49 protein-coding genes and 1 pseudogene are annotated in these 49122 nt (G+C 42.3%); 37 read left to right on the top strand and 13 right to left on the bottom strand.

Going from position 1 to position 49122, the window contains the following annotated elements:
• The first annotated feature begins 1387 nt into the window (after positions 1-1387).
• The 11 genes from GKR71_RS11040 (at position 1388) to GKR71_RS10990 (ending at position 12360) form a co-directional block, all read left to right on the top strand.
• Entirely contained in the window at positions 1388-1663 is a 276-nt protein-coding gene (locus GKR71_RS11040) for a helix-turn-helix domain-containing protein (protein ID WP_036952128.1), read from the top strand.
• 149 nt (positions 1664-1812) lie between these two features.
• Positions 1813-2361 (top strand): type 1 fimbrial major subunit FimA, encoded by a 549-nt coding sequence (gene fimA, locus GKR71_RS11035; RefSeq protein ID WP_036952127.1) that lies wholly within the window; start codon positions 1813-1815, stop codon positions 2359-2361.
• Between the two features lie 77 nt (positions 2362-2438).
• Complete coding sequence (locus GKR71_RS11030; protein WP_154609646.1) at positions 2439-2975, top strand: fimbrial protein; 537 nt, start codon at positions 2439-2441, stop codon at positions 2973-2975.
• Between the two features lie 64 nt (positions 2976-3039).
• On the top strand, positions 3040-3738 hold the full coding sequence (locus GKR71_RS11025) for a fimbria/pilus periplasmic chaperone (RefSeq protein ID WP_036952256.1): 699 nt from the start codon (positions 3040-3042) through the stop codon (positions 3736-3738).
• Positions 3739-3823: 85 nt separating this feature from the next.
• Positions 3824-6460: a fimbrial biogenesis usher protein gene (locus tag GKR71_RS11020; RefSeq protein ID WP_154634287.1), complete on the top strand. Its 2637-nt coding sequence runs from the start codon at positions 3824-3826 to the stop codon at positions 6458-6460.
• Positions 6461-6503: 43 nt separating this feature from the next.
• Positions 6504-7007 (top strand): fimbrial protein, encoded by a 504-nt coding sequence (locus GKR71_RS11015; RefSeq protein WP_036952253.1) that lies wholly within the window; start codon positions 6504-6506, stop codon positions 7005-7007.
• 34 nt (positions 7008-7041) lie between these two features.
• Entirely contained in the window at positions 7042-7533 is a 492-nt protein-coding gene (locus GKR71_RS11010; protein ID WP_036952250.1) for a fimbrial protein, read from the top strand.
• An 8-nt stretch (positions 7534-7541) separates the two neighbouring features.
• Positions 7542-8483, top strand: a complete 942-nt coding sequence (locus GKR71_RS11005) for a fimbrial protein (protein ID WP_154600064.1) — start codon at positions 7542-7544, stop codon at positions 8481-8483.
• A 453-nt stretch (positions 8484-8936) separates the two neighbouring features.
• Positions 8937-9971, top strand: coding sequence for a Fe(3+) ABC transporter substrate-binding protein (locus tag GKR71_RS11000; RefSeq protein WP_036952248.1), 1035 nt, complete (start codon positions 8937-8939; stop codon positions 9969-9971).
• Complete coding sequence (locus GKR71_RS10995) at positions 9955-11661, top strand: ABC transporter permease (RefSeq protein ID WP_154609640.1); 1707 nt, start codon at positions 9955-9957, stop codon at positions 11659-11661. Before GKR71_RS11000 ends, GKR71_RS10995 begins: the two co-directional genes overlap by 17 nt.
• Before the next feature lie 27 nt (positions 11662-11688).
• A complete protein-coding gene (locus GKR71_RS10990) occupies positions 11689-12360 on the top strand; it encodes an ABC transporter ATP-binding protein (protein WP_036952118.1) in 672 nt (223 codons plus the stop codon).
• Positions 12361-12409: 49 nt separating this feature from the next.
• Here GKR71_RS10990 and yegD read toward each other — a convergent pair whose 3' ends face one another.
• Positions 12410-13762, bottom strand: a complete 1353-nt coding sequence (yegD, locus tag GKR71_RS10985) for a molecular chaperone (RefSeq protein ID WP_154609642.1) — start codon at positions 13760-13762, stop codon at positions 12410-12412.
• A gap of 184 nt (positions 13763-13946) precedes the next feature.
• Between yegD and GKR71_RS10980 the strand changes: the two genes are divergently transcribed.
• On the top strand, positions 13947-14183 hold the full coding sequence (locus GKR71_RS10980) for a GDCCVxC domain-containing (seleno)protein (protein WP_036952115.1): 237 nt from the start codon (positions 13947-13949) through the stop codon (positions 14181-14183).
• Positions 14184-14240: 57 nt separating this feature from the next.
• Here GKR71_RS10980 and GKR71_RS10975 read toward each other — a convergent pair whose 3' ends face one another.
• The 7 genes from GKR71_RS10975 to nrfA form a co-directional block, all read right to left on the bottom strand.
• Positions 14241-14642, bottom strand: a complete 402-nt coding sequence (locus GKR71_RS10975) for a hypothetical protein (RefSeq protein ID WP_036952113.1) — start codon at positions 14640-14642, stop codon at positions 14241-14243.
• A gap of 106 nt (positions 14643-14748) precedes the next feature.
• On the bottom strand, positions 14749-15843 hold the full coding sequence (gene nrfF / locus GKR71_RS10970) for a heme lyase NrfEFG subunit NrfF (protein WP_154609644.1): 1095 nt from the start codon (positions 15841-15843) through the stop codon (positions 14749-14751).
• Positions 15836-17620, bottom strand: a complete 1785-nt coding sequence (locus tag GKR71_RS10965; RefSeq protein WP_154634286.1) for a heme lyase CcmF/NrfE family subunit — start codon at positions 17618-17620, stop codon at positions 15836-15838. Before GKR71_RS10965 ends, nrfF begins: the two co-directional genes overlap by 8 nt.
• Before the next feature lie 23 nt (positions 17621-17643).
• Complete coding sequence (gene nrfD, locus GKR71_RS10960) at positions 17644-18600, bottom strand: cytochrome c nitrite reductase subunit NrfD (RefSeq protein WP_036952110.1); 957 nt, start codon at positions 18598-18600, stop codon at positions 17644-17646.
• Positions 18597-19268 (bottom strand): cytochrome c nitrite reductase Fe-S protein, encoded by a 672-nt coding sequence (gene nrfC / locus GKR71_RS10955; protein WP_154634285.1) that lies wholly within the window; start codon positions 19266-19268, stop codon positions 18597-18599. Before nrfC ends, nrfD begins: the two co-directional genes overlap by 4 nt.
• Complete coding sequence (gene nrfB, locus GKR71_RS10950) at positions 19265-19837, bottom strand: cytochrome c nitrite reductase pentaheme subunit (protein ID WP_036952108.1); 573 nt, start codon at positions 19835-19837, stop codon at positions 19265-19267. The genes nrfC and nrfB overlap by 4 nt, the downstream gene beginning before the upstream one ends.
• 45 nt (positions 19838-19882) lie before the next feature.
• Complete coding sequence (gene nrfA / locus GKR71_RS10945; RefSeq protein WP_036952243.1) at positions 19883-21316, bottom strand: ammonia-forming nitrite reductase cytochrome c552 subunit; 1434 nt, start codon at positions 21314-21316, stop codon at positions 19883-19885.
• 758 nt (positions 21317-22074) lie between these two features.
• On the opposite strand from nrfA, the gene napF reads away from it, so the two are divergent.
• From napF to GKR71_RS10850, 19 genes and pseudogenes are all read left to right on the top strand, one after another.
• Positions 22075-22566: a ferredoxin-type protein NapF gene (gene napF, locus GKR71_RS10940; RefSeq protein WP_108478306.1), complete on the top strand. Its 492-nt coding sequence runs from the start codon at positions 22075-22077 to the stop codon at positions 22564-22566.
• The gene (napD, locus tag GKR71_RS10935; protein ID WP_006660695.1) at positions 22550-22819 is read left to right on the top strand and encodes a chaperone NapD; all 270 of its coding nucleotides are present in this window, start codon (positions 22550-22552) and stop codon (positions 22817-22819) included. Before napF ends, napD begins: the two co-directional genes overlap by 17 nt.
• Positions 22816-25302 (top strand): nitrate reductase catalytic subunit NapA, encoded by a 2487-nt coding sequence (gene napA, locus GKR71_RS10930; protein ID WP_036952103.1) that lies wholly within the window; start codon positions 22816-22818, stop codon positions 25300-25302. Before napD ends, napA begins: the two co-directional genes overlap by 4 nt.
• A 6-nt stretch (positions 25303-25308) precedes the next feature.
• On the top strand, positions 25309-26004 hold the full coding sequence (gene napG, locus GKR71_RS10925; protein ID WP_036952102.1) for a ferredoxin-type protein NapG: 696 nt from the start codon (positions 25309-25311) through the stop codon (positions 26002-26004).
• Complete coding sequence (gene napH / locus GKR71_RS10920; RefSeq protein ID WP_154634284.1) at positions 25991-26854, top strand: quinol dehydrogenase ferredoxin subunit NapH; 864 nt, start codon at positions 25991-25993, stop codon at positions 26852-26854. Before napG ends, napH begins: the two co-directional genes overlap by 14 nt.
• Positions 26851-27300, top strand: coding sequence for a nitrate reductase cytochrome c-type subunit (napB, locus tag GKR71_RS10915; RefSeq protein ID WP_036952098.1), 450 nt, complete (start codon positions 26851-26853; stop codon positions 27298-27300). The genes napH and napB overlap by 4 nt, the downstream gene beginning before the upstream one ends.
• Positions 27301-27309: 9 nt before the next feature.
• Positions 27310-27912, top strand: coding sequence for a cytochrome c-type protein NapC (gene napC / locus GKR71_RS10910; RefSeq protein ID WP_036952097.1), 603 nt, complete (start codon positions 27310-27312; stop codon positions 27910-27912).
• Positions 27913-28048: 136 nt separating this feature from the next.
• Positions 28049-28801, top strand: coding sequence for a heme ABC transporter permease (locus tag GKR71_RS10905; RefSeq protein WP_154634283.1), 753 nt, complete (start codon positions 28049-28051; stop codon positions 28799-28801).
• A complete protein-coding gene (gene ccmD / locus GKR71_RS10900) occupies positions 28801-29013 on the top strand; it encodes a heme exporter protein CcmD (protein ID WP_036952095.1) in 213 nt (70 codons plus the stop codon). The genes GKR71_RS10905 and ccmD overlap by 1 nt, the downstream gene beginning before the upstream one ends.
• Complete coding sequence (gene ccmE, locus GKR71_RS10895) at positions 29010-29489, top strand: cytochrome c maturation protein CcmE (RefSeq protein ID WP_036952093.1); 480 nt, start codon at positions 29010-29012, stop codon at positions 29487-29489. Before ccmD ends, ccmE begins: the two co-directional genes overlap by 4 nt.
• A pseudogene (locus GKR71_RS10890) lies at positions 29486-31418 on the top strand (heme lyase CcmF/NrfE family subunit). The gene ccmE and the pseudogene GKR71_RS10890 overlap by 4 nt, the downstream one beginning before the upstream one ends.
• Positions 31415-31972, top strand: a complete 558-nt coding sequence (dsbE, locus tag GKR71_RS10885; RefSeq protein WP_036952089.1) for a thiol:disulfide interchange protein DsbE — start codon at positions 31415-31417, stop codon at positions 31970-31972. The pseudogene GKR71_RS10890 and the gene dsbE overlap by 4 nt, the downstream one beginning before the upstream one ends.
• Positions 31969-33042 (top strand): cytochrome c-type biogenesis protein CcmH, encoded by a 1074-nt coding sequence (locus GKR71_RS10880; RefSeq protein ID WP_154634282.1) that lies wholly within the window; start codon positions 31969-31971, stop codon positions 33040-33042. Before dsbE ends, GKR71_RS10880 begins: the two co-directional genes overlap by 4 nt.
• A 382-nt stretch (positions 33043-33424) precedes the next feature.
• Positions 33425-33514 (top strand): pantocin A family RiPP, encoded by a 90-nt coding sequence (locus GKR71_RS10875; protein ID WP_071992151.1) that lies wholly within the window; start codon positions 33425-33427, stop codon positions 33512-33514.
• Between the two features lie 52 nt (positions 33515-33566).
• A complete protein-coding gene (locus tag GKR71_RS10870) occupies positions 33567-34682 on the top strand; it encodes a ThiF family adenylyltransferase (protein WP_154634281.1) in 1116 nt (371 codons plus the stop codon).
• The gene (locus GKR71_RS10865; RefSeq protein ID WP_230085069.1) at positions 34679-35362 is read left to right on the top strand and encodes a hypothetical protein; all 684 of its coding nucleotides are present in this window, start codon (positions 34679-34681) and stop codon (positions 35360-35362) included. The genes GKR71_RS10870 and GKR71_RS10865 overlap by 4 nt, the downstream gene beginning before the upstream one ends.
• On the top strand, positions 35352-36230 hold the full coding sequence (locus GKR71_RS10860) for a DMT family transporter (protein WP_154634280.1): 879 nt from the start codon (positions 35352-35354) through the stop codon (positions 36228-36230). Before GKR71_RS10865 ends, GKR71_RS10860 begins: the two co-directional genes overlap by 11 nt.
• A gap of 179 nt (positions 36231-36409) precedes the next feature.
• Positions 36410-36838 (top strand): DUF2946 domain-containing protein, encoded by a 429-nt coding sequence (locus tag GKR71_RS10855; RefSeq protein ID WP_154609745.1) that lies wholly within the window; start codon positions 36410-36412, stop codon positions 36836-36838.
• A 181-nt stretch (positions 36839-37019) separates the two neighbouring features.
• Complete coding sequence (locus tag GKR71_RS10850) at positions 37020-39062, top strand: TonB-dependent copper receptor (protein WP_154634279.1); 2043 nt, start codon at positions 37020-37022, stop codon at positions 39060-39062.
• A gap of 54 nt (positions 39063-39116) precedes the next feature.
• Here GKR71_RS10850 and GKR71_RS10845 read toward each other — a convergent pair whose 3' ends face one another.
• Positions 39117-40001: a helix-turn-helix domain-containing protein gene (locus GKR71_RS10845; protein ID WP_036952078.1), complete on the bottom strand. Its 885-nt coding sequence runs from the start codon at positions 39999-40001 to the stop codon at positions 39117-39119.
• A gap of 971 nt (positions 40002-40972) precedes the next feature.
• Here GKR71_RS10845 and GKR71_RS10840 point away from each other — a divergent pair.
• The gene (locus tag GKR71_RS10840; RefSeq protein WP_036952076.1) at positions 40973-41227 is read left to right on the top strand and encodes a helix-turn-helix domain-containing protein; all 255 of its coding nucleotides are present in this window, start codon (positions 40973-40975) and stop codon (positions 41225-41227) included.
• Between the two features lie 495 nt (positions 41228-41722).
• Here the strand turns inward: GKR71_RS10840 and GKR71_RS10835 are convergent, their stop codons facing one another.
• Both GKR71_RS10835 and GKR71_RS10830 read right to left on the bottom strand, forming a co-directional pair.
• The gene (locus GKR71_RS10835) at positions 41723-42364 is read right to left on the bottom strand and encodes an NAD(P)-dependent oxidoreductase (protein ID WP_036952072.1); all 642 of its coding nucleotides are present in this window, start codon (positions 42362-42364) and stop codon (positions 41723-41725) included.
• 87 nt (positions 42365-42451) lie between these two features.
• Complete coding sequence (locus GKR71_RS10830) at positions 42452-43087, bottom strand: TetR/AcrR family transcriptional regulator (RefSeq protein ID WP_154634278.1); 636 nt, start codon at positions 43085-43087, stop codon at positions 42452-42454.
• Between the two features lie 104 nt (positions 43088-43191).
• Here GKR71_RS10830 and GKR71_RS10825 point away from each other — a divergent pair, with 104 nt between their 5' ends.
• Positions 43192-43884 carry a DAPG hydrolase family protein gene (locus tag GKR71_RS10825; RefSeq protein WP_036952066.1) on the top strand — a complete coding sequence of 231 codons (693 nt, stop codon included), beginning with the start codon at positions 43192-43194 and terminating at the stop codon, positions 43882-43884.
• A gap of 84 nt (positions 43885-43968) precedes the next feature.
• Here GKR71_RS10825 and GKR71_RS10820 read toward each other — a convergent pair whose 3' ends face one another.
• Complete coding sequence (locus tag GKR71_RS10820) at positions 43969-44946, bottom strand: FUSC family protein (protein ID WP_036952064.1); 978 nt, start codon at positions 44944-44946, stop codon at positions 43969-43971.
• A gap of 223 nt (positions 44947-45169) precedes the next feature.
• Between GKR71_RS10820 and GKR71_RS10815 the strand changes: the two genes are divergently transcribed.
• The gene (locus GKR71_RS10815; protein ID WP_036952061.1) at positions 45170-45790 is read left to right on the top strand and encodes a malonate decarboxylase holo-ACP synthase; all 621 of its coding nucleotides are present in this window, start codon (positions 45170-45172) and stop codon (positions 45788-45790) included.
• An 87-nt stretch (positions 45791-45877) separates the two neighbouring features.
• Here the strand turns inward: GKR71_RS10815 and GKR71_RS10810 are convergent, their stop codons facing one another.
• A complete protein-coding gene (locus tag GKR71_RS10810; RefSeq protein ID WP_132496664.1) occupies positions 45878-46507 on the bottom strand; it encodes a glutathione S-transferase family protein in 630 nt (209 codons plus the stop codon).
• 433 nt (positions 46508-46940) lie between these two features.
• Here GKR71_RS10810 and GKR71_RS10805 point away from each other — a divergent pair, with 433 nt between their 5' ends.
• The 3 genes from GKR71_RS10805 to GKR71_RS10795 form a co-directional block, all read left to right on the top strand.
• Positions 46941-47498 carry a cytochrome b gene (locus GKR71_RS10805; RefSeq protein ID WP_036952053.1) on the top strand — a complete coding sequence of 186 codons (558 nt, stop codon included), beginning with the start codon at positions 46941-46943 and terminating at the stop codon, positions 47496-47498.
• A gap of 13 nt (positions 47499-47511) precedes the next feature.
• A complete protein-coding gene (locus GKR71_RS10800) occupies positions 47512-48090 on the top strand; it encodes a YceI family protein (protein WP_036952050.1) in 579 nt (192 codons plus the stop codon).
• A 261-nt stretch (positions 48091-48351) separates the two neighbouring features.
• A partial coding sequence (locus GKR71_RS10795; RefSeq protein WP_036952237.1) for a hypothetical protein occupies positions 48352-49122 on the top strand: 771 nt, incomplete at its 3' end.

Here is a 49122-nt window from a genome sequence, read left to right as displayed (position 1 = left end):
ATGAAATATAATGTTGATTATTGTGTTAAATTCGGATGTTTACTCTGTTTTTTTGCTGTTTACTAAGTCTGGAATGATATGATGTGTAATTGAATTTGTATTGATGAATGAAAAATTTGTAAAAAAAAGAAAAAATAGAATAATAAAAACCAGAGAGTCTTAAATTGAAACTATAAAACAACTAATAGGCGTTTTTATGTATAAAAACACTTATTAAGGTATAGGTATTTAATAATATTTATTTGCGCTCTATTAATATGAATAAAAAATAATCTTTCTTTATTTAAATAAGGAAAAAGGGGAACCGCGAGAAGGAAAGCTTTTCGACGTGCTAAGGCAAGCTGACTACGTTAGGGGAAATGCGTAGCTCAAGTGCTCAATGAGGACGTGAAGATAGTCCAGCCACCATAATCTAAAGAATAATAGTAGCTGCAATATTGACTATGATTATGGGGGGAATATGGTCGATGCATCATCATAAAATGCACGTCTTTAATAGATGGATCTTCTCTACTCACTCCTCAGTCTGCATATCCTATTTTGCATTGATTATCGTTCTCTATACATTACGAGTTCTAAACTATTTTTAATGCTCAATGGTTAGCTTCAAATTCATAAATACATGTAAACAATTTTCATTTTAATAGTGACTAGGTTTTTTATATTTTAACCCTACAATTTTAAATCCTTATTTTTATAAGTTATAAAATTATTAAATTTAATTTAAATAATATAATCAAAAACACGAAATAAAGGTGAAATAGTGGGTGTAATAATTACTTACATATTTATTCAACTCTTACTAGGATTATTCTTATATGCGGCTATAATGAATTTAGTTTTTTGTTTTTATTGAAAGTTGTTTTCAACTCGTAATTGGGGTTTTGGGGTTATTGGTATTTTATGCTGTTTTATTATAAATTATTTGATATTCTAATATTGATTATCTTTTTTTGATTTGTTTTTATTTTTATCTTTGCGAATTAATTGTAATTTTGTGGTTATTGCTTTTCATTAATTAACGGTTTTATTTTTATATAATGGTCCTTATTGTAAATTATTGTGTCTATTTAACATGTATATCGTGTTATGCGCGCCTTATTTCATTTAAAGAAATATCTTCAATTATTTATTTTGGTATTTTTAGATGCTCATAAAGTGTTGATTTTTATGTTTTATTATTTTACTCATATTTGATTATTTATTGATTTAAATGAATTAATATTTATGATTGATAGCCTGCGTATATCAAATAGCTCTTTTTCGATCGAAAAAAACAATTTTTAACTACAGTTTTAATTCTATAACTTAATAACAGCTGAAGCGTATTTTCCTATATCGATAATATAAAAAAATAATCAGCGAAATATGATCTGAGAGGTTTGAAATGCGAGACTATGAACCATTATCAAATAATATTGGCAGGATGTTAAAAGACTACCGTAGGCGCACAGGATTAACAGGAAGTGAATTGGCAAAGCGTATTAATGTAAGCCAACAGCAAATATCTCGATATGAAAACGGTGTGAATAATATATCATTTGACAAGCTTATCATACTATTTAATGCACTTGAGATGAGTAGTCGAGATATTGATGTTTTCTTCGAAAAAATGAAGTATCTGTTTGATTCTAGTGTATACAAACACTCGAAAATAGAGTGACAGACCCTTATTTTTTAAAATCATTCAAATTTAATTAAATTGTTTTAGGCAATTTAATTAAATTCGGTCGTTTTAATTATGGTGTCATGAAGTCTGTATTTGTTTTTTTCTATCAAGTTGTACTTAATAAATATACATAAGGAAATATTATGAAAGTTAAATCACTAGCACTTGTTGTTATTTCAGCTTTATCTTTAGGTTCAGTCGCTGCAATGGCTGCAACAACAACCGTAAACGGCGGCCAGGTACACTTTAAAGGTGAGCTAGTGAATGCAGCGTGTGCTGTTGATGCTGGTTCTGTAGAGCAAACTGTTCGTTTAGGTCAAGTTCGTACAGCTAAATTAGCTAAATTGGGCGATACCAGTGGTTCTGTTGGTTTCAACATCCAATTAAACGACTGTGATACAACAGTTGCTACTTCTGCAAAAGTTGCCTTTACCGGTGTTGCTGCAGATGCAACTAACCCAACTGTTTTATCTGTAGCTTCTTCAGCTTCAGGTGCAGCGACTAACGTTGGTATCCAAATTTTAGATGGTAAGAGCGCGCCTCTGGGTCTGGATGGTGCAACATTCAGTAACCCTATCACTCTGAATGACGGTGCAAACGTTCTGCCATTCCAAGCTCGTTACTTCGCACTGGGTGCAACAACTGCTGGTGTTGCTAACGCAGATGCAACCTTCGCTGTTCAATACGAGTAATCACTAAAAAGGATTAGGGATATCCCATTTGATAAGCCAAGGATGGCTTTTATTCACGAACCAAAAGGTGGAAGTTTATGAGAGAGCTGCTGGCAGTTTCACTCCTTCTGTTTTCTCCATTTTTGCAAGCTGGGAATAAATGGAAAGTTCAACTTCCTGGTGGTGGGATGCGCTTTCAAGGGGAATTAATTGCAGAAGGCTGCACTGTTGAAACTTCAGACCGTAATTTGGTAGTGAATATGGGACAAGTGCGCACCAATGCATTCAAGGCTCCAGGTCAAGATTCAGCACCGACGGCGTTTGATCTTCACCTCCGAGAGTGTAGCAATGCAGTTAGCGAGTATGTATCCATTACCTTCAACGGTGTGGCTAATGAAAGGAACCCAGATATTTTTTCCATCGGTGATGGGCCTAACACCGCGAAAGGTGTGGGAGTTGCCATTTTTGATTCAAAAAATACCTTAATTCCGGTGAATAGTGCTCCACTCAAAGTGGCGAATCTGCGTGATGGGGATATGACATTGCACTTTGTTGCTAAGTATCGCTCGACAAGCGAGAACATCATGGGCGGAAAAGCGAATGCTCAAGCACTATTCTCACTGACTTATGAATAAAAATATCGAAAAAGACAGTGACATATTTATTTCATTTTTTAGTAAAAAAAGGACAGATGTAAACATGAAAACCAGAAAAACATATAAGTTCATTACCGCCTTATTACTTTTACTCTGTTCGACCGTATCCACTCAGGTTTATGCAGGTGTTGCATTAGGTGCAACGCGAGTGATTTATCCTGCGGATCAAAAGCAGGTTCAACTTGCCGTGACCAATAATGATGAAAAGGGCGTTTTTCTGATCCAATCGTGGGTTGAAAATGCCAATGGTCAAAAAGATAGCCAATTTGCGATCACTCCGCCTCTTTTTACGATGAAAGGCGTTAAAGAAAATACATTGCGCATTATTGATGCGACCAATAACCAATTACCGAAAGATAGAGAAACGCTGTTTTGGCTGAATGTGAAAGCGATTCCAGCAATGGACAAAGCGAACATGAGCGAGAATACGTTGCAGTTAGCGATTATTAGCCGCATTAAATTGTATTACCGTCCTACAGGTCTCTCTATTGCGCCGGATAAAGTGGCTGAAGAATTACGCTTTAAGCGCCAAGGTAGCTCACTGATTGTGGTTAACCCAACGCCTTATTTTGCCACAGTTACAGATTTAAAAATCGGTGCAGCAAAATTGGATAACGTGCTTGTTCCTCCATTTGGTGATGCGTCAGTGAATGTTCCTTCCAATGGAAATGGTGCTATTAGCTACCAAACCATTAATGATTACGGCGCACTAACGCCGAAAATGACAGGAAAAATGCAGTAAAAACTTACGTTTTTATTTCTCGAAAATAATTAAACATCATTCCAAATTGGAAATTTGCTGAGCAACATTGTTGAGCGGAGGGGACATGTCACATCTGACATCTGAAAAAGGGCTATTAATTTCAAAAAAAGGATCATTTTTGGGATGCAGATTCGAACGCCATTTTCCTTTGGTTCCGCTGGCATTCTTGATAGGCGCATGCCTTTATCCAACATGGGTGACGGCAGAGTTATATTTTAACCCTCGTTTCTTAGCGGATGATCCTTCAGCAGTCGCAGATTTATCTGCGTTTGAACAAGGGCAAGAAGTTCCTGAAGGGACTTATCGTGTTGATGTTTATCTTAATGATGGCTATTTACTCACCCGGGATGTGAATTTTGTTCTGGATAAAAATGATAAACAGCTGTCCCCTTGTTTGACGCCTAATGAATTGGCCAAGATGGGGATCAATACATTAGCGCTGCCAGAATTACAGACGAAGCCCAAAGATACCTGTGAACCATTATCATCCACCGTGAAGGATTCAACGGCGAGATTTGATGTGGGCTTGCAACGGTTATATATCACCGTTCCACAACTGTTTATGAAAGACAAAGCGCGAGGTTTTATTCCTCCAGAACTTTGGGATTCAGGGATCACGGCAGGGATTTTAAACTATAGCCTGACGGGAAGCAGCGCACGTAATCAAGACGGAAAGCACAGTAGCTATAACTATTTGAATCTACAAAGTGGTTTAAACTTTGGTGCGTGGCGCTTACGGGATAACTCCACATGGAGCCACAGCACAGGCACAGCAAATAGCGAAACTCGCTGGGAGCATATCAATACCTATTTAGAGCGTGGCATCAATGTGATCCGCTCTCGTTTGACACTGGGTGATAGCTACACTCCGGGAGAAATTTTCGACAGTGTTAACTTCCGAGGCATTCAATTAGCCTCGGACGATAATATGCTGCCTGAAAGCCAAAAAGGATTTGCGCCCGTGATCCGAGGGATCGCTCGCGGTACAGCGGATGTCTCTGTTAAGCAAAATGGCTATGAGATCTATCGCAACACATTCCCACCGGGACCGTTTGTGATTAACGATCTCTATTCTGCGGGAAATAGTGGTGATTTGCATGTGACTATCACGGAAGCGGATGGATCCGTACAGAGCTTCACCGTGCCATATTCATCCGTTCCGTTGCTCCAACGTGAAGGGCATACACAATATGCCGTCACTGTAGGGGATTACCGTTCGGGAAGCGGCAATCAGGAAAAACCGACATTCTTACAAACCACGTTACTGCACGGTTTGTCATATGGCTGGACGCTCTATGGTGGAACTCAGTTAGCCAATCGTTACCAAGCTTTTAACGCAGGGATAGGTAAAAATATCGGTGTCTTTGGGGCGCTATCTATCGATATTACCCATGCCAATGCCAAATTACCGGATGATAGCAACCATCAAGGTCAGTCAATTCGTTTCTTATATAACAAATCTCTGAATGAAACGGGCACGATTATTCAGCTGGCGGGTTATCGGTATTCAACAAAGGGTTACTACTCATTTGCGGATACGACGTACAAACGGATGTCAGGGTATAACCTTGCGACGCAAGACGGCATTATCCAAGTGACACCTAAGTTTTCTGACTATTACAACTTAGCTTATAACAAGCGCGAAAAAATTCAGTTAACTCTAACCCAGCAGTTGGGTGAGCAATCCACTATGTATGTGACGGGAAGTCATGAAACGTATTGGAATACCAGTAAAGCGGATAAGCAATTACAGGTAGGGATTAACACCCTGATTAAAGGGATTAGTTGGGGATTAAGTTACAGTCTGTCCAAAAACTCATGGCAGGATGGCAACGACCAAATGCTGGCATTGAACGTCAACATTCCCTTTAGCCATTGGTTACGTTCAGACAGTCAGTCTATCTGGCGTAATGCCAGCGCAAGTTACAACGTTTCTCACGATCTCAAAGGTCGCGTAAACAACACCGCCGGTTTATACGGAACGTTATTGGAAGACAATAACTTAAGTTATAGCGTTCAAGCTGGGTATGCAGGCGGTGGACAAGGTAACTCTTCGGGGACAGGCTATACGTCACTGAACTATCGCGGGGCTTATGGAAATGCCAACGTCGGTTATAGCTATGCCGATAACATTCGCCAAGTTTACTACGGTTTGAGTGGGGGCGTCTTAGCTCATGAAAATGGATTAACGCTGAGCCAGCCAATGAACGATACCGTGGTATTAGTGAAAGCGCCAGGTGCGGGACATGTGAAAGTCGAAAACCAAACGGGGGTTGAGACTGACTGGCGGGGCTATGCGGTATTACCTTATGCCACTGAATATCGTGAAAACCGTATTGCTTTGAATACCAATACGTTAGCGAATAACGTGGATCTGGATGATCCCGTTCTGAATGTGGTGCCAACTCGTGGCGCTGTCGTTCGCGCTGATTTCCAACCGAAAGTTGGGATCAAAGTGCTGATGACATTAACTCGCCATGGAAAACCGGTGCCATTCGGCTCGGTTGTTTCTTCTGGTGAAAATAGTGGTGGCAATATTGTGGCGGAAGATGGGCAAGTTTACTTAACTGGTTTGCCGTTAACCGGACAATTAATCGCACGTTGGGGAGATGGGGCGGATGCTCAGTGTAAGGTCAATTACACACTGCCAGCAGAAAGCCAATATGAAATCCTCAGTAAGTATAGTGCCGAGTGCCTCTAAGGAGCCCATAGTGTTTGATAAATCGAATATTTTCTTTGCCTCAATGTTGACCTCTTTGTGCTTGTGTTCCAATGCATTGGCGGCGGATAGCACCATTAACATTACAGGCAATGTACGAGATAACACTTGTGCCGTGGCTCCTGGTTCACAAAATCAAGTGGTGGATTTGCTCCTGAATGCGGTGAAACAGCTGCACTCAGTGGGGGAAGTGACGCCAACAGTGCCGTTTCGTATTGAGCTAACACCTTGCGGTTCTGCGGTAACGGCAGTCAAAGTTGGGTTTGTCGGTATTGCAGACTCGAGTAACAAAACCTTGTTGGCATTAGAACCCGGCAGCGCAAATGCAACAGGGGCTGGTATTCAGATTTTAGACAGTGCTAAAAATCCATTAGTCCTCAATGCGGACTCAAATAATATTGCATGGACGCCTTTAGTGGCAGGAAAAGCCAATACGCTCAATTTCAATGCACGTTTAATGGCGTCAAAATTGCCCGTTACGGCAGGGCATATTCGAGCAACCGCCACATTTACGCTTGAATTCCAGTAAATAGAGGATGCGATGAATGACGTATAAATCAACAATGATGACAGCTTTATTTTTGGGGCTGTTATCTTCATCAATAACCTCCACACACGCGGCTGACGTAACTGTGACGGTCAATGGGAGCGTTGTTGCAAAGCCTTGTACGGTATCAACTAAGACGGCCAATGTGGATTTGGGTGATCTTTACACGTTCAATTTAACCTCTCCGGGATCAGCATCGGATTGGCATACGGTGTCGTTGGATTTGACCAATTGCCCTGTTGGTACATCAGTGGTTATGGCGACCTTTAAAGGTGTCGCTGATTCGGTGGGATACTACAAAAACCAAGGTACGGCAGGCAATATCCAGCTGCAACTTCAAGATTCATCGGGTAATAACTTAAATAACGGCGCACAAAAACGCATGCCAGTCAGCGATGCAACGCTTTCAACCAGTTTTCCTTTACAGGTAAGGGCAATATCGGTGAGAGGCGGGGCGACACAAGGCACCATCCAAGCGGCAATTGATGTCACCTACACGTATCTGTGAGCAATATTATGAATATAAAACAGCTAGTTAAATTAATCTTTATTAACGCATTTATCTATTTTGCCGGTGTTTCTTCGGTGTATGCTTTTACCTGTTACGACTCAACAGGAAACGTTTTAAGCTACACACAAAGCCCAGTGACTGCCAATGCGTATGTTAACTTGCAGCCAAGTGTTCAAGCTGGTCAAAACTTAGTGGTCGATTTATCGAATTCAATATTTTGTAAGAACGATGACCCATCAGCGCGACGTGACCAAGTGAACATGATCCGTGGTTCCGCTTATGGTGGAGTATTGAATAACTTTCGAGGCTCATTACGGTATTATGGCTCAAGCTATACGTTCCCTTTGACTAACCCAACTCACCAGCAAGATTTTCCATCGGGCAATTACACAGCATGGAATACCCAATTGTATTTAACTCCAATTTCTGCGGCGGGAGGTGTAGTGGTTAACCGAGGAACCCACTTTGCGACATTGGTAATGTACCAAGTTGGTTCTAACATAGTAGGGGGCGGTAACGTCAATACATCGACCTTTACATGGAATTTGTATGCCAACAATGATGTTGTGGTGCCTATTGGTGGTTGTGATGTTTCTTCGCGTAATGTGGTCGTTAACTTACCGGAATATCCAGGAAGCGCTCAGCCGGTACCGTTATCTATCTATTGTGCTTCGAGCCAAAATATCTCCTACTATTTAACGGGAACAACCGATACGAGCAGCAATATTTTTGCTAATACACTGTCTGGTGCTAATGCCGCAAAAGGAGTAGGGATCCAAATGGTTCGCAATGGTAATGCAATTCCAGCAAACCAAAACGTTCAGTTAGGTCGAGTAGGAAGTTCAGCGGTGAACTTAGGACTAAGCGCGCGATATTCAAGAACCCAAGGTCAGGTGACGGCAGGGAAAGTGCAGTCGGTGATTGGCGTGACATTTATGTACGATTAGTGAATTGAATTAGATAGATGAAAAGGCTCAAGAAGAAATATCTTGAGCCTTTTTGCGTTAAATAAAGATTCATATGCTCAGCAGAAATTCGGATGATCCGTTGTGATAGGGGAGCAGTAGATCTTTTATCATTTTCCCATCACAGAGACCTCAACCTATTAATATTATTGTAGAATATGGTCATCATTATCGTTTTGGTAATCTTGGATTTTATTTTACAAACTCTGAATACAGACCGCAGACCACCCACAAAAAATCCTTCAAAAAAGAATAAATGCCAAATAATAAATTATAAATAAATTTTAATAATCATTAATGCGTATTATTAACCGATGAAAATAATTTGCAAACGAGATTGGTTATCAATATACTTTTTTCGACCAGTTAAAAATACTCAATATACTAGTTTAAGCATCACTTCACCTTGGAGAAGATAGCAACATGTTGAAAAAAATGTATTTTTTACGTAATAAAACGCGTTTAATTACGTTGGCCTCATCGCTTATTGTTACCTGCGCATTGCCTGCCATGGCAAAAGATTCCCTAACGTTATATACCACTCGTGAGCCGGGGCTGATCCAGCCACTGCTGGATGCCTTTACTAAAGAAACTGCCATTGACGTCAACACTGTCTATGTCAAAGACGGCATGTTAGAGCGCGTCAAAGCGGAAGGTAAAAACTCTCCCGCAGACTTATTAATGACGGTGGATGCGGGTAACCTCATCGATTTAGTTGAAGCAGGTGTTACGCAGCCTGTTGATTCAAAAGTATTAACTGATGCTATTCCAGCTTCATTACGCGACAAAGATAACCAATGGTTTGGTTTATCGATGCGTGCTCGAGTGCTGTATGCGGAAAAAGATTTACCGTTAACTAGCATCACGTATGAAGATTTAGCCGACCCTAAATGGAAAGACAAAATTTGTATCCGCGCAGGCCAGCACCCGTATAACACAGCGTTAGTGGCAGCAATGATTGCCCACGACGGTGAAGCGAAAACGGAAGCGTGGTTACGCGGTGTGAAAGCTAACTTAGCACGTAAAGCAACGGGCGGAGACCGTGATGTCGCTCGTGATATCCTTGGCGGTATCTGCGATGTCGGTTTAGCGAACTCTTACTATGTGGGTCACATGAAAAATGCCAAAGAGGGCACTGACGCACGTAAATGGGGAGATGCTATCAAAGTGGTTCAGCCAACCTTTACCGATGGCGGTACGCACGTCAACATCACTGGTGCAGCCGTTGCGCGCCATGCTCCTCATAAAGCAGAAGCGGTTAAGTTGATGGAATATCTGGTTTCTGTTCCTGCACAACAGCTGTACGCGCAAGCAAACTATGAATACCCAATTCGCAAAGGCGTTCCACTGGATGCCACTATCAATAACGCAATTGGGGAAATCAATGTGGATACCCTCCCACTTACTGAAATTGTGAAATACCGTAAACAAGCGAGTCAGTTGGTAGATAAAGTTGGATTCGATCAATAAAACTGGCTTAACCTCTACGCGCGGGGCTTTCGGGCTGCCGCACGTCGGTTTCTCGCCATTAACTCTTTCCGTGGTGGTCATTACGCTTGGCGTTCTGACCCCTTTGTTGTTTTTATTGGGTCTGGCCGCAAGCTCTGGATTCAGCCATTGGGAACATTTGATGCGCTATGTGCTTCCCGATGCCACCTTAAATACCTTAATTTTACTGCTGGGTGTTGGTGCCATGGTGATGACCATTGGGGCGGGGTGTGCCTGGCTGGTGACCGCGTTTGATTTTCCTGGTCGAAAGCTGTTTAGCTGGGCGCTGCTACTGCCCCTTGCGATGCCAACCTACATTGTAGCGTTTGCATGGTTAGATTTACTGCATCCTATTGGACCGATTCAAGAATTTATTCGTAGCGTGTTAGGGTACGACTCGCCGCGCCAATTCCGCCTTCCTGATCTTCGTTCGATGACGGGCGCCATTTTGCTGCTGGGTCTGGTGCTTTATCCCTATGTTTACTTGACCATGCGAGCCATGTTTATGAGCCAGCCAGCCCATTTGCTGGAAGCGGCTCGAACCCTTGGGCTCAGTTCCACGGGAACATTTTTCCGAGTGGCGTTACCTATGGCGCGACCTGCCTTAGTAGTGGGTACTAGCCTCGCTCTGCTGGAAACCCTCAATGATATCGGCGCATCGGAATTTTTAGGTGTGAATACATTGACCGTGACGGTGTACACCACATGGGTGACTCGCTCTGATCTACCCGCTGCGGCGCAAATTGCCTGCTCGATGTTAACAGTGATTATCTTGCTGTTAGCGTTAGAATATTACGGTCGAAAAAATCAGCGTTACAGTACTGGGCGGCAAATGCGTGGGATCTTGCCATCGCGTTTAACTGGATGGCGAGCTATATTAGCCACGTGTGTCACCGCGCTACCGGTGGTGTTAGGCTTTTTAGCACCGGCACTTTTTTTGGGATGGGAAAGCCTTAAACGCATCAGTGACAGCATGACAATCTCAAGCAGCCTGTTGCAATCACTACAAAACTCATTATTGCTAGCGGCGGGTGTCACCGTCGTGGTGACGTTGGTGAGCATTGTGGTAGCGTGGTATGCCAGAGCGAGTGCAATTTCTGGTTCATCTCAAGAATGGCGACGAGCCTTAATGAAAATTGCGTCGCTGGGTTATGCAGTACCAGGAACGGTATTAGCGATTGGTTTGTTAACACCGGGTATGGCGCTGGATAATTTTCTGGCGGAGCTATTGGATTTTCGAGGATTACCGCTGTTATCTACGGGAATTTTATTGGTTATCTGCTGCTCAATTCGATTTATGGCGATCTCCATTGGGGCGATTGATGCTGGGTTAACCCGTATTCCGCCGAGTATGGAACAAGCCTCAAGGCTGTTAGGGGAAAGCGAGCTGCGAACGTTCTTTCGAGTGCACCTTCCGCTATTACGTCCGGCACTTGTCACCAGTGCTTTATTGGTTTTTGCGGATGCGATGAAAGAGTTGCCGACCACATTACTTTTACGTCCGGTGAATTTTGAGACGTTGGCAACCTCATTATATGCAGAGGCAGCGCGAGGAACCTATGAAGAGGGCGCGATTGCGGCACTATTAATTGTGCTGGCAGGGACATTGCCTGTGATCCTCCTAGCGCGCAGTCAGCTGACATCATCTCAATCAAAACGGTCGTCTCAATAAAAATGATTATGTTAAGGAATGTCTTCGGTGTCTGATTCAACCTTAGTTCTTGACAATGTCCATGTTTCTTATGGCAGCAAACATCAACGTAACCATGTACTTAATGGTTTCTCTTTGCATATTGATGCTGGGGAAATTGGCTGTTTACTTGGGGCTTCAGGATGCGGAAAAACCACTGCCTTGAGAGCGATTGCTGGGTTTGAGCAGGTAGAGCAAGGAACCATCTACGTGGGTGGGCGCTGTGTTGCGGGTCCAAACCTTCATTTGCCGCCTGAGCAGCGTAATGTTGGGATGGTTTTCCAAGATTATGCCTTGTTTCCTCATTTAACGGCGGCGCAGAACGTGGCATTTGGGCTAAGAAAACAGCCTAAAGAGCAGCAACACGCTCGCGTTCAACAACTATTAACCTTGGTTGAATTGAGCGGTTTAGCGGAACGCTATCCTCACGAAATGTCGGGTGGTCAGCAGCAGCGTATTGCATTAGCACGAGCGTTAGCGCCACAGCCAGCGGTACTGTTGCTGGATGAACCGCTTTCTAGTCTTGATCCAGATAGCCGAAAACGCTTAGGGCAAGAAGTGCGGGATATTTTACGTGCGGCGGGGCAAACAGCACTGTTGGTAACTCATAGTGAAGATGAAGCTCAGTTAATGGCAAATAAAATCAGCTACTTAAAAGAGGGGCGTTTACTCGAGGAATAGTTGAGGATCGTGAAAACCCAATGCCGCACAAACGGCATTGGGAAGTCGATTATTTAAAGCAGGTTTGCGCCCAACGGGCTAACCCAGCGGTAACCGAGCCAAAGTCATCACCACGAACAATGGGAATGTTCGGCAGTTGTTCTTGAATCGCTTGATGTAAGATAGGCGAGCGAGCGCTACCCCCGGTGACAAAAATAGCGTCCGGTTGAACGCCTCCTTGTACAACGGCTTCTTTCACCAACTCAATCATTTTGCTTTTTGGTGATTCAATCGCATCAATTAACTGATCACGTCCAATATTCACTTCAAGCAGCTCTTTTGATAATGCAATTTTCGCCAAGTAATTTTGCTCATCAGAGAGTGCGATTTTCGCCTCTTCCGCTTTGCGTACTATGCTGTAACCCAGCGTTTGGTGATAAACCTCGAGCAAACGTGCCAGCAAGGCTGGCTCTTGAGCATCTTGTTGTAAGCGGGTTAATGCATTGAGGTTCGCGCGAGAATAAAACTCTTTTTGCGCTTCCACATTATTAATGGCAATCGGGTTCCAAAACTGCAATAGAGGCATTTTGATTCCCGATTGATATTGGCTTTCCATACCAAAAAGCTGCATTAACTGTTTTAAGGCAATGAAAATATCCAGATCGTTTCCGCCAACACGTTGACCTGTATGTGCTAGCAAAGAACTTGCACGATCGTGGCTATCTTTGTAACTAGGCCCCATTTGGATCAGTGAGCAGTCGGTGGTTCCCCCACCAATATCCACCACTAAAATGGTCTGATCTTTGGTGAGGGTGGATTCATACTCTAACCCTGCGGCAACGGGCTCAAACTGGAACGCAATATTCTGAAATCCAGCACGTTTAGCGGCTTTTAATAAGATAGCTTCCGCTTGCTGATTCGCTAGCTCGCCACCACGTCCATGGAAGTTAATTGGGCGACCAATCACGGTGTCAGTGATGGTTTGTTGGGTACTTGCTTCGGCAGTATGCTTGATATTTGCCATCATGGCGCACACTAAATCTTCGAAGAAACTGACTTGGGTTTCGTGTAAGCCTGATGCACCTAAAAAAGACTTAGGTGATTTTACATAGTAGACATCACGAGGATCGCTTAAATATAAGTCCAGCGCAGCTTGCCCGAAAACAATATCTTCCGGCTCCAGTTCAATGCCTTCATCCTGATTAAACGCAATAGAGCGTCGGAGGATTTGCTGACCAACTGAGTCTGTCGGAGAAATATTCAGATGGCGAAATAAGTGCTCTGAAACCGATTCTCTTGTCGGCGCACACAAGGTTGATGGAATATAAAAATTGCTGCCTTCAAGGGGTAACAATTGCGGTTTACCATCTTTCATGATTGCGACGGAGCAGTTAGATGTTCCGTAGTCAAAACCAATAAACATTTCGCCTCCAAAATCTAGGGTGCTTTGAAAAAAGTGGAAAACTGTATATCAACCTTGCGGGAAATGCTATTGGAACTGCATTTTTATTTTGTGTGGGAAACCTAATTTGGCGCAAGGATAAGAGCAACATGATTTTGTAAGATAAATAGTATTATTTATTGTGAAAGACCCTATCGAGTATCAAATGAGTCAAGCCAAAATTGAATTGATGTCTGAAATTACATGCCCAGAATGTGGGTGTTTGAAAATGGAAGAGATGCCAACCAATGCTTGTCAGTGGTTTTATGAATGCACAGGTTGCGGCGTCTTATTAAAGCCATTAGAAGGGGATTGCTGCGTATTTTGTTCTTATGGCACAGTGAAATGCCCGCCAATCCAAGAAGCAGAATTAACAGGCAAGCCTTCATGTTGCTGTAAATAAAGTACCGAGAAAAATCATTAATTTCGTAGGGGATAGATAATATTCAATTAAGTATAATTATCTATTCTGACAATTTTTACGCCACAAATAATTAAATTCCTCGATCGGAAACTCCATTTCGTCTCTATCCAATAGTGGAATAGAAACGACATTTCTACCATCTTCATTTAGATACGTTTTCACCATAAAACGTTTGTAGCTATAGCTATTTTTTGCATCAAATACCAGAACTTGACCACAAACATAGCCTAGCATACCGCGATCAGAGGTCTCTCTGATGACATGGTATTTCACATCTTTAAATTCGACGGTTTTAGGGAAACTCAGCAGGTCTTCCACAGCCCGCTCTGATTTCTTGATAACATCTAAATCAGGTGTGTAGTTAGCCATTACTCCTGCAAGAAATGATCCTCCTGCGATAAGAATAATCACTAAGATAGAAAGCATCTTATTCGTCATGATATTTTTCTAGATTATTATATTTAATAAATAAACTTATTATTATTTTTTATCAATTATGGATACCGCGAGGTAATAAAGGTTCAGGAGCCTTTATTATTTGTATTCACTGTTTCCCACTATTTTCCATTAATTTAGCCATGTGAATGGCTTCAATAATTTGAGCGCGATTGACTCTAGGATTATTACTATCAAGTAGGTTTTGCCAGATATTAATCGCCGTTGTGTAATTGGCATTGATAAAGGCATCTGAGGCTAATAACATCAATGCGGTGACTTCATTCTTATCTAGACTTAATGCTTTGTCTATCATTTTTTGTGTGTCATTTGTAACCACTTGTCCGGCTTGGTAATACATCACCGTGGCAATTGCGGCATAGAGTTGGGCATTCTCTCCGCGATATTTGAGTGCGTAGCCATAGGCAATTAAGGCATTTTCATAGCTATTTTGATAAAGATAGTATTCACCTAAAACAGCCCAAAGCTCACTGTTTTCAGGGGATTGTCGAATATCTGCTTGTAAACGTTGTAGATCCTGCGTTTCACGCTCCAATGGTGTGAATAGCAAGGTAGGGTCATTTTGTCTTTGATATAAATCAAGTGTTGAATGGAATCGCGGTAATAAAAAATATCCCGCTATCATAATGCAGATTATGATGAGAATAAGGGTGTTACTTATCTTATTCCAATGAGAATGCTGAAGTGTTTTTTCATTATTGATAGCCGGTAATAACTGTATGTCAGAGTGAGTCTGGTTGTATTTTTCTATTAATGGAATCGCATTATCTAATAAAATAATGGGCTGATTAATTTTATTTTTTACTTTTAATGTTTTCCATAAAATAAAGATAATACAAAGAACAGCAAATACGGGAAGTAACCATAATAGTAGGGTACTAAGCGTTAATGGGGGATTATATAAAACAAAGTCACCATAACGCTCGGTCATATAGCGTTTAATCTGAGATTCACTTTTTCCTTCAGAAACCATTTTAAAGACTTGATGGCGCATGCTGACCGCGGTAGGTGCATTAGATTCTAATAAATTTTGGTTTTGGCATTGCGGGCAACGTAGTTGTGAAGCAATCTGCAAGGATAATTCCTGCTCCTCATTGGAATTAAATGCCCATGTATCCACTATTTGGGCGTGAACATTCAAGGAGCACAAGAGCAGAAACAGCATAACGATTTTTTTAATCATGCTTCCGCCCCCTAAACCAACTCATCAGCGCACCTAAGCACATCACAAATCCACCACCCCAAATCCATTGAATGCCTTCTTGTACATAAAAACGCATCGCATAGCGCTCAGTGCCCGTTTTTTCTCCCAGCACCACATACCAAGATCGCAACCATCCCCAGTGGATCCCCGGTTCTATCATCAGTTGCTGGCGAGCCATATACAGGCGGCGTTCAGTGATAAGATCAAAGCCATTTTGACCTGCATTTTGACTGACGTGGATCAGCGCTTTCTCGGTGGTGTAGTTAGATTCAGCTGCCAGTTGTAATTGTTGAAATTGGAATTGATATCCGCCAACTGAGATTGATTGCCCGATGGCGATATTTTGGCTGATTTCTGATTTCTGTGTTGAGGAAAGGGCAATTCCCATAGCGAACATCACAACCCCAGCGTGGGCGACAATAGCAGGGAATTTTTGCTGAACAATCATCGACAGTCGCTGATGTAGTTTGTGATTTCCGTTCTTGGCAATATCGCGATATTTGAGCGTGGCAAGCGCTATTACCACCAGCATCAACAGGCCAAATGGCAGTAATGTCTGATTGAAATAGGGAGCCCCCACCGAGATCTTACCTAACCCTAATAAACCATAGAGCATCGGGTATAAGGTGCCAGTCAGTACGATACATAAAACCGCGGTAAACAAAATCAAAGTCAGTAATAAATAGATTTCTCGCGATGTTTTGCGCCGAGGCTCTTGAGGGGGAAATTTCGCCTTCCAACCATAAATAAACAGAGCACCAAGGCTTAAAACGCTAAAGAGTAAAAATAGCGGAACGGCACGCACGTTATCTAAGGCAAATGCATGAACGGACACTAAGATCCCAGAGCGGACAATCAGTGTACCGAGCAGCGCTAAAATTAATGTGATAATCGCCAGCAACAGGCTCCAGTGGCGATATAGCCCTGTTCGGCGAGTGATAGATAAGCTGTGTAGTAATGCCGTGGCAGAAAGCCAAGGAAGTAAAGAGGCGTTTTCAACAGGGTCCCAAAACCACCATCCTCCCCAGCCTAATTCACTGTATGCCCACCAAGAACCGAGGATGATACCGCTAGTGAGTATGCACCAACTTGGTACCGCAAATCGCCAACACAACTGAGCAATAGTCTGGCTGAAATTTTCGGGAAGTAGGGTAGGTGTCGCCATTAATGATGCGAGCACTAACGCTGCCACTAGCATCAATCCGCTGTAACCAAGGTAAAGTAGCGGCGGGTGTAAAATTAGTCCCCAATGTTGCAGCATCGGGTTGAGGTCGCGACCTTCAATTGCAGGCGGAAACAGGCGTTCAAATGGGTTGGAATAGAACACAACAAACAGCAATAACGCCGTGCATATAGCAGCCAGTACACACAACGTTAAAGGGAAAAATGGGCTATTTTGGCGGCGATAACGCCATGCAAATAAGGTAGTCCAGCCAGAGAAAAACAGAACCCACAGCAGCAGCGAACCTTCGTGCCCTCCCCAAACGGCAGCAATTTTAATCACTAGGGGGGATAAACTGTGGCTATGCTGAGCCACATAAATAACGGAAAAATCACTGAATACAAAGCTGGCGGTTAAACAGAGAAACGCAGTTAATAAAAAAGTGAATTGCAAAGACGTCCAGAGCACGCCCTGAGACATTTGCCTCGGGACGTGCCTGAAAACGCCGATAAACCCCAATAGGGTATGATAGCCGGTGATACACAGCGCCAGTAGCAAGCTGATAAACCCTATTTCGGGAAGGAAAATTTCCAAGTATCACCTTTATTTTAAGTCGGTTATGCGACTGTCAGTTGCCCTGCATACAGGACGAAAAAACGCAGGAAAAACACGCCAATTAAGCTTGCGCCACTGACCACAATAACCCGAAAAGCTTGGCTACCTTGTTGTTGCCATTTTTTCAACAGGAGGGGAATAACAAAACCAATCCCCACGACGCCAAGCCAGAACCACCACGTCCAGAAACCTCCGCCTAATGCCGCAATTAATGAACGCAGTTTGCCATCATCACCGAGCGCTAGCCCCACAAAGAAGGCCGCTAGCAAAAATATCTCTAACCAGACAACGAAGCTTTCTACGCGGTGTAAAAAGACCGTTTCAGGGTTATGAACATTCTTGCGATAGCGTAGGGCAATTGCCAGTAAACTCACCGCCAGTCCCGACGAAATTCCCGAAAAGAGAAATAGAGCCGGTAATATTGGGTTGTTTAAGAACGGATAGGATTTGAGGGCAGATAACAAGAATCCCGTATAAGCGCCCAGTAATACGGCTAAGACTAGCATAGCAATATCTAACCCGCGCATGATGCGACTTAGCCAGCCTAAAACGCGAGGCACTATCGTTAGCTTAGGTAGCCATTTTTGTTGTAGCCCAACGAGTTCTTGCTCATAAATTTTAGCCAGCCAAACCACTAACACCGCCATGTAAACTTGGAACAGCATTACCCCCATGGACATCACAGAAGTTGGGCTGTAGTGAAACATCAATTTCCAGAACGTCCATGGACGGGTTAAGTGGAAAATGAGGATCAGTAGACCAAGAATAATGGTGGTCGGCGCTAAAATTAGCGTTGTACGCATGATAGTACTATTGCTGGTGGCAGCATTGGGTACATATTGGCGCATCAATACTGCCAGAACCACTAACCCCGCAGAGATACCAATCAAAAACAGGTAAACGGCGATAGGCCAGTCCCAGACTAACGACTCAAAATGAAAAGCTGAAGTGGTTGTCATTGGCTAACCTCCCCATATTTAAAGGGAACTCGGTACATTTTGGGTTTCGTTCCCAGTGCAATTTTGAATCGATAGGTCGGTTTTTCATGGAGCATTAGTGATACCGCACTGTTTGGATCATCTAAATTACCAAACACCAACGCTTTGGTTGGGCAGGCTTCGACACAAGCTGGTTGCTTCCCTTTTTTGAGATTGGTTTTACGGCAAAAATCGCATTTATCGGCGGTTTTGCTGATGGGATGAATAAATCTGACGCGGTAAGGGCAGGCGGCAATACAGTATTGACAACCAACACATAGGTCAGGGTTTACGTCCACAATCCCCGTGGTTTTATCGATGAATGAAGCCCCTGTAGGACAGACATCGACACAAGGGGCATGTTCGCAATGTTGGCAAGAGTGGCGGAAGAACCGATATTTGACGTCAGGAAATTGGCCGATGGGTTCACTACGAATAATCGTTAGGCGTGATACGCCTTCTGGAACTTGGTTGACTTCCCGACATGCATCCATACAGGCGGTACAGCCGATACACAGTGTTTCATCGTGGATCATGCCATATCGCAACCCGTCAACTTTCATGGTATTGGCGAGAGAATGCCCCGCCACACCGCCTACCGCCGCCAGTGCGCCTGAATAGATTATGAATTGACGACGAGAACAACTCATGGCTGCTCCTTAAGAACATTCACCGCAGCGGGGTTAAAGTTCGGGTTATCTCGCTGATCTGAGTGACAATCCACGCAGATTTTGACCTTACCTTTATCGTTCAGCACTTTCATGGTGTCTTGCTTAGGATGGAGGTCATGACAACTCGCGCAAGCCACTTTGGTCACGTGAACATCGTGGGGCCAAAACGCTTTTTGCAGTTGTTCAGGTAAGTGGCAAGATAAACAGACGCTATTTTGTTGTTCCACGCTGTACATTGGATCATTAAACCGCATGACGTCTTTGACGCCTTCACGGTGATTGGGACCCGGTTTGCCGTGACAATTGGTGCACGTTACCGGCAAATTATTATTCGGGTTAATGACCTCAGCATGAGTGCCATGCATCCCTTCTTTATCGGGTTTATGGCAATCAAGGCAAGCATTGTCTGGATTACGCTGCTGCGTAACTTGCCAACGACCGTCTTTGTTAGCTTCTTCAGCCATTTGTGGTGTTGCCGACGCGGATATCGCCCATAACAAGCCTGACGCCAGCACCCCAGCAGTTAATAACGAACGTAGTACGCTCATATTCACTCCATTGGTTATCGCACCCCAGCGAACTGGGGTGAGTGGTTATTTGGCTAACAGGTCGTTTTTACGAGCTTGTGCATCCCATTCAGGTACCACAGTCTTTAAAAACTCTTGTTTTTCGGCATTAATTTTCTGCATATCCAAGCCGATGGCTTGTTGCGCTTTATCTTTGGTGGAGATATCTGGGATCGCGATTTCATGAGTAATGCCTTTTGAACCCAGTAAACGCGCCAGTTTGGCTCGGGCATCTGCGGCTTTATCCATTGCCCCACCAAGCATACGTAACCCTTCATCTGGTGCATGCATGTGGATACCGTGTGACGCGATAGCTAAATCCCAACGCCACTGCGCATGACGGATATCAGCAAGGATATCTTTCATTTCAGCATCGGTTGCGCCTGCATCCCAAGCTGCTTTAGCTTCAAAGTGAGCGCGTACTAACTGATCTTCCACTTTGATTTTCATCTCTTGGATAGCTTTTTTACGCTCAGCAACGATACTCTGAAGTTGCTCTTTGCTTTGGGTATGACAGCTACTACAGGTTTGTTCAAAGTTATCGAATGGATTACCGATTTTATGGCTGGTATACAGTTCCCCTTTTTCGTTTTGCAGTTTTGGCATGTGGCAGTCAATACAGGTCACATTGTTTTTGCCGTGGATACCTGCGCTCCAAGTTTCATACTCAGGGTGTTGGGCTTTGAGCATTGGGGCTTTAGACAGGGAGTTTGTCCAATCAGAGAAGGCAATGTTGTCGTAGTACACTTCCATGTCTTCGACTTTGGTGCCGTTATCCCAAGGGAATTTCACGGCTTTAGTTTCGCCAGAGAAATAATATTCAACGTGGCATTGACCGCACACCATAGATTGTTGGTCGAAGCGGCTCGCTTTATCGAATGGTTTACCGATAGCTTCCATGGCACGTTCTGCGTATGGGCGAGAAAGAGTGAGTTCAGGCTTACCTTTGGCAAACTCAGGTGAGTCTGTTTTGTGGCAATCTGCACAGCCCAATACGTTGACGACTTCAGGGCCTCCTTTTGCCCATTTGCCTTTGAAGTAGCCATCTTCCCCATGTTCCTGAATTAATCGAGCAACGTCAGGGCTTTTACAGCTCCAACATGCCATAGGAAGAGGACCATCTTCAGCATTTTTTGGCGCGCCAGTCCGCAGTGTTTCACGAACATCGATAATCGCATAGGCGTGACCACGAGGTTTATTGTAGTCACGAGAGAAAGGATAACCTGCCCATAAGATGACGAGGCGAGGATCTTCAGCCAGTGCATCTTCTCGTTGTGATTGTTCTGAAGTTGCTCGCCATGAATGGTATTGATCAGGGTGTGCCGCTTCAAACGTTTCGTTTCGAGCGTTGATGGTTGATGTGGAATCTTTTGTTGGAGTTTGTGCCTGTACAGAGGTAAATAGAAATATCCCTGCAAGCACACTCAGTAGGTACAGTGCATTATTTCTTATCTTTGCCATAAGGGCCTCGAGTGTTTTTAAGCCAGCCATCCCATTAGCTGTATTTATTTTTATATTTGATAACAATCGCACTATTGCTATCAGACAATTGCCAACTTATATAATTAGCAAAAAACCACACAAAAAATATTGTCTTTGATCAATAATTAAAATGAGTTTACTTTTTAATCGATGAAAAATAATAAAAATGGAGAAAATTGAATAAATAAAAAAATATTAAATTTTATTTTTTAACGCAGAGTATGGATTAAATCATTAAATAATAATGATTGTTATTTACACTTTGAGTTTTTCATTATCATGCTGATATTTATAATTAATTATATTTTTACTAATACAATGGATTAATAAGTTGGTTAATTTTTGAATTAAAACGTGCGTAAAATCAAAAAAAGTAAATATAGTTTTTTGTAAAAGTGCTCATGATATACTACTTTAGTGGTATATATTTTCATTAATTATAAATTTGACTATTAAAAATAAGGTTTAAATTCGCAAATCATATTTATTAAATGTTAATGAATAATTATAAAACGACCTCAAATCTGCCTTTCTCGATATTTGTACAGTGTCTTCGATGTGAAACGTCAAAGAATGACTATTTTCTTCATAATAACGCTAAAAGTTAGTTTACCTACTAGGTAGTATGTATTTTTGATAGTTAGCTAATTAATATTCACAATAAATAATCATATAAAAAGTACGGTTTATCAGTCTCTTTTAGCAGTTTTTGGTTGGGCAATGTAAAGGAAATAAACATGGTTGATATCACCCGTAGGGGAGTTTTAACGGGGGCTTGGCGTAATGCTGCACCCGTAATTCGACCACCATGGAGTGGTAGCGAAGCACGTTTTATTGAACAGTGCACTCGTTGTAACCAGTGTATCAAGAGTTGTGAAACGGCAATTTTGCAACCAGGTCCTGGTGGCTATCCCATGGTCGATTTTCAGCGTGGTGAATGCACATTCTGTTATGCATGTGCAGAGGCCTGTCCTGAGCCTATATTCCTTCCTCAAAATACCCAGCCTTGGAATATCAAGATTGCCATTGGGCAACACTGTCTGGCGTACAAATCGATTGAATGTCGTCGTTGTGAAGACAGTTGTGAGCCTCAAGTGATCGCCTTTCGTCCATCACTGGCCGGTATTTACCAGCCAAACATTGATATGCAGGGTTGTACAGGTTGTGGCGCATGTGTCGCAGGATGTCCTGTATCAGCCATTACCATGGAGCATGAAGATGCACAATAACTGGCAAGTTTGCAGTTTGATTGTTCAAGTCAAAAGTGAACGCATTCCAGCTGTGACAGATGAATTACATCAAGAACCCAACTGCGAAGTGGCTATTTCCTCCCCTGAAAATGGCAAGTTAATTGTGGTTGTGGAAGGGGAAGACAGCAAAACGCTTTTAGATACTATCGATTTTATCCGTGATATCGATGGTGTATTGGATGTTTCACTGGTTTATCACCAGCAGGATGAGCAATGTGAGGAAAAAGTATGAAACTCAGTCGTCGTAGCTTTATGAAAGCCAATGCGATAGCGGCCGCTGCTGCGGCGGCAGGCGTTGGCGTACCAAGTATTGCGAAAGCAGTGGTTGGTCAGCAAGAAAGCATTAAATGGGATAAAGCACCTTGCCGTTTCTGCGGTACAGGCTGTGGGGTTTTAGTTGGAACGCAAAACGGACGTATCGTTGCGAGCCAAGGTGACCCTGAAGCTCCTGTAAACCGTGGTCTGAACTGCATCAAAGGCTATTTCCTACCAAAAATCATGTACGGAAAAGACCGTTTAACTCAACCGCTTTTGCGTATGAAAGACGGTGAGTACGATAAAAACGGTGAATTTACCCCAATTACATGGGAAAAAGCCTTTGATGTGATGGAAGAGAAAGTCAAAACCACCCTCAAAGAGAAAGGTCCTGAAGGTATCGGAATGTTTGGTTCCGGTCAGTGGACGGTTTGGGAAGGTTATGCTGCATCCAAACTATTTAAAGGTGGCTTCCGTTCAAATAACTTAGACCCAAATGCACGTCACTGTATGGCATCAGCGGTTGTAGGCTTCATGCGTACCTTTGGTATGGATGAACCGATGGGCTGTTACGATGATATCGAACATGCGGATGCTTTCGTGCTGTGGGGTTCGAACATGGCGGAAATGCACCCAATTTTATGGTCGCGTATCACCAACCGTCGTCTATCTAACCCTGATGTTCGTGTCGCTGTACTGTCTACATTTAAACACCGTAGCTTCGAATTAGCGGATAACGGCATTGTCTTTACGCCGCAATCAGACTTAGTGATCCTCAACTACATCGCTAACTACATTATTCAAAACAATGCGGTGAATCAGGACTTCCTTGATAAACACGTTAATTTACGTCGTGGGGTTACTGATATTGGTTATGGTTTACGTCCAACGCATCCTTTAGAGCAAAAGGCGAAAAACCCAGGTTCGGATGCCTCTGAGCCAATGACATTCGAAGATTACAAAGCGTTTGTTGCGGAATATACCCTCGACAAAACCGCTGAAATGACGGGTGTTCCGAAAGATCAGTTAGAAGCGCTAGCTAAGCTGTATGCAGATCCTAACGTGAAAGTCGTTTCCTACTGGACAATGGGCTTCAACCAGCACACGCGTGGCGTCTGGGCGAATAACTTGGCATACAACCTGCACTTATTGACCGGTAAAATTTCTCAACCAGGTTGTGGACCGTTCTCCTTAACAGGTCAACCGTCAGCCTGTGGTACTGCGCGTGAAGTGGGGACGTTCTCTCACCGTTTACCAGCCGACATGGTGGTCACCAACGAAAAACACCGTGAAAAAGTGGAAAACGTGTGGAAATTACCAGCGGGAACTATCCCAGAAAAAGTGGGATTACACGCTGTTGCTCAAGACCGCGCATTAAAAGATGGCAAGCTCAATTTCTATTGGGTGATGTGCAATAACAATATGCAGGCGGGTCCAAATATTAATGAAGAGCGTATGCCAGGTTGGCGCGACCCACGCAACTTTATTGTGGTTTCAGACCCATACCCAACTGTCAGCGCACTGTCTGCTGACCTGATTTTACCGACAGCGATGTGGGTAGAAAAAGAAGGGGCATACGGTAACGCAGAGCGTCGTACACAATTCTGGCGTCAACAAGTGCCAGCACCGGGCGAAGCAAAATCTGACTTAATGCAGATGGTGCTGTTCTCTCGTCGCTTCAAAGCGGAAGACGTTTGGCCGGAAGAGTTATTAGCGAAGAAACCAGAATATCGCGGAAAAACGTTATACGACATTCTGTTTGCTAACGAATCAGTGACCAAATTCCCAATTACAGAACTGGCGGCTGACCAGCTGAATGATGAATCTCGTGAACTCGGCTTCTACCTGCAAAAAGGGCTGTTTGAGGAGTACGCAAGTTTCGGTCGTGGTCATGGTCATGACTTAGCGGATTTTGATGCATACCACAAAGCTCGCGGTATCCGTTGGCCAGTTGTGGATGGCAAAGAGACCCAATGGCGCTACAGCGAAGGTAATGACCCTTACGTAAAAGCTGGGCAAGGTTTCCAATTCTACGGCAAGCCAGATGGTAAAGCGGTGATTTTCGCACTGCCATTTGAACCAGCCGCAGAAGCGCCAGATGCTGAATACGATTTATGGTTATCCACAGGACGCGTTCTTGAACATTGGCATACTGGCAGTATGACTCGTCGCGTGCCTGAGTTGCACCGTGCATTCCCTGAGTCCGTGGTGTTTATGAACCCGCTGGATGCAAAAGCGAAAGACTTGCGCCGTGGGGATAAAGTGAAAGTGCTTTCTCGCCGTGGGGAAGTGCTCTCAACCGTGGAAACTCGTGGTCGTAACCGCCCACCAAAAGGTTTGATTTATATGGCATTCTTCGATGCATCTCAGTTAGTGAATAACCTCACTCTGGATGCAACGGATCCGCTATCGAAAGAGACGGATTACAAGAAATGTGCAGTTAAATTGGAAAAGGTGTAATTGCGTATGTCCCAGAAACCGAGTTCCCAGAATAGTCGCCGCCGTTTTTTGCGTGATGTTGCTCGCGCAGCGGGTGGACTGGCGGCTGTTGGTGTGGTACTGGGGCTTCAGCAACAAACCTCCCGAGCGAGCGGAGTGCATCTTCGCCCGCCGGGTGCCTTAGACGAAAGTGCCTTTGCAAGTGCCTGTGTACGCTGTGGTCAATGTGTGCAAGCGTGTCCTTACGACATGTTGAAGCTTGCTACGTTGGCGTCTGGCATGGCAGCGGGTACACCGTATTTTATTGCTCGCGAAAACCCGTGCGAAATGTGTGAAGACATTCCTTGCGCCAAAGTGTGCCCAAGTGGTGCGTTGGATAAGGATATTGCTTCTATCAATGATGCTCGTATGGGGCTAGCAGTGTTACTCGACCAAGAGAACTGCTTGAACTTTCAAGGGTTACGATGCGATGTGTGCTACCGAGTTTGCCCTGTGATTGACGAAGCTATCACACTGGAACTTGAACAAAACCATCGAACCGGTAAACACGCGCGTTTCTTGCCGACTGTGAACAGTAATTACTGTACGGGGTGCGGTAAATGCGAACAAGCGTGTGTGCTTGAGGAATCGGCAATTAAAGTATTGCCACGTTCGCTGGCGAAAGGGGAATTAGGTCACCATTACCGTTTTGGTTGGCTGGAGGGAAACAATGGCAAATCGTAAGCACGATGCCGGACGTGAGGCTCTGGCGAAAAAAGGGTGGTGGGGAAGCCATAAATGGTTGGTATTAAGACGTACCAGTCAGTTGTTAGTGTTAGCCATGTTTTTGAGTGGTCCATGGTTAGGCGTGTGGATCTTACATGGTAATTACAGTAGCAGCTTATTGCTGGATACGATCCCATTGACGGATCCGCTAATTACTCTTGAAAGCTTAGCAAGTGGTTACTTACCGGGGATCTCCGCGTTAATCGGTGCCGGGATTGTTTTGGGGGTGTATGCCCTGGTAGGAAAACGGGTTTTCTGTAGTTGGGTGTGCCCTGTTAATCCGGTCACGGATGCGGCGGCATGGCTACGTCGAAAATTCGAATTCAATCAATCCGCCACGATCCCACGTTACATCCGCTATGTTTTGCTGGGTGTCATTTTGTTGGGATCGGCATTAACAGGTACGTTGCTTTGGGAATGGATTAACCCCGTTTCTCTGATGGGACGTAGCTTGATTTTTGGTTTTGGTAGCGGCGCTTTAGTTTTAGTTGCACTTTTTTTATTCGATTTATTGGTCGTGGAACATGGTTGGTGTGGTCACTTATGCCCACTCGGCGCACTGTATGGTGTCGCGGGGTGTAAAGGGGCTTTAGTCGTGACCGCCCATAAAAAAGAGCAGTGTAATCGCTGTATGGATTGTTTCCACGTTTGTCCTGAGCCGCAAGTTTTGCGCGTTCCGGTTCTTGATAAACAAGCCCCAGCACAGATCACGGCGAAAGATTGCACGACGTGTGGTCGCTGTATTGATGTCTGTTCTGAGGACGTTTTTAAAATAACACTAAAATGGAGTTCGGGAGCTAAATCATGAAAAACCCTGTCCTGAAAAGAACTTTAAGCCGTTGGATAGCGGGTATGGCCGTTGTCGTGAGCAGTTTTGCATGGTCGGCGAATGGCGTCGATCTGGCTCAATCACCAGAAGTGTCAGGCACACCAGAAAGTGGCATTCATATTCCTAAAGAGCAGGAAAAAATGGCACTGAACTACGTTAACCAGCCACCGATGATCCCTCACAGTGTTGAAGGGTATCAAATTACCACGAACACAAACCGTTGTTTGCAGTGCCATGGTGTGGAAAATTATCGTACCACTGGCGCACCACGTATTAGCCCAACACACTTTATGGATGCAACTGGTAAAGTATTAGGTGAAGTGGCACCAAATCGTTATTTCTGCTTACAGTGTCATGTTCCTCAATCTGATACTGCGCCGATTATCGATAATACCTTTACCCCATCTAAAGGCTTCGGGAAATAAGGGGCGGATATGACTAATAAAAGTGATAAACCGGGGATCATTCGCCGAGTTTGGCAGTGGTGGTGGCGCCCAAGCCGTTTAGCGTTGGGAACGTTGTTGATTATCGGTTTCGTTGGCGGTGTTATTTTCTGGGGCGGTTTCAATACCGGAATGGAAAAAGCGAACACGGAAGAGTTCTGTATTAGCTGCCATGAAATGCGTGAAAACGTCTACGAAGAGTATATGGATACCATTCACTATACTAACCGTAGTGGGGTGAGAGCGACATGCCCTGATTGCCACGTACCTCATGAGTTTGTGCCAAAAATGGTGAGAAAAATCAAAGCCAGTAAAGAGTTATACGGTAAGATTTTTGGCGTGATTGATACACCACAAAAATTTGAAGCTCATCGTCTAGAAATGGCGCAGAACGAGTGGCGGCGGATGAAGGATAATAACTCCCAAGAGTGTCGTAACTGCCACAACTTCGACTATATGGATTTTACCGCTCAAAAAAGTGTCGCTGCAAAAATGCATGACCAAGCGTTAAAAGACGGAAAAACCTGTATTGATTGCCATAAAGGTATTGCGCATAAGTTACCAGATATGCGAGAAGTGGAACCAGGCTTCTAAGAAATAGGCTAGCTGGCTAATTGAGTCAGCTAGCCTAAGTTGTATTTGTGATAAATCAATAAAATTACGTGGTTTTTGTGTATTGTAGCTATTATTAATGCACAGCATTTTGTGAGATAAATCGGGGCTATTAACTATGTGGAAAAAGCTTCACCAATTAGCAATTCCAATGAACTTATATAGAATATGTGGGCGACTGACTCCATGGTTCATTGTGTTAAGTGTGATCTTTCTGGCGGTGGGCTGGGTTTGGGGCTTTGGTTTTGCACCAACCGATAAAACACAGAGTGATAGCTACCGGATCATTTATATTCACGTCCCCGCGGCCATGTGGTCGATGGGGATTTATGCCACTATGGCTATCACGGCGTTCATCGGTCTTGTGTGGCAGATGAAAATTTCTGAGTTAGCTATTGCTGCAATGGCACCCGTCGGCGCTGTATTCACCTTTATCGCGCTTGTCACCGGCGCCACATGGGGTAAACCAATGTGGGGAGCTTGGTGGGTATGGGATGCGCGCCTGACATCTGAATTGATCCTGTTATTCTTATATGTTGGGATCATTGCCCTGTGGCACGCATTTGATGACCGCCGTACAGCAGGAAAAGCGGCTGCCATTTTAGTGTTAATTGGGGTGATCAATTTGCCGATTATTCACTACTCAGTTGAGTGGTGGCAAACTCTGCATCAACCATCAACACGTATGCAAGAAAGCATTAACCCAGCGATGCGTACACCATTACGTTTAGCTATTTTGGGGTATTTATTCCTGTTTATTTCGTTGACACTAATTCGTCTGCGTAACCAACTGTTAATGTTAGAGCGTAACCGACCTTGGGTACTGGAACTGATGACTAAGCGAGAAAATAGCCATGAGAGGAAATCATAATGAATAGTGCATTTGCCTCTTGGAGTGACTTCATCGCCATGGGTGGATATGGATTTTATGTTTGGTTAGCGGTTGCGCTAACCCTTTTGCCATTAGCAGCATTGTGTATCCATACCTATATTCAACGAAAAATGATTTTTAGCGCGATTGTTCAGCAACAAGCGCGAGAAGCAAGACAAAAAGCCGCTAGAGCGCGCAGGGAGGGGATGTGAATATTCGTCGCCGTAACCGACTGTGGTTGGTTTCATCCATTATTTTAGGTGTTGGGCTGACTTTTTCATTGGTGCTATACGCCTTAAGTTCCAGTATCGACCTGTTTTATACCCCCGGTGAAGTGATTTACGGGAAGCGAGAAACGCAAAAAGTGCCTGAAGTCGGGCAGCGTTTACGCGTGGGTGGCATGGTGATGCCTGGCTCCGTTGTGCGCGACCCAGACTCGCTGAAAGTGACTTTTACCGTTTATGATGCGGAAGCCGAAATTGACGTGAGCTATGACGGTATCTTGCCTGATTTATTCAAAGAGGGGCAGGGTGTGGTGGTGCAAGGGGAATTAGAACCAAATAACCATGTGATGGCGAAAGAAGTGTTAGCCAAACATGATGAAAACTACACGCCACCAGAAATTGAGCAAGCGATGCAAGAAAACCATAAACGTCCTGCTGCAATGTATAAGGACAATGCATCATGATCCCTGAGATTGGTAATATCCTTCTGTGTTTAGCATTAGGGGTCTCTGTATTACTCTCTTTTTATCCTCTGTGGGGTGTGGCACGTAATGATGCCCGCCTGATGGCGGCATCTAGACCACTAGCTTGGCTGCTTTTCCTGTTTATTGCAGGGGCATTTTTAGTCTTAATTAATGCCTTTGTGGTAAATGATTTCTCCGTCACTTACGTGGCAAATAACTCCAACACGCAATTACCGATTTGGTACCGTGTGGCGGCAACATGGGGCGCTCATGAAGGGTCTCTATTGCTGTGGGTACTGCTCATGAGCGGCTGGACATTTGCGGTGGCGTTATTTAGTTATCGTATGCCTCTGGATATTGTGGCGCGAGTGCTCGCGGTAATGGGTATGGTGAGCGTCGGTTTTTTGCTGTTTATCATTTTTACCTCAAACCCATTCTCTCGCACCTTGCCCTCCTTCCCGATTGAAGGTCGTGACTTAAACCCACTGCTGCAAGACCCAGGACTGATTTTCCACCCGCCATTACTGTACATGGGCTATGTGGGCTTCTCGGTGGCCTTCGCCTTCGCCATCGCTGCATTACTCAGTGGGCGCTTAGATAGCTCCTTTACCCGTTTTGCACGCCCTTGGACGCTAGCAGCATGGTTCTTCTTAACACTGGGAATTATGTTAGGGTCGGCGTGGGCATACTACGAATTAGGCTGGGGGGGGCTGGTGGTTCTGGGATCCGGTAGAAAATGCCTCCTTTATGCCGTGGTTAGTGGGAACTGCCTTAATCCACTCATTATCAGTCACTGAGCAGCGCGCCACCTTCAAAGCATGGTCGCTATTATTGTCGATATTTGCCTTCTCATTGTGCTTATTGGGTACATTCTTAGTCCGTTCAGGCGTATTGGTTTCGGTGCACGCCTTTGCTTCTGACCCCGCTCGAGGGCTATTTATTCTTGCCTTTATGGTGTTGGTGATCGGCGGCTCGCTGCTTGTCTTTGCGATACGTGGCCATAAAGTACGTTCTAAGGTGAATAACGCATTATGGTCCCGTGAATCCCTGCTATTAGGGAATAACGTGATTTTGACAGCCGCCATGTTGGTGGTGTTGTTAGGCACATTGCTGCCGCTTATCCATAAACAAATTGGTTTGGGAACGATTTCGATTGGTGAGCCGTTCTTCAACACTATGTTTATCGCCTTGATGGTACCTTTTGCGCTGTTACTAGGTATTGGACCGCTAGTGCGCTGGGGACGTGATCGTCCTGCGGCTATCCGCAAATTGCTGCTGATGGCGTTAGTGCTGACACTCATTCTCTCTTTCTTGCTGCCTTGGCTAATGCAAGACCGAGTTGAAGCGCTGACAGTGCTGGGCTTAATGATGGCGTGCTGGATTGTTATTTTGGCCTTCGCTGAAATGAAGGTGCGCATCAGTAAAAAAATCAAACTGACCTCAAGCTATTGGGGAATGGTACTGGCTCACCTTGGTTTGGCGGTGACTATCGTGGGGATCGCCTTTAGCCAGAATTACAGTATTGAACGTGATGTGAAAATGAAGCCGGATGATAGCATTGCTATTCGTGGATATACCTTTGTATTTAATGGGGTACATGAAGCGGATGGTCCAAACTATCAAGGGGTGATTGGTACTATCACGGTGAAAGAGAATGACAAGGTGCTCACCACGTTGCATCCAGAAAAACGTTTTTATAGCACCAGCCGTGCAGTGATGACAGAAGCCGCTATTGATGGCGGGATCACCCGTGATTTATACGCGGCTCTGGGTGAGGAGATCTCCCCAAATGTGTGGACACTGCGTTTGTACTATAAACCGTTTGTCCGCTGGATATGGGCGGGTGGCGTATTTATGGCAGTAGGCGCGTTATGCTGCTTGTTTGATTCGCGTTATCGTCGTCGCAAGCTACAAGGGGAAGCTGTATGAATCGCAAAGTCTTTTTAATTCCTTTTGTTATCTTTGCGGCGATTGCTGCCGTGCTGTTATGGCAATTGGTACGTAATGCGGAAGGGGATGATCCCCGCTTGCTAGAGTCTGCCTTGATTGGTAAGCCAGTGCCTGTTTTCCGTTTGGAATCCTTGGAAAATCCGGGGCAGGAATATGACACCAAGGTACTGATCCAAGGGCAGCCAATTTTATTGAATGTCTGGGCGACATGGTGCCCGACTTGCCGTGCTGAGCACCAATATTTGAATCAGTTAGCATCGCAAGGGATCCGCGTTGTGGGAATGAACTATAAAGATGATCGCCAAAAAGCGATCGGCTGGCTGCGCGAATTGGGTAATCCATACGCATTAAGTTTATTCGATGGACAAGGCATGCTGGGACTTGATCTCGGTGTGTATGGCGCGCCTGAAACCTTCTTAATTGATGGGCAAGGGATTATTCGTTATCGCCACGCCGGTGCGGTTGATGAGCGAGTTTGGCAAAACGAGCTGAAGCCGCTGTGGGATCGTTATAGCAAGGAGGCCAATCAATGAAATATGTGATTGCCTTGATGATGTGGGCGCTCAGTGCAGGTGTAAGCTTGGCTTCCACGGAAGTTTTCACGTTCGAAAATGAACAGCAAGAGCAGCAATTTCGTAAATTAACGGAAGAGTTACGTTGCCCGAAATGCCAAAACAACAGTATTGCTGATTCCAACTCGATGATCGCTCTCGATTTGCGCCAGAAAGTGTATGAGCTGATGCAAGAGGGAAAAAGCCGCGATGAAATCGTCGATTATATGGTGGCGAGATATGGTTATTTCGTGACGTATAACCCGCCATTAACGCCGCTGACCGTAATGTTATGGGGGATGCCATTTGTGGCTATCGCCGTTGGGGGATGGTTGATTTACGCCCGTTCTAAAAAACGTGTCAGAGCCAGCCAAGTCGCTCAAAACGATGATGACGAGCCGTTGCCTGAAGCGAGCCGTGTGAGTGCTTGGGTGTATGTTCCTGGCATTGTGATAGCGTTGGGTGTCGCAGGTACTGCGTATTATGAAGTGGGTAGCTACAGCAAAGTGAAAGATTGGAATGTGGCTTATCAGCAAGCGCCAGCATTGTTAGATAGAGCGCTGAATGCCAATGAGCTTCCACTGAATAATGAAGAGATGGAGAACTTGGCTTTAGGTTTACGTACTCGCCTTCAAGAGGATCCACAGAATATTGATGGCTGGGTGATGCTTGGTCGCATTGGGATGGTATTAGGGAACGCCACCATGGCAACCGATGCTTATGGTCGTGCTTACCGCTTATCCCCTGACGATGATGCGGTCGCATTAGGCTATGCGGAAGTATTAACCCGTTCGTCAGACCCAAGTGATAACCAAGAAGGTAATGAGCTACTCAAAAAGCTGATTGCGAAGAACCGAACTAACGTTAAAGCGCTCAGTATATTTGCGTTTAATGCGTTCGAACAAGGGCGTTATCCCGAAGCAATTTCGGCTTGGCAGATGATGTTAAAGCTGTTACCTGAGAATGATCAGCGTAGAGCTATTATTGAGCGCAGTGTCGAGCAATCGCTGATGATGCTGCATGAGAAGAAAGAGACACCGGAAGGTAAATAACGCTTTTCGGGGCATCTGGCATTAATGTGATTGAATAAAGGGAGCTTAGGCTCCCTTTATTTTTGATATAAGGATGCAATGTAGTATTGGCGTTCTTTTAAAACTAAATGGTTTTTTAAAATTATATTATTTAGATGTTCTATTATAAAAAAGCGTCTGTATTTTATTGATTTATTATGATTGTTATTTAAATCTATTTATTATCAAAGCATTAAGTAATTTACTAGAGTGACTGATATAAATGATTCTATATATAAATAGATGTTTATATATCTATGTTTTTCATTTCTTAAATAAATGTTGACAGCATGCTATTTTGTTAATTAATTTTAATGCGTAGTTTGTTGAAACTTTATCTTAAATAACACATGAGGTGATCTTTATGGAATTTGTCATTCTTAATGAACGTGTTTCTGCTATTAATGAAGAAAATGCGATGTACAACGAAGATGAATCTATCGAATTAGAATAATAAGTTATATTGAATAGCCGCTAATTGCGGCTTTTCTTAATGGAGGCTAAATATGGATTTTTCGCTACTAAAACCATTAATTAAATGCTCACATCATATTTTAATATCTGATGATGGCGATATTTGCATAGGGGAAATACCTCAAAAGGGTTGTATTATTAAAAGTCCGGAAGGGTGGGTGCTATCGTTATTACCCAAACTTGATGGAGAGCATACTATTCCCAGAATAGTAAAGGAATTGAAATCTTTAGGATTTAACGTTGATAAAGAATGTATTATTGAGTTTATTAATAAGCTTGATCAGTTAGGCGTCATTGAAATTTCAGATACTTATTCGGATATTCTTAGTCAACAAGAAATAAATTTATATGATAGGCAGTTATTACAATTTTCGTTAATTGATAGTCAAAAAGTAGGTGGTTTAAAGTACCAAGAAAAACTCAAAAATAGCCGAGTTTTGATTCTAGGTATGGGAGGATGGGGTACGTGGTGCGCAATGCAGTTAGCTATGTTAGGTATAGGCACATTGAGGTTGGTAGACGGTGATGTGGTTGAGCTTTCTAACTTAAATAGACAAGTTCTTTATACTTTTGATGATATTGGAAGCGCAAAAGTTGAAGCTGCTGAAATAGGTATTAAACGGCATAATAGATATACCAAGGTTGAGAAGTACAATGAGTTTGCAACGATAGATAGAGATCGGTTGATGGAAGTTTTAGATGGCGTAGATGTCATTTTAATTGCATGGGCTAGTTTAGGTTATTTTAGAAAAAATACAGTTGAAGGTGTTATTCATGATATCGCCCATGAAAAAGAAATACCGATAATTGAATTGGGGGGAGATCCTTTAGACATTTCAGTTGGACCTATTTATTTAAATGATGGGTACAATTCAGGCTATCATGCGGTAAAAAATAATATTAGAAATAAATTCTATAGCCAGAATCATGAAGTTGAAAAATTTCAATTAGCAAGAATGAAACACCAGTTTTTAAATGGCAAGAGAAAAGTAAACGCTTGGCAAAGTACGCCATCTCTTGCGGTCATGTCAGGATTAGTAACAGATCAAATTGTTAAGTTAATTACTGGCTATGATGATATGGTATTGAAAAATAGGAAAATATTCTTTTCGCTAAGAGACTTTAAAATGACTGAGGAGCTTTTGTGAGGGAAATTCATAAGTTAACTAATAGTTTTAATAACAAAGGATATGTTCAGTTTCCTATCGAACAATACTTTTCAGAGTTAGATAAATTTTATGATGATTTTCTTGATATTAATGATGCTGAATGGTCATTTATTATAAAAAATAAATTTGCTCCAGTGGATTACTATAAAAATAAGCACTCTAAGCTTGAGATAGAACAAGAAAGAGAAAAAGCACTACAAGAATATCACCAAGGGAATTTTTGCTATTCATTTAGGCGAATAACTGATAACCAACAAAGAAAGTCAGTGTCATCTTTTTTAGCGATTAAGACCTTTTTAGATAGCACAGAATTCAAATCCTTTCTGTCTGAAATAACGAAAAAAAGTATCAATACATTATCGCTATGTTATTTAAGCTGGTTTGATTTAGGGGATTTCCTAACCACACACTGCGACTCAGGTTCCTGCATTAATATTGTCATTAACTTTACGAAAGGTTGGGAACATAACCATGGTGGCTTGACTTTTATTTTGGATAAACAGAAAGAAAACATCATAGAAGCATTAGTACCAACGTATTTGAGTACATTAATTATTGATACGGGAGAAAAAAGCATTCCCCATTTTGTCTCAATGGTGAGTTCGGTAGGTGTTAGAGGCTCTAAAAGAATGGCGGTGGTTGCTCGATATGACGCATAAAAATACGGTCATTATATTTGCAGCGATAATATCTATACTGTGGGGGATGGGGTTTCCGATCTCGAAAATGGGTATTGGAATTGTTGGGGCATGGGTATTCCGATTCTATTCCGCATTGATAGCTTTGCTGGTGCTGTTATTTGTATTTTTCTTTATATACAAAAAGCAATTTATAGTGAGTCATTTTATTCGTTGCATTCCTCTTGGCATTTTAAATATGTTTCTCGTGCCAATATTAAACAACATTGCGCTCCAATTTACGGACTCCGTTAAGGCATCGGTATTGGTCTATACCATGCCAGCGATAACGTCTTGCTTTGTGATGATAAGCCAGCGGAAGATAATCTTGAACTCGTTGGTTGTCTCGGTACTTTGTGGGCTTGGAATTCTGTTTTTTACCTCATTTGATGCGATGAGCTATGGTGAAGTGATTATATTGTTGAGTGCATTTGCATGGGCGCTAGGAACCTTTCTATCAGGACACGTTGCCGTCAGCGTTGATGTTTTTTCAAAGGTGCTTTATCAAAATATCACTTCATTTTTGATTATATTGATTTTTACGATGTTTCTATCTGTCAATTTAGATCTGACAAGCTATGGATTGAGTTACCATAGATTGATGATGGAATTGCTGATTCCCGTGATTTTTATCGGTGTAGCAAATGGGGTATTAGTTTACATTTTATGGTTTTACATGATTGATAATGGCGGGGCTGAACTATCGTCTTATTCGATTCTTATTTCACCGATGATGAGTGTGCTTATTTCGTATTACTACTTAGGTGAAGCAATAAACGTGAATATGTTGATTGGAATGGTTTTGATTTTTACTAGTGTCGCTTTAGTCTTTTTGAAGAAGAAAAACTAACGGGTACATTTTACCAATATTAATTAACTCTGTATTGCTTAACCCAAGTTAGTTAGTTTTTTTGTCAGGCTTGCGAGCTGCATTTTGCCTTAACAATAATGCCAAAAAACAATAACATTAAGCCTCTTATTAAGATACAATCTGCGCCCATCTATAGGCTATGAAACACCGGAAAACCGTTGCATTTACGTCACGCGATTCGACAATTTGCCGCTTACCTTGCCTTACTCGCTGTTGCGATGCTGTTCATTGCGCCATTGATTTCAAAATCAATGTCACACATGAACGATTGCTCAATGGGGCATGGGGAAATGGCGGAGCATTCGATGCAGCAGCATCACGAAATGCCATTGTCTGAACATTGCGAAGATGGCGGTGCGATGAACCATATGCTGATGACGGGAATCGGGCAATCACCGATGGAAGACATCGCGTGTGGTTACTGCCAATTACTTGTTCACTTCCCATTTTTGATTTTATTTGTTGCTGCGGTGATCCGCCAATTAGCAACCCTCGCTATCTTTGTTCCTTTCGAACGTTGTATTCAATTACGAATTTTCCGTCCTTGGTCATTACAGCTAGCTCGAGCACCACCGACATCCTATTGATTCTTATTTCTTTATTTAACGTAATTTAAAACTGCATTTTGTCTTCAATGGACAAAACCACTTCGCTTATCCTGAAATTTAGCTTCATTTTCAGGAGGCTAGGCTGTTTTTCAAAAGAAGCTGAGTGGTCATTAACTCCTTGAGTTAATAGCAGTAAGAAACAGATAAAAATAGGCTAAAAATGAACTCAATTAATTTTAAATTTGCACCTATGACTGCGCTGGTGATTTCGGCTATCGCGTCAACATCCACTTTCGCCAAAGAAGAAAATCAAAGCTCAATCACCGATAGCTCAGTGATGATTGTCACCGCGCCAGTGGACTCGCCGTTAACTATTTCAACATCGCCTAAAACCCCAAGACAGCCAGTACCTGCGAGTGATGGCTCTGATTACTTGAAAACGATCCCCGGTTTTTCCCAAATCCGTAACGGTGGAACAAATGGCGACCCTGTTTTTCGTGGCATGTTTGGTTCTCGTCTTAAGATCATGACGAATGACAGTGAAATGTTGGGAGCGTGTCCTTCCCGTATGGATGCGCCGACATCCTATATTTCACCGGAAAACTTTGACTTGCTCACCATGGTGAAAGGTCCTCAAACCGTATTATGGGGACCTGGAAACTCGGCGGGAACGGTGCGTTTTGAGCGTGAAAAACCTGTCTTTACGGAGGGGGGCATTCAAGGTAATGCGAGTGCATTGACGGCATCGAACCAGCGTTGGGATGCTAATGCGGATGTGAGCTTGGGCAATGAGAAAGGCTATGTACGCCTGACTGGCAATAAATCTCACTCTAATGACTATAAAGATGGAAACGGGAACAAAGTACCGTCTAAATGGGATAAATGGAATGCGGATGTTGCAGTGGGCTGGACGCCGGATGAATACACATTACTCGAGCTTTCCGCAGGGAAAGGTGATGGTGAAGCGCGATATGCAGGGCGAGGAATGGATGGCTCTCAATTCAAGCGTGAAAGCTTAGGATTACGTTTCGAGAAAAGCAATATCGGTGAGGTATTCGATAAAATCGAAGGGAATGTTTACTACAACTACGCCGACCATATTATGGATAACTATTCACTGCGTAGCCCAACGAGCACAATGGGATCTGGCGGTGGGCATATGGGCGGTGGCCATGGCGGGCACGGTATGATGATGAATATGCCAATGAAAATGCGTGTTGACCGCGAGACGATGGGCGGTCGAGTCATGGGGACGTGGTTATGGAGTGATTATGAGCTGCGTACTGGTGCAGATATGCAGACCAATAAGCACCGTAAAAACAGCAATAATAGCTGGAAAAAAGATGCAGAATTTCAAGATTATGGCGTATTCAGTGAGGTCACTTGGACTGCGAGCGAGCAAGGTAAGGTGATTGGTGGTGGACGTTTAGACCGCGTATTGGTGGATAATTACACCGATGTAGGGTCATCCGGTCGTAACACAGTCATGCCAGCAGGATTCGTTCGCTATGAACATGCATTACCTGAAACGCCAGTGATGTTATACGCAGGGGTAGGGTATACAGAAAGATTCCCAGATTATTGGGAGTTATTCTCGCCAAAAATGGGTCCGAATGGCAGCAAAAATGTTTTCGACAATGTGAAAACCGAGAAAACGACACAGTTAGATATTGGTGCGAAATACAATGATGATAAAGCCAATGCATGGATTTCTGCTTATGTAGGGCGCGTTGATGATTTTATTTTATTCCGCTATAGCCCAACTAACGCCAGAATGAGCCAAGTTGAAAACGTCAATGCGATGATCATGGGCGGTGAAATGGGCGTCGCTTATCAACTCAGCGATGAGTGGAAAGCCGATGCAAGCCTTGCGTATTCTTGGGGGAAAAATAGAACTGATGGACGTGCACTGCCTCAAATGCCGCCATTGGAAAGCCGTTTAGGTTTAACGTGGGAAAAAGGCGATTGGACAACGACGGGGTTGGTGCGCATGGTGAGTCGTCAAGATCGCGTAGCAATCAACGAAGGTAACGTGGTTGGAAAAGACTTCAGCGAAAGTGCAGGTTTTACGGTATTTTCGATGAATACTGCATACCGTATTAATGAAAGTGTAAAACTGAGTGCGGGTGTTGATAACTTGTTTGATAAAACTTACAGTGAGCACTTGAACTTAGCGGGTAACAGTGGATTTGGTTATTCGTCCAATAGCCCTGTAAATGAGCCAGGTCGAATATTCTGGGGTAAACTGAACGTCACGTTCTAATTTATTCAGTACTGAATGAAGCTAACAACCCGTGTAAAAGCGGGTTGTTAGTTTTTATGTAATCACAGGAATATAGTAATTCAGCTCTTGGATGTAAGTATGAGGGTGACTAGTAAAATCCTCATAAGTTGGCGTTGATTTTAAAACATAATGTTCTATATCAGCGCCTAAGCCGCGAGCAATATCCATCTCGGCGAGCACCTTTCCATAAACGGTATAAATAATGTCGTTATAGTCAGTACCTTGTAAGTTACCGATAAATTTAATTTGCAAATAATTGCCGGCAGGCACCATCAATTTTTTAGTAAATGGTGGCATAACATCAAGATCGTTTTCATCAAATGCAGTGGAATAGAGGAAGCGGCCTTCTTCATCGGAGCTTTTATCAACCCCGTGGATAGCATATAAGTTTTTGGCAACAATCTTGTTTTTATCTAAAAAGCTTTTCCAATACTGGCGTCGTAACTCTTCAGTTTTTAAGTTCCACTCGTTAATGCCTTGTGTGTAGCGATGAGTCATTCCTACTAAGTGGATCTCTTTCAACTCAACTAATTCCACATGAGCTTCGAGCTCTTTACTTTCACGCAGAGGAAGGCAGAACCCTTCAATATGCCAGCCTGAGCGTTTACGATATTCTGAAGGCGTTACACCAAATTGTTTCTTGAATGCACGGCAAAAAGTTTGTTGTGAATCAAATCGATAGCGTAGTGAAATATCCATGATGCTATCACTCGTCAAGCGTAAAGCAACCGCAGAGCAGGATAAACGACGAGCGCGAATATAAGCACCTAACGCAAGACCTGTTTGGGCTTTAAATAATCGTTGAAAGTGCCATTTAGTGTATCCAGATTTATCAGCCACGGTATCAAGGGAGAGCCGTGACTCTAAATTTTGTTCGATCCAGAGAATAATTTCCCTGATAACACTTTCTTGTAGCATGGTTACCTTTCCAGTTACTTTTACAACAGGCGTTATTTTTAAGTAAGCGCCAAATCTGAGCATTAAAGTTAGATAAAACTCATCGTAATTGAACATAGGATAGCATGTCTACTGGCAATTTTTTTATATGCAATGTGAAGTTAGGTAAGTTTTAATTGGGTTTTTACACTCGAAATGATGGTTGGTTAGGCTATTAAACAGAGGTACCGTATTAGGAATACGCTGAATTTTTTGATAGTCTACAACGCATTTTTTGTTAACTCAGTCTTTATGCAAAGAAAATGTTATTCATATAAATAGAATTAAAGCGTTTAACAAATGAATAGAATTAAAGCAAATATTCAATAGGTTACTCGATTCAGTTGGTGTGAATATAATTCAATCATCATTCATTAATATTCATATTTTGTATGACAAAATAAGTTATTTGAGAAAAGTTAAATAAATGATAAAAAATTATTCTGATAGTGATAGATGATTTAGTCAGTTATTATTATGATATTGCATGTTGTTTAAGTGAATATGTCATTAGTAGATGATTTAAAATATAAGAATAAATTTAAGTATATAAACGTAAGCTATCATTATTTGAAAAAAGTTAAGATAATCCTTGATCATTGTTTTTGTGATTTTGTAATATATCCATATGCTGCAGATCATCATTAAATGAGTAATTAAATTTTTGCATCATTATTTGATGGGCATAATAAGTAAATATACACAGGTATTAATCTGAATTTTATGTGATTGCTATCACGCTTTTATTTTTATATTACATGGATTATTGGTTTTATTTGTAATTTAAATCAACCAATTGCAGTTTTAAGTGAAAAATATCTATTTATGAGTGTCACTAAATGATGTGATGTATGTCGTATTTTATTAACATAAGTCAATTAATTAAACTTGGTGTGATGATAATTTAGCTGCCCTCATAATTGGTATTCAATCTAATAGTAAAAGGAGCATTTATGAATGAAAATGAAATTGCGAAAAAGCTAGGGATTAAGATCCGTATGCAAAGAGAAAGTCATAAAATGAGTATTCAGCAAGCGGCCGATTTAATTGGTGTTTCTGAAGATGAAATGAATCGTTTCGAGAGTGGAGAAAGCTGCATTGATGTTGATTCACTTTTTCAATTTGCCTATTTATTTAACTTGGAACCCGCATCATTCTTATATGGTGTTGTGAACATAAATAGTGGCGCTCGTAGTACACTTCATTAAAAATATCAGTATGTTATGTTTTTTATTTGTTTTTAATAGTTAGCTATCACTAGGAAAGCAAAAATTCTCTATTTTCGACCCTGCTTTGATAAAAGGGACTCCATGAATTTAATCGTCTGACCGGAAGAGATTATCTGTTTTACTATTATAGGTTGTTTCTTCCGGCTTAATACTCTGCTTTTAGATTATATCTGCATACAATAACTGCCTATTATGAATAATCTCATAAAGCTCATCAAAATCATCGCACCTAAAAATAAAATAAAACTCTAGTCTCAATATGAATTAATAACGCACAAGTTTAAATTATATTGATAGCTAAACTTAACTTTATTTAAATGATGATAATCTTAATTTAATTATTTATAAGTGAGTAATCATATTTTTATACGGGAATATACGAATATTCATTAAACGTTAATGATTGTATTACTTTTTATGTTAAACAAATAAACAGATACATTTAGTCATGATTTACTCGGAATCCATTTGTTATTAATATGCAGCTGTAAACTGCTGACGAATAAATTGTGGTCGCTCTACCTCATCTAATATCGCTACCGCTAAATCCTGAACGGATATTTTTGCGGGGGTATTGCCATTCATTAATAGCTGTTTTCCACCAAGGCGAAATGTTTCTGTCCGAGCGCCATCTTCAAGCATCGCGGCAGGAGAAACAAATGTCCAATCTAAGCTATCGATAGATTCCAACGTCGTTTTAAATTCTTTGACAGCTTGGGCTCCAGGCCAAATATTGGCTGGAAAATCGGGGGAGTCGAGCAATAGAACACCAGGGGCGATTTCTAAACTGCCGGCACCACCAACTACAATAAATCGTTTTATACCCGCCCTTTTTACGGCATCTAAGATTGCTTGGTTACCTGCAACCGTATCGCGGTACAGATTAGGGTTACTCCATCCTCCATTAAATGCGCTAAGCACCACATCTTGACCTTTAAGCCGGGATGTTAGCCATGCCACATCCGTAATATCTCCTGATTCAGCAATTAAATGAGCATGTTGGGCGAGCTGATTGCTGTGACGAGAAATTGCAGTAACTTGATGATGACGCATTAAGGCTTCAGAAACCAACGCTTTACCGACAAAACCCGTAGCTCCTAGGATCGATATTTTCATGTTTAGCTCCAGCTGCCTTTCATTTGTCAGGCTTGATGAATGTTAATGAAAGTATAGAGCATGAAAATGTATTTGGTTGTTTTTTCTCTAAACTCTAGAGCGACAAAAATCAATCGCATGGGTGATCCTTTGCTGAAACTCGGGTGTCAGCCCAGCCGGGGAAAGCCCTAATGAAATTTGGCGTAATGGTTCAGCTATCGTCATAGAGAGGATCAAATCGCTGATAATGGCAAAATCATGCTGTTGGATAATTTCGTCTTGCGCATGGCGGGTTAACCATTGATTGAGTAATTGGCGACTGCGCTCAATACCGTTTTGTTGGTATTTTTCTAATAGCAATTCTTTGTGCACAAAATCTGTCTGCAATAAGCGATACAGCCCAACAGCTTCTTGGGAAAGAACAGTTTTTGCGACAATTTCTAAATTATTCTGCAATAGGCTAAATAGCTCATCGCGGGTCGTGGCTTTATGTTCAAACAAGGGTACAAAGCTATCCGTCCAATTGAGTACGACTCTTTCCACGAGTTCTTCACGATTTTCCATAAACCGATAAATGGTTTTTTTAGCTACGCCTGCACGTTTTGCCACATTATCAATACTGGTGAGTTGGTATCCATCTTCAAGTAGTGAATTCAGCGCTGCATTCATGATTTTTTCTTTGAGAAGCGCCTCAGGAATACTTGGGCGACCTCGAGTTGGCTTCTTCTCACTGTTGTTTGACATAAATGGCTTACCTCATTTTGCTATCTTGACTTTTTTTCATTTTAGCTCAAAACTAATTAGGAAACAAAATAAGTTTCCTAATAAAACGAGATAGGTAGGTCATCATGAAAACAAATCAAACATGGGCAGTTGACGACATAAATCAGTTGCTACTTCCACATCCGTTACGCATGGAAATGGGTATTGAGCGTGATGAAAATGGGTTATTAACAGTCGCAGTTCGTACCGATTTGCATGGTTGTAAAGGCCGAATGTTAACGTGGTGGTTTACCTTTTTTGAAACCACACAACATATCCGCTGGTGGCATCCCCATGACCATGTTGCTCATCACGGCTGGGATGATAAATGGCAAAAAGGGCAAAGTTTTATTGGCGCTTCCATCCATGCGGTTGAATCTCTCGGTGCGATCCCGCCTGTTGCTGCGAAGTTAAAATTTAGAGAACCAACGGATTTCTTTGAGGCTTCAGCTTATGAAAAAGCCATCAAAGAGGGGCATATTTCCGGTGCAGTTTGCTCTTCGATTGGCTTTGGTGAGCATATTGAAATAGATGCCAAGGGGTATCCTATTGATGGGAAAATGATGCATCTAGCCCGTGATACTGAGTTTGGTTGTGTATTACGTAGCCGTTTCTTGCTAGGCGCATCTCTTGAGGATCCGCGCACACAGCTGTCCGATGAAATTGGACTAGAGCTAATGCGCCACTGTTATAACGAATTTACCTATTTGTCTCGTTTCTTGCCGTCATTGTATTACGGCGAGCACGCGAATGGGGAAAATGCGTCATTACCATGGTGAAGTCGGGTAGAGCTTCAGCGAGATATCAACCTAATTAATCTATAAACAAAGTCTGGATGGTTAGCGCTATACCTCCGAATAGTGTTAGCTTTCCGGGCTTTTTTCTCTAAATAATTTCAAGATAATACTGGTAATGATAGCGATAGCCCCACCTAATGCAGTTTCAAGAACGCGATCAAACAATAATGTATAAACAGGATGACGCCAATAAACCACTTGCTCAAGAACGGAGAGGATTAGGCTGGTGACGACAAAAGTCATAAAGGTATAGCCGTGATGAAAGCTCATTGGCAGCAAAAAGGCGAAAACCAAAATCGCCACTAACCCAATATAAGGCATCAACGGGGTATTAAATAATAGAAATAGGAATAACACGGAAATTAAGCTACCCGCCACCCGTTGCAGTGTAATGCGTACAATGCTTTCAGATTTTGGGTGTAATACAAAAACAAAAGTCAGCAATGTCCAATAGAAATGCCCTAAATCTACCATCCGAGGGATAGCCAAAGTTAATAGTAATCCAATGGTATAGGTCATTGACCGCGGGATAATATTTTTACGTAGGGTAAATAGATTTTTTTCCACAGTAAGTGGCGTAATAATGGAATGGCGAGTCATTTTGTGGCTGAGAAAATAATAGGTGAGCAAGGTAACACCACTGCCAATTAAAAAGCCTAAGGTCAGGCTTTTTGATACTTCAGGCAAGATTGTGCCAATGGTGGACATGATAATCATGAATTTCATGGTTAAGTCCATGATCGGATCTGTGCCATAGAGCTGATAATAGATAAATGAGAATATCGCCAGATAAATATAAAACCCAGTGCCTAAGCGTAGCGTATCGCCAATATAGATGGCGACTAGAATCATGGATAGCCAAAAAGCAGTATAGAGGTAATTTTTATATTCTTTAGCGGCATTAAATAGGTTAAATGAGTAGAGCGTTGAAAATGCTGCCCACATGGCGGCCTGAACGTCGATCAGTGCAAATGCAGTGAGAGCGCTTAAAACTAAGCAGCTGCTGAACAGAATTCCGTCATGGATAGCAGGGATTTTCTTCATATTATGATGCTCAAAATTCGTAGTCTAACTCTTTAATTATTAAGAGTATTCTATGATAACATATTGCTATTTGAAGACAAATTTCCCCTTTAATAACATATGAACCTTTGTTTTTAATGGTACAAATAAAGATGTTGATTATGAGTGAATGTATTCATCTATCTGAAAAAATGCATAATAGCGCAGAGCGAGAGCAATTTGTCGTCATGATAAGGAAGAATAAATGCAAATAATTAATCCCCATGATTTTGTTTGGGTTGGTAGTAATAGCGATGTCCCTCTTGATACTCTGCCGGAATGGGTTCAAACGCAGTGGAACAGTAAACTACCCCTTATTGTGCACCGAGAAAAAGCTGATGAAAACCAACTCACCGTGGCTATTCGTGGTATTAAGCCCCATCAGCGTGTGACGACCCAAATTTCAAAATCGGCCATTACGCACATCATGAATGTGGAATCTTTAGTGTCGAATTCCATTGAACTGCAACGTTCGATGTTTATTGCGTTACCGCCTATCCAAGTTTTGTTGCTAATTTCTCAGCACAATTGGCCTTGGAAGTGGGGAGTGACGGGTAGCTGCGCTTATACACTGGCGACGGATATTCAAAGTATGCTGACAGATTGCGACCTTGATGTGGTGATCCGATGCCCAACTCGCCAGCAAAAAGAAGACTTTGCGCAGTTTGCAATCAAAGCCAATACGCCATATTGCCCAATTGATATTCATGTGGAAACACCGAAAGGTGGGTTTTCTTTAGCGGAATGGTTTAAAAATGACCAAGTAACGCTGCATACCCCAACGGGGGATGTGATGACTGCCGATCCTTGGGATGAAAGCCTCTAGGTGATTTGTGATTAAAATGAGCAGTTTGGGTCTGCTTATTACTCAAACTGCTCAAAAATTAATTTTGATGCTCGTACAGGTGTTTTTTTAGTGCTCGATAGACGGCTCGATTTCTGCGGCACGCTTCCACTCTTGCATCGCTGGTAATGCAATAATGCGCTCAATCCATTGTTGAGCCTGCTCATTGACTTTTAATTGGTAGCTTTGAATACGAAATGCTACAGGTGCAAAAAATGCATCGACGGCAGTAAAGTGTTTTCCTGCTAACCAAGGTCCTTCAAATTTATCAAAACCTTCCTGCCATAATTGCTGAATGCGATTTAGGTTTCCTTGCAGTTCATGTGAAATTTCAGTGAGAGGCTCATTTCTTGTCACATTCATCGGGCACTGTTGGCGTAGTGCGGTAAAACCAGCATGCATTTCAGCACTCGCGCTGCGAGCCCAGGCTCTCGCTGATTTTTCAGTGGGCCAAACTTGAGGGAAATCTTCGGCAACATATTCACAAATTGCCAAAGAGTCCCAAATGGTCTTATCGCCATCAATCAGGCATGGCACTAAGCCTGAAGGTGAAAAACGGCTAAATTTTTCATGGCTACTTTTGCCATTTTCGAAGAAGCAAATATTCTCTTCAAAAGGGATTTGTAATGCTTTTAACAGGATCCAAGGTCTTAGAGACCATGAAGAGTAATTTTTGTTGGCAATCCATAATGTATACATACGCTAGCCTCTAAGAATAAAGAAAAAACAACCTATAGACAGAGTACCAATTTAGCAGGAATAGAGAAAATTAGATTAATTTATTTATGGAAATAAAAATTTCACCTACCTATTTTAGAAAAGCTGAACTATATTTATAACAAATTCATCTATCATATTATGATGGGTAATAAGAAAATCAGCAGATTAAATAATCTTAGGCGCTATTAGATGTAATTTATTTACATAAATAGAAGATTCTTTATTAAAGGTTTACGCTTGTAATAAGAAAAATAGAATTCATCTATTTTTCATCATGATGATGATACTATTTGAATATCTTCGACAAAATATTTGTTTAACTTTGGGATAGGAATAAAGCCAGATTAACCTTATGATTATTCCTACTTGGTAAAACAAGTAATTACCTTTAAAACTATATGGTTTTTAAATTATGCAATGGAAAAATAACGCCACTCGTTATGGGCATCTTTCGCTGCTCATTCATTGGTTGGTCGCAATTGTCGTATATGGAATGTTTGCATTAGGCTTATGGATGGTGTCATTAGGCTACTATGACACCTGGTATCATCAAGCTCCTGAAATACATAAAAGCATAGGAATGTTGCTATTCTTTATCATGCTTTTTCGTGTGGTTTGGCGATTTATTTCTCCACCACCTAAGCCGTTATCGAGCTATAGCAAATTAACGAAATTTGCCTCCATTACGGTTCAGCTTTTAATTTATATTATTTTATTCTCTATTTTGATCAGCGGTTATTTAATTTCAACTGCGGATGGACAAGCAATAAGCGTATTTGGTTGGTTTGAAGTGCCAGCATTATTTACAGGTGCAGCAGAACAAGCGGATACAGCAGGTGAAATTCATCTTTATTTAGCTTGGGCTGTTGTTTTGTTATCTGTTCTGCATGCATTTGCAGCTTTAAAACACCATTTCTTTGATGGTGATATTACTTTAAAAAGAATGTTGGGTTTTAATCCCGATAAATAACGTGGAGAGAGTTATGTTGAAGAAATCTATTTTAGGTCTTGCTGCGGGTACTTTATTATTATCAGCAGGATCTGCATTGGCAGAAAATTATCAATTTGATAAACAAGGTCAACACGGTTTTATTGAATTTCGTATCCAGCATTTAGGTTACAGCTGGTTATACGGTAGCTTTAAAGATTTTGATGGTAACTTTACTTACGATGCGAAAGATCCTGCAAAAGATAAAGTTGAAGTGACAATTAAAACTGGCAGCATCGACACTAACCACGCAGAGCGTGATAAGCATTTACGTAGCCCAGATTTCTTAAATGCAGCAAAATTCCCAGAAGCGAAATTTGTCTCCACAGAAGTGAAAAAAGAGGGTGACAAATACCTCGTAACAGGAGACTTCACCTTAAACGGCGTGACAAAACCAATCACTTTAGATGCGAAATTAACGGGTGAAGGTAAAGATCCTTGGGGTGGCTACCGTGCAGGCTTCGAAGCAAAAGGGAACATTAAACTGAAAGAGTTTAATATCAAATCTGATTTAGGTCCTAAATCTCAAGAAGTTGAGTTAATGCTGTCTGTTGAAGGTGTTCAAGTTAAGTAATTCGTATTTTTGAAATGCGTTTCCTTCAATTTATCAAAGCCGCAGGGACTGAAATAAGTGTCTGCGGTTTTTTCATTCTTAATTCTGATTAGAACTGTTAATTTTCTACTTTTTTCTTCGCATTTACTCCTATTCCTATAGCGATATGGTCGCATTCACGACTAGAATAATAATAAGAGTTTATTATTGAGTATTGGTTTTTTGGCTTTTGTTGTTAACAACAAATTGTTAAAAGACAGATTGTTAAAAGGCAGATTCACTTTGAATACAAACAGTTCACGCAAAATCGCAGTAGTCGTTAGCATCATTTTTATTATCTTTGCGCTGGGTTTTTACTGGTTAAGTAAAGACAACAACGTACTATCGACGGAAAGTAATAGCGAAATTCATTCAGAGGCCATTGCTCAAGTTGAAAAAGAACTGCCGATTTTAGTCACTATCAAAAAATTAAGCCCTGTCACTTACCAGAGCTTTGAGCCTTTAATGTCTCAATATGATCCTGCTAACGAAGACTTACGTCGTCAATTATTGGATCAGGTTGTTAGCCAATCAATGAATCTGGTCGTTGAGCGCATGCCTTATGCCTCCGATGAAACAGTAATTAATTTTGTCGCTAAAGTGAACGACAATATCAAATCATTGTTAGAGCAAGACCCATCCGGGAAAATGTGTTATGACGCGTTATTCCCACAGTTAAGGGATCCTGAGGATGTCATTCCGCCACAAAAAAGCCAAGATGTCTTATTAAAACAAGTGAGTGCAATCAATGCCTTGTTGATTTCTAGCGAAACAAGCGAGAAGCGTACAACGTTATCTGAAGAAGAGTATCAGGCATTGATGGACTCCCTGAGAATCGGATTAACGGAAAAATACGGAAATGACGTTACCATGCTGATTGATGTAAAGGCTGGGAAAAAATCACCTGCAACAGTTTGCCAAATTTCAATTAGCTTGTATGACTCCGCGCTAAATATTCCTGACAATCAGAAAAAAGCAGCATTATTGCGCTCATGGTTTTCTGCAAAGAAAAAA

The organism is Providencia sp. wls1922, from assembly GCF_009706505.1.
Lineage (GTDB): Bacteria > Pseudomonadota > Gammaproteobacteria > Enterobacterales > Enterobacteriaceae > Providencia > Providencia lanzhouensis.
Note: the sequence above shows the minus strand (reverse complement) of the source record. Positions and strands in the feature narration are given on the sequence as shown.

Bases quoted from the DNA above. Each gene is read 5' to 3' on its own strand.
- napF (WP_108478306.1), top strand. From the start codon at position 22,075: ATGGTTGATATCACCCGTAGGGGAGTTTTAACGGGGGCTTGGCGTAAT.
- GKR71_RS10800 (WP_036952050.1), top strand. From the start codon at position 47,512: ATGTTGAAGAAATCTATTTTAGGTCTTGCTGCGGGTACTTTATTATTA.
- GKR71_RS10850 (WP_154634279.1), top strand. From the start codon at position 37,020: ATGAACTCAATTAATTTTAAATTTGCACCTATGACTGCGCTGGTGATT.
- GKR71_RS10870 (WP_154634281.1), top strand. From the start codon at position 33,567: ATGGATTTTTCGCTACTAAAACCATTAATTAAATGCTCACATCATATT.
- GKR71_RS10880 (WP_154634282.1), top strand. From the start codon at position 31,969: ATGAAATATGTGATTGCCTTGATGATGTGGGCGCTCAGTGCAGGTGTA.
- napC (WP_036952097.1), top strand. From the start codon at position 27,310: ATGACTAATAAAAGTGATAAACCGGGGATCATTCGCCGAGTTTGGCAG.
- napD (WP_006660695.1), top strand. From the start codon at position 22,550: ATGAAGATGCACAATAACTGGCAAGTTTGCAGTTTGATTGTTCAAGTC.
- GKR71_RS10840 (WP_036952076.1), top strand. From the start codon at position 40,973: ATGAATGAAAATGAAATTGCGAAAAAGCTAGGGATTAAGATCCGTATG.
- napA (WP_036952103.1), top strand. From the start codon at position 22,816: ATGAAACTCAGTCGTCGTAGCTTTATGAAAGCCAATGCGATAGCGGCC.
- dsbE (WP_036952089.1), top strand. From the start codon at position 31,415: ATGAATCGCAAAGTCTTTTTAATTCCTTTTGTTATCTTTGCGGCGATT.
- GKR71_RS10875 (WP_071992151.1), top strand. From the start codon at position 33,425: ATGGAATTTGTCATTCTTAATGAACGTGTTTCTGCTATTAATGAAGAA.
- GKR71_RS10810 (WP_132496664.1), bottom strand. From the start codon at position 46,507: ATGTATACATTATGGATTGCCAACAAAAATTACTCTTCATGGTCTCTA.
- nrfB (WP_036952108.1), bottom strand. From the start codon at position 19,837: ATGAGCGTACTACGTTCGTTATTAACTGCTGGGGTGCTGGCGTCAGGC.
- nrfF (WP_154609644.1), bottom strand. From the start codon at position 15,843: ATGATTAAAAAAATCGTTATGCTGTTTCTGCTCTTGTGCTCCTTGAAT.
- GKR71_RS11000 (WP_036952248.1), top strand. From the start codon at position 8,937: ATGTATTTTTTACGTAATAAAACGCGTTTAATTACGTTGGCCTCATCG.
- ccmD (WP_036952095.1), top strand. From the start codon at position 28,801: ATGAATAGTGCATTTGCCTCTTGGAGTGACTTCATCGCCATGGGTGGA.
- GKR71_RS10820 (WP_036952064.1), bottom strand. From the start codon at position 44,946: ATGAAGAAAATCCCTGCTATCCATGACGGAATTCTGTTCAGCAGCTGC.
- GKR71_RS10975 (WP_036952113.1), bottom strand. From the start codon at position 14,642: ATGACGAATAAGATGCTTTCTATCTTAGTGATTATTCTTATCGCAGGA.
- GKR71_RS11020 (WP_154634287.1), top strand. From the start codon at position 3,824: ATGTCACATCTGACATCTGAAAAAGGGCTATTAATTTCAAAAAAAGGA.
- GKR71_RS10835 (WP_036952072.1), bottom strand. From the start codon at position 42,364: ATGAAAATATCGATCCTAGGAGCTACGGGTTTTGTCGGTAAAGCGTTG.
- GKR71_RS11040 (WP_036952128.1), top strand. From the start codon at position 1,388: ATGCGAGACTATGAACCATTATCAAATAATATTGGCAGGATGTTAAAA.
- GKR71_RS11005 (WP_154600064.1), top strand. From the start codon at position 7,542: ATGAATATAAAACAGCTAGTTAAATTAATCTTTATTAACGCATTTATC.
- GKR71_RS11010 (WP_036952250.1), top strand. From the start codon at position 7,042: ATGATGACAGCTTTATTTTTGGGGCTGTTATCTTCATCAATAACCTCC.
- napB (WP_036952098.1), top strand. From the start codon at position 26,851: ATGAAAAACCCTGTCCTGAAAAGAACTTTAAGCCGTTGGATAGCGGGT.
- nrfD (WP_036952110.1), bottom strand. From the start codon at position 18,600: ATGACAACCACTTCAGCTTTTCATTTTGAGTCGTTAGTCTGGGACTGG.
- napH (WP_154634284.1), top strand. From the start codon at position 25,991: ATGGCAAATCGTAAGCACGATGCCGGACGTGAGGCTCTGGCGAAAAAA.
- GKR71_RS11030 (WP_154609646.1), top strand. From the start codon at position 2,439: ATGAGAGAGCTGCTGGCAGTTTCACTCCTTCTGTTTTCTCCATTTTTG.
- GKR71_RS10860 (WP_154634280.1), top strand. From the start codon at position 35,352: ATGACGCATAAAAATACGGTCATTATATTTGCAGCGATAATATCTATA.
- GKR71_RS11025 (WP_036952256.1), top strand. From the start codon at position 3,040: ATGAAAACCAGAAAAACATATAAGTTCATTACCGCCTTATTACTTTTA.
- GKR71_RS11015 (WP_036952253.1), top strand. From the start codon at position 6,504: ATGTTGACCTCTTTGTGCTTGTGTTCCAATGCATTGGCGGCGGATAGC.
- GKR71_RS10815 (WP_036952061.1), top strand. From the start codon at position 45,170: ATGCAAATAATTAATCCCCATGATTTTGTTTGGGTTGGTAGTAATAGC.
- fimA (WP_036952127.1), top strand. From the start codon at position 1,813: ATGAAAGTTAAATCACTAGCACTTGTTGTTATTTCAGCTTTATCTTTA.
- nrfA (WP_036952243.1), bottom strand. From the start codon at position 21,316: ATGGCAAAGATAAGAAATAATGCACTGTACCTACTGAGTGTGCTTGCA.
- nrfC (WP_154634285.1), bottom strand. From the start codon at position 19,268: ATGAGTTGTTCTCGTCGTCAATTCATAATCTATTCAGGCGCACTGGCG.
- GKR71_RS10805 (WP_036952053.1), top strand. From the start codon at position 46,941: ATGCAATGGAAAAATAACGCCACTCGTTATGGGCATCTTTCGCTGCTC.
- GKR71_RS10830 (WP_154634278.1), bottom strand. From the start codon at position 43,087: ATGTCAAACAACAGTGAGAAGAAGCCAACTCGAGGTCGCCCAAGTATT.
- GKR71_RS10845 (WP_036952078.1), bottom strand. From the start codon at position 40,001: ATGCTACAAGAAAGTGTTATCAGGGAAATTATTCTCTGGATCGAACAA.
- napG (WP_036952102.1), top strand. From the start codon at position 25,309: ATGTCCCAGAAACCGAGTTCCCAGAATAGTCGCCGCCGTTTTTTGCGT.
- GKR71_RS10905 (WP_154634283.1), top strand. From the start codon at position 28,049: ATGTGGAAAAAGCTTCACCAATTAGCAATTCCAATGAACTTATATAGA.
- GKR71_RS10980 (WP_036952115.1), top strand. From the start codon at position 13,947: ATGAGTCAAGCCAAAATTGAATTGATGTCTGAAATTACATGCCCAGAA.
- yegD (WP_154609642.1), bottom strand. From the start codon at position 13,762: ATGTTTATTGGTTTTGACTACGGAACATCTAACTGCTCCGTCGCAATC.
- GKR71_RS10825 (WP_036952066.1), top strand. From the start codon at position 43,192: ATGAAAACAAATCAAACATGGGCAGTTGACGACATAAATCAGTTGCTA.